Annotated in this window: 37 protein-coding genes, 1 tRNA gene and 1 pseudogene (1 of these 39 only partly in view); 9 read left to right on the top strand and 30 right to left on the bottom strand. The window is 66.3% G+C overall.

Features of this window, described 5'->3' with window-relative positions; translation table 11 throughout:
* A pseudogene (locus E3T25_RS00900) lies at positions 1-202 on the bottom strand (Fe-S cluster assembly protein SufB); the annotation flags it as partial.
* 309 nt (positions 203-511) lie between these two features.
* Here E3T25_RS00900 and E3T25_RS00895 point away from each other — a divergent pair.
* The gene (locus E3T25_RS00895) at positions 512-1402 is read left to right on the top strand and encodes a COX15/CtaA family protein (protein WP_241977349.1); all 891 of its coding nucleotides are present in this window, start codon (positions 512-514) and stop codon (positions 1400-1402) included.
* 76 nt (positions 1403-1478) lie between these two features.
* Here the strand turns inward: E3T25_RS00895 and E3T25_RS00890 are convergent, their stop codons facing one another.
* Positions 1479-2399, bottom strand: coding sequence for a heme o synthase (locus tag E3T25_RS00890; protein WP_241980497.1), 921 nt, complete (start codon positions 2397-2399; stop codon positions 1479-1481).
* Positions 2400-2682: 283 nt separating this feature from the next.
* Between E3T25_RS00890 and tkt the strand changes: the two genes are divergently transcribed.
* The 6 genes from tkt (at position 2683) to pgl (ending at position 10919) form a co-directional block, all read left to right on the top strand.
* Entirely contained in the window at positions 2683-4776 is a 2094-nt protein-coding gene (gene tkt, locus E3T25_RS00885) for a transketolase (protein WP_134371581.1), read from the top strand.
* 59 nt (positions 4777-4835) lie between these two features.
* Complete coding sequence (gene tal, locus E3T25_RS00880) at positions 4836-5972, top strand: transaldolase (RefSeq protein WP_134371579.1); 1137 nt, start codon at positions 4836-4838, stop codon at positions 5970-5972.
* Positions 5969-7576 (top strand): glucose-6-phosphate isomerase, encoded by a 1608-nt coding sequence (locus E3T25_RS00875; RefSeq protein ID WP_104100560.1) that lies wholly within the window; start codon positions 5969-5971, stop codon positions 7574-7576. Before tal ends, E3T25_RS00875 begins: the two co-directional genes overlap by 4 nt.
* A 69-nt stretch (positions 7577-7645) precedes the next feature.
* Entirely contained in the window at positions 7646-9187 is a 1542-nt protein-coding gene (gene zwf / locus E3T25_RS00870) for a glucose-6-phosphate dehydrogenase (RefSeq protein ID WP_134371577.1), read from the top strand.
* A complete protein-coding gene (locus E3T25_RS00865) occupies positions 9184-10152 on the top strand; it encodes a glucose-6-phosphate dehydrogenase assembly protein OpcA (RefSeq protein WP_104100558.1) in 969 nt (322 codons plus the stop codon). Before zwf ends, E3T25_RS00865 begins: the two co-directional genes overlap by 4 nt.
* Positions 10149-10919 carry a 6-phosphogluconolactonase gene (gene pgl / locus E3T25_RS00860; RefSeq protein WP_134371575.1) on the top strand — a complete coding sequence of 257 codons (771 nt, stop codon included), beginning with the start codon at positions 10149-10151 and terminating at the stop codon, positions 10917-10919. Before E3T25_RS00865 ends, pgl begins: the two co-directional genes overlap by 4 nt.
* Before the next feature lie 95 nt (positions 10920-11014).
* Here the strand turns inward: pgl and E3T25_RS00855 are convergent, their stop codons facing one another.
* From E3T25_RS00855 to polA, 15 genes are all read right to left on the bottom strand, one after another.
* Entirely contained in the window at positions 11015-11383 is a 369-nt protein-coding gene (locus tag E3T25_RS00855; RefSeq protein ID WP_134342442.1) for an RNA polymerase-binding protein RbpA, read from the bottom strand.
* 79 nt (positions 11384-11462) lie between these two features.
* Positions 11463-11714 (bottom strand): preprotein translocase subunit SecG, encoded by a 252-nt coding sequence (gene secG, locus E3T25_RS00850; protein ID WP_104100555.1) that lies wholly within the window; start codon positions 11712-11714, stop codon positions 11463-11465.
* Positions 11715-11876: 162 nt separating this feature from the next.
* Complete coding sequence (tpiA, locus tag E3T25_RS00845) at positions 11877-12677, bottom strand: triose-phosphate isomerase (protein ID WP_134371573.1); 801 nt, start codon at positions 12675-12677, stop codon at positions 11877-11879.
* A complete protein-coding gene (locus E3T25_RS00840) occupies positions 12668-13882 on the bottom strand; it encodes a phosphoglycerate kinase (protein WP_134371571.1) in 1215 nt (404 codons plus the stop codon). Before E3T25_RS00840 ends, tpiA begins: the two co-directional genes overlap by 10 nt.
* Before the next feature lie 11 nt (positions 13883-13893).
* Positions 13894-14898 (bottom strand): type I glyceraldehyde-3-phosphate dehydrogenase, encoded by a 1005-nt coding sequence (gene gap, locus E3T25_RS00835; protein WP_134371569.1) that lies wholly within the window; start codon positions 14896-14898, stop codon positions 13894-13896.
* A gap of 83 nt (positions 14899-14981) precedes the next feature.
* On the bottom strand, positions 14982-15608 hold the full coding sequence (locus E3T25_RS00830; RefSeq protein ID WP_104100551.1) for a superoxide dismutase: 627 nt from the start codon (positions 15606-15608) through the stop codon (positions 14982-14984).
* 125 nt (positions 15609-15733) lie between these two features.
* Positions 15734-16714 carry a DNA-binding protein WhiA gene (whiA, locus tag E3T25_RS00825; RefSeq protein ID WP_104100550.1) on the bottom strand — a complete coding sequence of 327 codons (981 nt, stop codon included), beginning with the start codon at positions 16712-16714 and terminating at the stop codon, positions 15734-15736.
* Positions 16715-16812: 98 nt separating this feature from the next.
* Complete coding sequence (gene rapZ / locus E3T25_RS00820) at positions 16813-17688, bottom strand: RNase adapter RapZ (protein WP_104100549.1); 876 nt, start codon at positions 17686-17688, stop codon at positions 16813-16815.
* Positions 17689-17750: 62 nt separating this feature from the next.
* Positions 17751-19619: an excinuclease ABC subunit UvrC gene (uvrC, locus tag E3T25_RS00815; RefSeq protein WP_134371567.1), complete on the bottom strand. Its 1869-nt coding sequence runs from the start codon at positions 19617-19619 to the stop codon at positions 17751-17753.
* A gap of 17 nt (positions 19620-19636) precedes the next feature.
* Positions 19637-22504 carry an excinuclease ABC subunit UvrA gene (gene uvrA / locus E3T25_RS00810; protein WP_233191356.1) on the bottom strand — a complete coding sequence of 956 codons (2868 nt, stop codon included), beginning with the start codon at positions 22502-22504 and terminating at the stop codon, positions 19637-19639.
* 98 nt (positions 22505-22602) lie between these two features.
* Positions 22603-24666 (bottom strand): excinuclease ABC subunit UvrB, encoded by a 2064-nt coding sequence (gene uvrB, locus E3T25_RS00805; RefSeq protein ID WP_134371565.1) that lies wholly within the window; start codon positions 24664-24666, stop codon positions 22603-22605.
* Positions 24667-24676: 10 nt separating this feature from the next.
* The gene (coaE, locus tag E3T25_RS00800; protein WP_104100572.1) at positions 24677-25306 is read right to left on the bottom strand and encodes a dephospho-CoA kinase; all 630 of its coding nucleotides are present in this window, start codon (positions 25304-25306) and stop codon (positions 24677-24679) included.
* Positions 25307-25405: 99 nt separating this feature from the next.
* The gene (gene rpsA, locus E3T25_RS00795; RefSeq protein ID WP_104100545.1) at positions 25406-26863 is read right to left on the bottom strand and encodes a 30S ribosomal protein S1; all 1458 of its coding nucleotides are present in this window, start codon (positions 26861-26863) and stop codon (positions 25406-25408) included.
* 177 nt (positions 26864-27040) lie between these two features.
* Positions 27041-28717 carry a DUF885 domain-containing protein gene (locus tag E3T25_RS00790; protein ID WP_134371563.1) on the bottom strand — a complete coding sequence of 559 codons (1677 nt, stop codon included), beginning with the start codon at positions 28715-28717 and terminating at the stop codon, positions 27041-27043.
* Between the two features lie 75 nt (positions 28718-28792).
* Positions 28793-31471 (bottom strand): DNA polymerase I, encoded by a 2679-nt coding sequence (polA, locus tag E3T25_RS00785; protein ID WP_134371561.1) that lies wholly within the window; start codon positions 31469-31471, stop codon positions 28793-28795.
* Positions 31472-31527: 56 nt separating this feature from the next.
* On the opposite strand from polA, the gene E3T25_RS00780 reads away from it, so the two are divergent.
* The gene (locus E3T25_RS00780; RefSeq protein WP_104100542.1) at positions 31528-32004 is read left to right on the top strand and encodes a hotdog fold thioesterase; all 477 of its coding nucleotides are present in this window, start codon (positions 31528-31530) and stop codon (positions 32002-32004) included.
* A 19-nt stretch (positions 32005-32023) separates the two neighbouring features.
* Here E3T25_RS00780 and E3T25_RS00775 read toward each other — a convergent pair whose 3' ends face one another.
* On the bottom strand, positions 32024-32629 hold the full coding sequence (locus E3T25_RS00775) for an ANTAR domain-containing response regulator (protein WP_104100541.1): 606 nt from the start codon (positions 32627-32629) through the stop codon (positions 32024-32026).
* A 38-nt stretch (positions 32630-32667) separates the two neighbouring features.
* Here E3T25_RS00775 and E3T25_RS00770 point away from each other — a divergent pair.
* Positions 32668-32753, top strand: a tRNA-Leu gene (locus E3T25_RS00770).
* A 101-nt stretch (positions 32754-32854) separates the two neighbouring features.
* Here the strand turns inward: E3T25_RS00770 and E3T25_RS00765 are convergent.
* The 12 genes from E3T25_RS00765 to E3T25_RS00710 form a co-directional block, all read right to left on the bottom strand.
* Positions 32855-33334, bottom strand: coding sequence for a hypothetical protein (locus E3T25_RS00765; protein ID WP_241980496.1), 480 nt, complete (start codon positions 33332-33334; stop codon positions 32855-32857).
* Positions 33331-34251: a DUF6545 domain-containing protein gene (locus E3T25_RS00760; protein ID WP_134342449.1), complete on the bottom strand. Its 921-nt coding sequence runs from the start codon at positions 34249-34251 to the stop codon at positions 33331-33333. The genes E3T25_RS00765 and E3T25_RS00760 overlap by 4 nt, the downstream gene beginning before the upstream one ends.
* 122 nt (positions 34252-34373) lie before the next feature.
* The gene (locus E3T25_RS00755; RefSeq protein ID WP_104100539.1) at positions 34374-34868 is read right to left on the bottom strand and encodes a hypothetical protein; all 495 of its coding nucleotides are present in this window, start codon (positions 34866-34868) and stop codon (positions 34374-34376) included.
* Positions 34869-35190: 322 nt separating this feature from the next.
* Complete coding sequence (gene pyk / locus E3T25_RS00750; protein ID WP_104100538.1) at positions 35191-36636, bottom strand: pyruvate kinase; 1446 nt, start codon at positions 36634-36636, stop codon at positions 35191-35193.
* Positions 36637-36746: 110 nt separating this feature from the next.
* The gene (locus tag E3T25_RS00745; RefSeq protein ID WP_104100537.1) at positions 36747-38204 is read right to left on the bottom strand and encodes a glutamate synthase subunit beta; all 1458 of its coding nucleotides are present in this window, start codon (positions 38202-38204) and stop codon (positions 36747-36749) included.
* The gene (gene gltB / locus E3T25_RS00740) at positions 38197-42774 is read right to left on the bottom strand and encodes a glutamate synthase large subunit (protein WP_104100536.1); all 4578 of its coding nucleotides are present in this window, start codon (positions 42772-42774) and stop codon (positions 38197-38199) included. The genes E3T25_RS00745 and gltB overlap by 8 nt, the downstream gene beginning before the upstream one ends.
* A 124-nt stretch (positions 42775-42898) precedes the next feature.
* On the bottom strand, positions 42899-43894 hold the full coding sequence (lgt, locus tag E3T25_RS00735) for a prolipoprotein diacylglyceryl transferase (protein WP_134371559.1): 996 nt from the start codon (positions 43892-43894) through the stop codon (positions 42899-42901).
* A 72-nt stretch (positions 43895-43966) separates the two neighbouring features.
* Positions 43967-44803 (bottom strand): tryptophan synthase subunit alpha, encoded by an 837-nt coding sequence (trpA, locus tag E3T25_RS00730; RefSeq protein WP_104100534.1) that lies wholly within the window; start codon positions 44801-44803, stop codon positions 43967-43969.
* On the bottom strand, positions 44800-46017 hold the full coding sequence (gene trpB, locus E3T25_RS00725; RefSeq protein WP_104100533.1) for a tryptophan synthase subunit beta: 1218 nt from the start codon (positions 46015-46017) through the stop codon (positions 44800-44802). Before trpB ends, trpA begins: the two co-directional genes overlap by 4 nt.
* A complete protein-coding gene (gene trpC, locus E3T25_RS00720) occupies positions 46018-46788 on the bottom strand; it encodes an indole-3-glycerol phosphate synthase TrpC (protein ID WP_134371557.1) in 771 nt (256 codons plus the stop codon).
* 4 nt (positions 46789-46792) lie between these two features.
* Positions 46793-47017: a DUF6704 family protein gene (locus E3T25_RS00715; protein ID WP_104100531.1), complete on the bottom strand. Its 225-nt coding sequence runs from the start codon at positions 47015-47017 to the stop codon at positions 46793-46795.
* A gap of 100 nt (positions 47018-47117) precedes the next feature.
* Positions 47118-47645, bottom strand: the 3' portion of a protein-coding gene (locus E3T25_RS00710) for a Trp biosynthesis-associated membrane protein (RefSeq protein WP_241976773.1). It continues 129 nt past the right edge of the window; only the last 528 of its 657 coding nucleotides appear in the window; its start codon lies off the right edge, out of view; the stop codon is at positions 47118-47120.

Genomic DNA, 47645 nt, shown 5'->3' with positions numbered 1-47645 from the left:
GCTTGCGCTCAAACAACTCGAGGGCCTTGAGGCGACGCTGCAGCATCCACTCAGGCTCGCCCTTGAGATTGGAGATATCGGTCACCACCTCCGGCGAAATCCCGCGGCGAGCGGAGGCACCAGCAGCATCGGAGTCGGACCACCCGAACTCGTAGACACCGAGCCCCGCAAGTTCGGGGCGGTCAAGAAGGACGTCAGACATATTTACCTCTTCTGCCACCCCGGCAACCCGGATATTAGTCCGGTCGTTCCCAGAATGGCCTCCAGCGGAGACCCAGTCAGGGATCGGTTGTGTGGGCGGCTACGTTGCGTACCTAAGATGTTTAAGGACGACGCGCGCCGCGGTTGTGGCAACCGCAACGTTCCCGGCCATGAAACACTTAATTCTACAGGCTGGCGACGGGTTCAGCAGTGCGATCCGGCGTTTTCACATGTGGTCATCGAAGAGGGAGCAGAACCGGTGAATCGAATTACGGCGTGGTTGCCGACCAGGATTGACAGGCGTGTGCGTGTGATCGCGTGGATCTACCTCGCCGCCCAGATTCTGCTGGTCGGGACGGGAGGCCTGGTGCGCCTGACCAGCTCGGGCCTCGGTTGCCCCACCTGGCCCAAGTGCACCGCGGACTCAGTGGTCAACACGCCCGAGATGGGCATCCACGGCTACATCGAATTCGGCAATCGCCTGCTCGGAGTTGCCCTCGGCCTGGTCGCGATCGCGGCCTTCCTCGCCGTGGTGCGCCTCCGCAAGGAACGCCCCGACCTGTTCTGGGTCGCCCTGCTCGCGGGGTTGGGCATCCCCGCGCAGGCCGTTATCGGCGGCATCAGCGTTCTTGCCCAGCTGAACCCCTATGTGGTCGGCATCCACTTCGTGATCTCCGTGATCCTGGTCCTGCTGTGCACCGTCTTCGTGCACCGGGTCTACACCGGCCGGGTGCGGCGCACCCTCGCGGTTCCGGTCTGGTATCGGACGCTGGCGTATGCCACGAGCGCGGTCGTGTTCGTCACGATCCTCGTCGGCATTCTCACCACCGGCTCGGGCCCGCACGCCGGGGACGCGGATGCTCCCCGCACGGGCCTTGACCCCGAAATCCTGCAGCACGTGCACAGCTGGCCGGCCTACGTCACCGTTGCCCTCACCGTGGTTCTCCTCGTCGTGGCCTTCTCGCGCGCTCTGCCGACGCAGGGCTGGGCCCTTCTCCTTCTGCTCGTCGAGGCCATGCAGGTCGGCGTCGGCCTGATCCAGTCCAACACGGGGCTCCCTGCCGGGTTGGTCGGCATCCACATGGTGCTCTCCTGCGTGCTCGTGGCCATCCTGACCGCGCTCGTCCTGAACCTCAGCACACCGGTGGACGTGCGGGTGTCCCCCAGAGCGACCACCCCCGACCTGGTCGGTCGCCGGTAGCGACGTAAGTCCTCGTCGTTTAGTTGTGATCATCACGGCCCGAACGCCGTGCCCGGTGTCGAACGAGAGCTGCGGGCTAGAACGGGAGCAGCGGATCAACTCCGACGGCCAGGAACAACAGGGTGAGATAGGCGATCGAACCGTGGAAGAGGCGCATCGGCGACACCTCCACGTGACGGATCGCCAGGCCGTACAGCCGGTGCGTCTCGGAGATGAACCAGGCGCCGGTCACCAGGGCCACAAAAAGGTACAGCAGGCCCATGTCCGCGATCGGTACGAGCAGGAGCGAGCAGGCGACGGTCGCCCAGGCGTACAGGATGACCTGTAGGCCCACCTGGCTGCGGCCGCGCACGACGGCGAGCATCGGCACCCCGGCGGCCTGATAGTCGTCACGGTATTTCATGGAAAGCGGCCAGTAGTGCGGCGGCGTCCACAGGAAGATGATCAGGAACAGGACGAAGGGCGGCCATGACAGGTCGCCGGTCACGGCGGCCCAGCCGATGAGCACGGGCATGCAGCCCGCGATGCCGCCCCAGACGATGTTCTGGGCCGTGCGGCGTTTCAGGACCATCGTGTAGAAGACGACATAGAGCAGGATGGCGCCCAGCGACAGGGCCGCGGCGAGCCAGTTCGTGAAGGTCAGCAGCCAGAGAATCGATGCCAGACCGACCAGCCAGGCGAACACCAGGGCCTGCCGGTCGGTGAGTTCCCCCGTGACGAGCGGGCGATTCTGGGTACGCTTCATCAGCCGGTCGATGTCCCGGTCGATGTAGCAGTTGAACGCCCCGGCAGAGCCGGCGCTAAGCGAACCGCCGATCAGGGTTGCCACGACCAGCCACAGGCTCGGGATGCCCTGTTCGGCCAGGATCATCGTGGGAGCGGTAACCACCAGGAGCAGTTCCACGACCCGCGGCTTGGTCAGCGAGAGGTAGGCCCTTGCCGTGCGCCGGAGCGTGCGTGGGGCGCTCAGGATGTGGGTTTCGGCGGCTCCGGGCAAAGCTCCTCCAACGCTGGTGACAGTGACTGTGATTCTAGGCGAACTGTCGGAACCGAAACCGTCGACGGGCCGCCCGGGGTGCGTCACGAGACGACACATCACGGGTCCGAACCGGCGTTGCCTATACTGGGGGTGCTCGCCAATCTCGGTGCATGCATGCTGATCCACCGGAACCGGGCATCTGCTGCGACACCGTGATGACGCTGATGTCCTCGGGCGCGCACAATAGCGGGTGCGGGTTCTCAGCAACCTTCTCCCCTGTCTTCAGAAGGGTCAATACCAAGTGGCAGCACTGCAGTGGGATTCAATTGACAGCAAGGCGGTCGACACCGCGCGCCTCCTCGCGGCCGATGCCGTGGAGAAGGTCGGGAACGGGCATCCCGGTACCGCCATGAGCCTCGCTCCCGCGGCCTACCTCCTGTTCCAGAAGGTGATGCGGCGTGACCCGTCCGACAACGAGTGGATCGGTCGGGACCGTTTCATTCTCTCGGTCGGCCACAGCTCGCTCACCCAGTACGTGCAGTTGTACCTCGGTGGCTACGGACTCGAGCTCGAAGATCTGAAGGCTCTGCGCACCTGGGGTTCCAAGACGCCCGGGCACCCGGAGTACGGCCACACCGACGGGGTCGAGATCACGACCGGTCCTCTGGGCCAGGGTCTGGCCTCCGCCGTCGGCTTCGCCTACGCCTCCCGCTTCGAGCGCGGACTGTTCGACCCGGAGGCGTCGGTCGGCACGAGCCCGTTCGATCACTTCGTGTACGTGATCGTCGGCGACGGCGACCTGCAGGAAGGCATCACGAGCGAGGCCTCCTCCCTCGCCGGCCACCAGCAGCTCGGCAACCTGATCGCGATCTACGACAGCAACCAGATCTCCATCGAGGACGACACCAACATCGCATTCACCGAGGATGTCGCGGCCCGCTATTCGGCCTACGACTGGCACGTGCAGACAGTCGACTGGAAGCAGACCGGCGCCTACGTCGAGGACATCGCCGCACTCCACGACGCGATCGAGGCGGCCCAGGCAGTCACCGACAAGCCGTCGCTGATCATCCTGAAGACCATCATCGGCTGGCCCAGCCCGAAGAAGCAGAACACGGGCAAGATCCACGGCTCGGCGCTCGGCGCCGAGGAGCTGGCCGCCGTCAAAACGGTCCTCGGTTTCGACCCCGCGCAGGCCTTCGAGGTCGCCGACGAGGTCATCGCGCACACCCGACAGGCCGTGGACCGCGGGGCCGTCGCCCACTCCGCCTGGAACGTCGAGTTCGAGGCCTGGGCGACCGCCAACCCTGAGCGCAAGAACCTACTCGATCGGGTGCTCTCCGGCGACCTGCCCGACGGCGTCGAGGCGGCCCTGCCCGTCTTCCCCGCCGGCACGGAGGTATCGACCCGTGCCGCGTCCGGCAAGGTCCTCACCGCGCTCGGCAAGGTCATCCCCGAGCTGTGGGGTGGCTCCGCCGACCTCGCAGAATCGAACAACACCACCATCGGCGGTGCTGCCTCCTTCATTCCGAGCGAGCACTCCACCAATGAATGGACCGGCAACCCCTACGGCCGCGTGCTGCACTTCGGCATTCGCGAACACGCCATGGCCGCCATCCTGAACGGCATCGTGCTGCATGGGAACACCCGCCCCTTCGGCGGCACCTTCCTGATCTTCAGCGACTACATGCGACCGGCCATCCGCCTGGCCGCGCTGATGCAGGCCCCCTCGATCTTCGTCTGGACCCACGACTCCGTCGCCCTCGGCGAAGACGGCCCCACCCACCAGCCGATCGAGCAGCTCGCGACCCTGCGCGCCATCCCCGGACTCGATGTGGTGCGCCCCGGCGACGCCAACGAGGTGTCCTGGGCGTGGAAGACGATCCTCGAGCGCCGCCAGGGACCGGCCGGCATCGTGCTGACCCGCCAGAACATTCCCGTGTTCGAGCGCGGCGAGGGCGACGCCACCGGCGACGTGCTCGCATCCGCCCGAAACGTGGCCCGGGGCGCCTACGTGCTCGCTGAGGCTGCGGGCGGCACACCTGATGTGATCCTGATCGGCACCGGCTCCGAGGTGCAGCTGGCCCTGGCGGCCCGCGAGCAGCTCCAGGCCGAAGGCATCAGCGCGCGCGTCGTGTCGGCCCCCAGCCTCGAATGGTTCCGGGAGCAGAGCGCCGAGTACCGCGAGGCTGTCCTGCCCGCATCGATCACCGCCCGGGTATCCGTCGAGGCGGGCATAGCGTTGACCTGGGACAAGTACGTCGGCGACCGTGGCCGCAGCGTCTCGATCGAGCACTTCGGTGCGTCGGCCGATTACAAGACCCTGTTCCGTGAATTCGGCATCACGACGGATGCCGTCGTCGCCGCCGCCAAGGAATCTCTCGCCGCGCACTGAACCCGCTGCGCCGCGACACCACACACCTGAATACCCTGCATTCCAAGGAGATACGAAATATGACTGAGAACACTCCCCTAGCCGAGCTGTCATTGGCCGGCGTCAGCATTTGGCTGGACGACCTGTCCCGGGAACGCATCGCTTCCGGCGGCCTGGCGAACCTGATCGACACGAAGAACATCGTCGGCGTGACCACCAACCCGACGATCTTCGCCGGCGCCCTCAGCAAGGGCGAGGCGTACGCGGAGCAGGTGGCCGCTCTTGCCGCCGCCGGCACCAGCGTGCACGACGCCGTGTTCGAGATCACCACCGACGATGTGACCGCGGCCAGCGATATCTTCCGCCCGGTTTACGATCGCACCCGCGGCGTCGACGGGCGCGTGTCGATCGAGGTCGAGCCCGGGCTGGCCCACGACGCGGCCGGCACGGTCACGCAGGCCCAGGAACTGTGGGCGAAGGTCAATCGACCCAACGCCATGATTAAGATCCCCGCAACGGTGGAAGGTCTCGAGGCGATCACCGCGACGATCGCCCTCGGCATCAGCGTCAACGTCACCCTGATCTTCAGCCTCGAACGTCACCGCCAGGTCATCAACGCGTACCTGTCCGGCCTGGAGAAGGCCAAGGCGGCCGGCCTCGACCTCAGCGTGATCCACTCCGTTGCGTCGTTCTTCGTCTCGCGGGTCGACACCGAGATCAACACCCGCCTTGAGGTCATCGGGACGACAGCCGCGCTTGCGCTCAAGAGCAAGGCCGGCGTCGCGAACGCCCAGCTCGCCTATCAGGTCTACGAGGAAGCCTTCTCCACCGAACGCGCCCGCGGCCTGATCAGCGCCGGAGCCAACAAGCAACGCCCCCTCTGGGCCTCCACCGGCGTCAAGGACCCCAGCCTCCCCGACACCCTGTATGTGACCAACCTGGTCGCGCCCGAGGTCGTCAACACCATGCCGGAGAAGACCCTCGAGGCCACACTCGACCACGGCGTCATCCCCGCGAACTCCATCACCGGCGCGTACGACGAAGCCAACCTGGTTCTCGACGCACTCGCGAACGAGGGTGTCTCGTACAACGACGTCACCCAGGTACTCGAGGCCGAAGGCGTGGCCAAGTTCATCGTCTCGTGGAATGAACTCCTCGAGACCGTGACCGCTGCCCTCGAGACCGCCACGACGACCAAGAACGGGGCCGCACTGTGAGCTTCCACATCTCCGTGAGCGGCGCGGCGGCCGAGGCCGTTCGCACCACCGTCCCGACCCTGGTGGCCGACCTCGTCGCATCCGGGATCACCGCCCTTGACCCGGCCCTCTGGGGCCCCGAAGCCGAAGCCGAAGCCGCGAAGCGACTCGGCTGGACCGAGTCCGTTACGGATTCCCGTCCGCTGGTCGCGGAGATCCTTGCCCTGCGCGACTCCCTGCGGGCCGGCGGAGTCACCCGTATCGCCCTCACCGGCATGGGTGGCTCGTCGTTGGCCCCCGAGGTCATCACCCGCACCGCCGGCGTGAACCTCACCGTGCTCGACTCCACCGACCCCGGTCAGGTCCTCGCGGCCCTCGGCGAGAACCTGGCCGCCACCGCGCTCGTGGTGTCGTCGAAGTCCGGCTCCACGGTCGAGACCGACAGTCAGCGCCGTGTCTTCGAGCGCGCCTTCCGCGAGGCCGGCATCGACCCGGTCGAGCGCATCATCATCGTGACCGACCCTGGCTCCCCCCTCGACGCGGATGCCCGTTCCGTGGGCTACCGCGTCTTCAACGCGGACCCCACGGTCGGTGGACGTTTCTCGGTGTTGACTGCGTTCGGACTCGTTCCGTCCGGCCTTGCCGGCGTGGACATCGCCGAGCTGCTCGACGAGGCCGAGGCCGTTTCGCTTTCCCTTGCCGTGGACACCGCCGAGAACCCGGGGCTCATCCTGGGTGCGGCCATCGCCGCGACCACCCCGCGCCGCGACAAGCTGGCAATCGTCGAGGATGGCACCCACATCGTCGGTTTCGCCGACTGGGCCGAACAGCTGATCGCCGAATCCACCGGCAAACAGGGCATCGGCATCCTTCCCGTCGTGCTCGACCTGGATGCCCCCGAGCTGACCCTGGACCTGCCTGACCTGCAGGTTGTTCGCCTGGTCTCCGACGCCGGCCGCGACGTGTTCTCCGATAACGGCGGACACGACGAGATCCGGATCAGCGGCACCCTCGGCGCGCAGTTCCTCGTCTGGGAGTATGCCACCGCCGTCGCCGGCCGCTTGCTGGGCATCAACCCGTTCGACCAGCCGGATGTCGAGGCCGCCAAAAACGCGACCCGCGGTCTCCTCGACGCCCGTCCCGAACCGGTCCCCGCCGCGTTCATCACGGACGGAATCGAGATCCGCGGCACCGCGCACGTGATCGGCGCCGCCAGCGATCTGCCCTCCGCTATCGATGCCCTGATCGAGGAGCTGGGCACGGACGGCTACATCTCCGTGCAGGCCTACGTCAACCGGCTGGAACTGCCCCAGCTCGCCGAAATCCGTGATCTGCTGGCCGCACTGGCCAAGCGCCCGGTCACGTTCGGCTGGGGACCGCGGTTCCTGCACTCCACCGGCCAGCTGCACAAGGGCGGACCGGCCACCGGAGTGTTCCTGCAGATCCTCACCACCCCGGACGTCGACCTCGACATCCCGGAGCGCCCCTTCACGTTCGGGGAACTAATCCTGGCCCAAGCCAGCGGTGACGCCAGCGTGCTGGCGGACCACGGTCGCCCCGTACTGACGCTGACGCTGACCGACCCGGCCATGAACATCGCCACCCTGTTCGACGCACTGCGCTAACCCGTTCGGCGCCGGCCCGCGGGCCGGCGCCGAACAACGTGCTCGACCGCCACATCTCGAAGGAGCTGCATGTCCCCGGTGGAAATCACCCCGGAGTTCAATCCACTGCGTTCACCAAACGACTACCGTCTGAATCGCATCGCCGGGCCCAGCAGCTTGGTGATCTTCGGCGTCACCGGTGACCTGTCGCGGAAGAAACTCATGCCGGCCGTCTATGACCTCGCCAACCGCGGCCTGCTTCCGCCGGGTTTCGCGCTCGTCGGATTCGCACGCCGCGACTGGACCAACGAGGACTTCATGAAAGTCGTGCACGACTCGGTCAAGGAGTACGCGCGCACCGAGTTCAACGAGGACGTCTGGACTCAGCTGGCCGAGGGCATCCGTTTCGTGCCGGGGTCGTTCGACGACGCCGCGTCGTTCCAACTGCTCAAGGACACCATCGCGCAACTCGATCGGGAGCGCGGGACGATGGGCAACCATGCGTTCTACCTGTCGATCCCGCCGAAGGCATTCCCGCAGGTCACGGAGCAGCTGCGCCGCTCGGGCCTGGCCGATCAGACGGACGGGCAGTGGCGGCGGGTCGTGATCGAGAAGCCGTTCGGCAGTGACCTGCAGACCGCGCGCGAACTCAACGCCGTGGTCGAGTCGGTCTTCCCGCCCGACTCGGTCTTCCGCATCGACCATTACCTGGGCAAGGAGACGGTGCAAAACATTCTGGCCCTCCGCTTCGCGAACCAGTTGTACGAACCGATCTGGAACGCCAACTACGTCGACCACGTGCAGATCACCATGGCCGAGGACATCGGCGTGGGCGGTCGGGCCGGCTACTACGACGGCATCGGCGCAGCCCGGGACGTCATCCAGAACCACCTGCTGCAGCTTCTAGCGCTAACCGCCATGGAGGAACCAATCTCCTTCGACGCTGCCGACCTGCGCACGGAGAAAGAGAAGGTTCTCGCCTCCGTCCGGCTTCCCGACGACCTCGCCCGTGGCACGGCCCGCGGCCAGTATGCCGGCGGTTGGCAGGGCGGCGAGAAGGTCGTGGGGTTTCTGGACGAGGACGGGATGGACCCCGAATCCCTCACCGAAACGTATGCCGCGCTGCGGCTGACCATTGAGAACCGCCGGTGGTCAGGGGTGCCCTTCTACCTGCGTGCGGGCAAGCGTCTGGGCCGCCGGGTCACCGAGATCGCCGTGGTGTTCAAACGAGCTCCCCAGCACCTCTTCGGCAAGGGAAACTCCGCACCGTTGGGCGAGAACGCCCTGGTCATCCGGGTGCAGCCCGACGAAGGCGTCACCATCCGTTTCGGTTCCAAGGTGCCCGGTGCCGGCATGCAGGTGCGCGACGTGACGATGGACTTCGGCTACGGCCACGCCTTCACCGAGGCCAGCCCCGAGGCCTATGAGCGGCTCATCCTCGACGTGCTCCTGGGCGACCCGCCGCTCTTTCCCCGGCACGAGGAGGTCGAGCTGTCGTGGAAGATCCTCGACCCGATCGAGGAGTTCTGGGCGAAGCAGGGCCAGCCCGAGCAATACCGGCCGGGAACCTGGGGTCCGGTCTCGGCCGACGAACTGCTGTCCCGCGACGGCCGACATTGGAGACGCCCATGATCGTCGATCTGCCCAACACGACCACCTCCAAGATCTCCAAGGCCCTGGTGCGCATCCGCGAAGAAGGCGGCGCGGTGGCCCTCGGCCGCGTGCTTACGCTCATCATCGCGTCCACCATGGGCCGCGAGGAGGAGGCCATCGAGGCCGCGAACGACGCGTCCAGGGAACACCCTATGCGCGTGATCGTGCTGTCGACGATGGACCAGGATGACACGGCCTCCCCACTCGCCCCCCGCGTCGACGCGGAAATCCGTGTCGGCGGGGACGCGGGCGCCAGCGAGGTCATCGTGCTGCGCGCCTACGGTGAGGCCGCCAGCGACCCGGAAAGCCTAGTCACCGGTCTGCTCCTGCCCGACGCCCCCGTCGTGGCCTGGTGGCCCGGTGTGGCGCCCACTGTGCCAGCGGATTCGCCCCTCGGGCGCATCGCCCACCGGCGCATCACGGATGCTTCCGCGCAGCCCGACCCGCAGGCCGCGCTTCATCACCTCTGCGGTTCATACCGTCCCGGCGACACGGACTTCGCCTGGACCCGCCTCACCCTCTGGCGCGCCCAGCTGGCGGCGGTCCTCGACCAGCCGCCCTACCTGCCTGTGACCGCCGTGCAGGTCACCGGTGCCGCGGACTCGCCGTCCACGACACTCCTCGCCGCCTGGCTCGCTCTGCAGCTGCAGGTCTCGGTGGACTACGAGTTCACTACGGGGCCGCTGTCCCACGGCATCCGGAGTGTGCACCTGACGCGCTCCGCCGGGCTCATCTCGCTCGAACGAGAAGTGCCCGACATCGCCAGACTCACCCAGCCCGGCCAGCCCGTTCAGGACCTCACCCTCAAGCGGCGGAGCCTGCGGGACTGCCTCAGCGACGAGCTGCGCCGCCTCGACCCCGATGAGCTGTATGGTGAGGTCATCACGCGCGGCCTACCGCACCTTGACGATGTGGTCGCAGAACACAACGAAGGACGACCGTGACCAACGAACGACGCGTACTTGTGCACACCGATCGCGCGGCCCTGGCCGCCTCGGTGGCGGCCCGATTCATCACAACGACCGTGGACCTCCTGCACGAACAGGGAGAAGTCAACGTGGTCCTGGCCGGCGGCAGCGTCGCGATCGAGGTCTTGGAAGCTGTCAACGCCTCCGCGGCCCGCGACACCATCGACTGGGGCCTGGTCACGTTCTGGTGGGGTGACGAGCGCTGGGTGCCCAAGGAGCACCCCGACCGCAACGAGCGCCAGGCTCGCACCGCGCTACTCGACCACATCCAGATCCCGGAGGCGAACATCCACCCCTTCGCCGCCTCGGACGAAGGAGTCGACCTCGACACCGCAGTCGAGAGCTACGCCGCGTTGCTCGAGTCCGCCTCGATCGAGGGAACCGACCTGCCGCGCTTCGACATCACCTTCCTCGGCGTCGGGCCGGACGGCCACGTCGCCTCCCTATTCCCGCACCAGGCCGGCATCCGCGAACATAGCAAGAGCGTGCTCGCCGTGCGCAACTCTCCCAAGCCCCCGGCGGAGCGGCTCAGCCTCAGCCGACCGGCCCTGAACTCCTCACGGTGCGTGTGGATGGTGCTGGCCGGGCCGGACAAGGCATCGGCGCTCGGTCTCGCCCTAGCCGGCGCCAGCCGCGACGAAGTGCCCGTGGCGGGCATCAAGGGCCGCCGGTACACGAACTTCTTCGTCGACCGGGAGGCCGCTGCGGAGGTCCCCGAGAACCTCACCGCGTCGACGTTCTAGAACAGTCACCCGCTCGGGCAGACCCGCACACCGAGAAAGGCCCCGACCGGAGTCGGGGCCTTTCTCAGTGAACGACAGGCGTGCGCGTCCAAACGTCAGTTCGTCGCGGACAGCTTGCCCCGGCGCACGCGCAACTGCTCCAACGCTTCTTCGAGGAGCGATTCTGCCTCTTCCTCGGTGCGGCGTTCCTTCACGTAGGCAAGGTGCGTCTTGTACGGTTCAAGCTTGACCACCGACGGCGGGTTCTCTTTGTCCCGCCCGGCCGGGAGCCCCGACGACGGGCAGTCGATGGTCACCGGAATCTCGTCATCGGGGAGGTTTGCCGCGAAGTAACGCACGGTCTCGTTGCCGAGGGCGTCCCAGTAGGACACCTTGATGCGGTCCGCGTGAAAACCGCGGTCCTGCTCGCCCATGGGGCCGGCACCGACCCGGGATCCTCTGATTGCGCTGCCACCAGATGCCATTATGTTCCTCCGCTTGAAAAGGGCGTTGTAGCCGATTGACCGGTTGAGCTAGAGCTCGTCGAAACTGTGAAACGGGAGGCTAAAGCCCCGTGTCGAACTTGGTGAGGAGTCCCAGGATTACGATGCAGGTAATCCAGAGCAACCCCAGGATGACGGTGATGCGGTTGAGGTTGCGTTCCGCCACACCGGACGCACCGAGGTTGGAAGTGACACCTCCGCCGAACATGTCGGACAGACCGCCACCACGCCCCTTGTGAAGCAAAATGAGCATGGTCAACAGGAGACTCGTAATTCCGAGCAACACCTGCAGCACAACCTGGAGAATCTCCACGCAAAAACCTTTCACAGTGCGATGGGCCCAAAAAGCCCATCAAGATCAGTGATAATCATAGCCTGACTCACGAACCAGCCCACCGACCCCCTGTTGGGGGCCGATGGGCTGCTTCGAGGCCTGCTGCCGAGTTGAGACAGCAGATGTGGTGCAGTTGTCTTGTTACAGACCGACCTGCTGCTGGAACCGGACGATGCTCGAGAATTCGTCGATATCCAGGCTGGCGCCGCCCACCAGGGCGCCGTCCACGTTCGGCTCACGCATGAAGCCCGCGATATTCGAACCCTTCACGGAACCGCCGTACAGGATACGGGTCTTGTCGGCCACATCCTGGCCCAGCGTCTCCGTGAGCACGAGACGCAGTTGCGCCGCCACCTGCTCGGCCTGCTCCGGCGTTGCCGCCTTGCCGGAACCGATCGCCCAGACGGGCTCGTAGGCGACGACGAAGTCGGCCGCGTTGGTCACGCCGGCCAGGGCCGCGCGCAACTGGGCGACCGGTACGGCGCTCGGGCCGTGCAATTCCAGGTCCGCGGCAGACTCGCCGACGCAGATGATCGGAACCAGGTTGTGCTTGAGCGCTGCCGTGACCTTCGCCGAGACGATCTCGTCAGTCTCGGCGTGCAGTGTGCGGCGCTCGGAGTGACCGATCAACACATACTTGCACTCGAGCTGCGCGAGGAACGCGCCGGAGATTTCACCGGTGAACGCGCCCGAATCCTGGGCCGACACGTCCTGGCCGCCGAAGACGATCGGGAGCTTGTCAGCGGAGACGAGCGTCTGCACGGAGCGGAGGTCGGTAAACGGTGGGAACACCGCGACCTCGACCGCTGCGACATCGTGCTTCGCATCCTTGAGATTCCAGGCGAGTTTCTGGACGAACGCGATGGCCTGGAGGTGGTCCAGGTTCATCTTCCAGTTTCCGGCAATCAGCGGAGTGCGTCGTGGGTGTTCGTTTACTGCCATCCGAGGACCTCCAGTCCTGGCAGGCGCTTACCCTCGAGGAACTCGAGGCTCGCGCCGCCGCCGGTAGAAATGTGACCGAACTGGTCATCGGTGAAACCGAGGATGCGCACGGCCGCGGCCGAATCTCCACCACCGACGACACTCAGGCCGTCGACCTCGGTCAGCGCGCCGGCCACCGCACGGGTGCCCTCCGCGAACGGCGCCAACTCGAACACGCCCATCGGGCCGTTCCAGAAGACCGTCTTCGACGACCGGATGATGTCGGCGAACGCCGCACCGGTCTCCGGTCCGATGTCCAGACCGAGACCGGAGGCACCGAACGTGGTGCTCTCGATCGCGTCGGCCGGGGTGACCCCCACTTCGGCGTCTGCCCCAAACTTGGAGGCAACGACGATATCCGTCGGCAGCACGATCCGCACGCCCAGTCGCTCCGCTTCCTGAAGGTAACCGCGAACGGTTTCGATCTGGTCGGCCTCCAGCAGGCTTGCGCCCACCTTGTGGCCCTGAGCGGCGAGGAACGTGTACGCCATGCCGCCGCCGATGAGCAGCGAGTTGACGCGGGGCAGCAGGTGCCCGATGACGCCGAGCTTGTCGGACACCTTCGAGCCGCCCAGCACGACCGCGTACGGCGCTTCGGGCTTCTCGGTGAGGCGGTCCAGGACTTCGAGCTCAGCGGCGATCAGGAGGCCGGCCGCGCTGGGAAGGATCCCGGCGAGGTCGTACACACTGGCCTGCTTGCGGTGCACGACGCCAAAGCCATCCGAGACGAGCACATCGCCCAGAGCGGAAAGCTCCGTGGCGAAGGCGCCGCGCTCGGCGTCGTCCTTGGCGGTCTCCCCCGCGTTGAAGCGGAGGTTCTCGAGAACAACCACGTCACCGTCGGTGAGGGCGGCAACGGCAGCCTGAGCCGACGCCCCGACCGTGTCCGTGGCGAATGCCACGTCCGCGCCCAGGAGCTCGCCGAGACGGTCGGCAACGGGAGCCAGGCTGTACTTGGCTTCCGGTGCGCCCTTCGGGCGACCGAGGTGCGACACGATCACAACTCGCGCGCCCTGCTCGATGAGGGCCTTGATGGTGGGCAAGGATGCCCGGACACGCCCATCGTCGGTGATCTGACCGTCTTGCAACGGCACATTCAGGTCACAACGGACGATGACGCGCTTTCCGCCGAGCTGCCCCAGTGAATCAATAGTACGCAGCGTCACTGCGGACTCCGTTAGAGGCTCTTGGCGACGAGCGCAGTGAGGTCAACCATGCGGTTGGAGTAGCCCCATTCGTTGTCGTACCATGCGGACAGTTTGACCTGGTCGCCGATGACGCGAAGCAGGCCGGCATCGAAGATCGAGGAGTGCGGGTCGGTGACGATGTCACTGGAGACGATCTCGTCTTCCGTGTACATGAGGATGCCCTTGAGGGGACCCTCGGCGGCAGCCTTGTACGCGGCCTTGATGGCCTCGACGGTGACGGGACGCTCGGCAACGACGGTGAGGTCGGTGATGGAGCCGGTGGGAACCGGAACGCGCAGCGCGAAGCCGTCAAGCTTGCCCTTGAGCTCCGGCAGAACCAGGCCGAGGGCCTTGGCGGCACCGGTCGTGGTCGGAATGATGTTCAGAGCGGCCGCGCGGGCACGACGCAGGTCAGAGTGCGGGCCGTCCTGCAGGTTCTGGTCGGCCGTGTACGCGTGGATCGTGGTCATCAGGCCGTGCTTGATGCCGAAGTTGTCGTTGAACACCTTCGCGAGGGGCGCGAGGCAGTTCGTGGTGCACGACGCGTTGGAGATGATGTCGAACTTGGCCGGGTCGTAGTCTGCCTCATTGACGCCCATGACGATGGTTGCCGCCTCGCCGGAGGCAGGAGCGGAAACGATGACCTTCTTGGCACCGGCGGTGATGTGCTTGCGCGCATCCTCAGCCTTGGTAAAGCGTCCGGTGGATTCGATCACAATGTCGACGCCCAGGGCTGCCCAGGGCAGGTTGGCGGGGTCGCGCTCGGCAAGAACCTTAATCGGCTTGCCGTTGACGAGGATGGTGTCTCCATCGACCTCGACGGTGGCGGGAAGGCGACCGGTGATGGAGTCATATTTAAGAAGGTGAGCCAGCGTCTTCGCCTCGGTGAGGTCGTTCACGGCGACGATCTCGATGTCGCTGCCCTGGGCCAGGGCGGCGCGAAGATAATTACGGCCAATGCGGCCAAATCCGTTAATACCAATCTTTACAGACACGAATGTCTCCTATTCTCGTGCGCCGAGGCGCGTTGTGGTGGGTGAATCGGACGGGCTGCGGGCCCCCGTGGGGGCCCCTCCTCTCAGGAAAGGAGCAGCAGTCCGGTGGTCTTTTCGCGTGCGATGGTGAAGCGTTCCTGGACGTTGGCCCAGTTGACGATGTTCCAGAACGCCTTCACATAGTCCGCACGAACGTTGCGGTAGTCGAGGTAGTACGCGTGCTCCCAGACGTCGAGCATCAGCACCGGAATCGTGCCGGCCGCAAAGTTGGCCTGCTGGTCGAAGAACTGCTGAATGATCAGGCGCTGGCCGATCGAGTCCCAGGCGAGAACCGCCCAGCCGGAGCCTTGTACGCCAAGGGCCACGGCCGCGAAGTGGGCCTGGAACTTGTCGAAGGAACCGAAGTTGTCCTCGATTGCGCTAGCCAGGTCACCAGTGGGCTTGTCTCCGCCATCGGGCGACAGGTTGGTCCAGAAGATCGAGTGGTTGACGTGGCCGCCCAAGTTGAACGCGAGGTCCTTCTCGAGCTTGTTCACAAAGGTGAGGTTGCCGCTGTCGCGAGCCTCGGCCAGCTGGGCCAGGGCTGTGTTGGCCCCGGTGACGTAGGCCTGGTGGTGCTTTCCGTGATGGAGTTCCATGATGGTGCCGCTGATACTCGGCGCAAGAGCCGAGTAGTCGTAGGCCAGAGCCGGAAGTGTGTATTCAGCCAAGGTGCATCTCCTCTGTAGTTGTCGGCGCGAAACGCTCCGCCACCCGTTCGTGAGCAACCATTCCAGTCTACTCAGGATGCGCTGTGGCTGTGACGAACGTGGATGAACGCTGAACGCCGGGCAGGTCAGACGTCATCGAGGTCGGCCGGGAGGTTCGCGTCCGTGCCCGGGATGCCCAGGTCGGCGGCCTTCTTGTCGGCCATGGCCAGCAGGCGACGGATGCGGCCGGCGACGGCATCCTTCGTCATGGGCGGGTCCGCGTGGTGACCGAGCTCGTCGAGGCTGGAGTCGCGGAAGGAGAGGCGCAGCTCGCCCGCATACCGGAGGTGCTCCGGGATCTCCTCGTCAAGGATTTCCATGGCGCGCTGCACGCGCGCGCACGCGGCCACCGCGGCCTGAGCGGAGCGGCGCAGGTTCGCGTCGTCGAAGTTGACCAGTCGGTTCGCAGTCGCGCGCACTTCCCGACGCTGGCGGAGGGCCTCCCAGTTGAGCACGGTCTCCTGCGCCCCCATCTGCACGAGCATGGCGCCGATGGCGTCGCCGTCGCGGATGACGACCCGGTGCACGCCCCGAACCTCACGCGCCTTGGCGACGACTCCGAGGCGGCCGGCGGCTCCCACGAGGGCCATGGCAGATTCGTTCCCGGGGCAGGTGACCTCCAGCGCCGCCGAACGACCCGGGTCGGTCAACGAGCCGTGGGCGAGGAAGGCTCCACGCCAGACAGCGGCGATCTCTTCCTTCGAGCCCGTGGTGAGCCGGTTCGGCAGACCGCGAATCGGGCGCCGTCTCGCGTCGAGCAGCCCGGTCTGGCGCGCGAGGGTTTCGCCGCCGTCAAGCACTCGCACCAGGTAGTGGCTGGCGCGCCTCAGGCCGGCGGCGGGGATCACGGTCACGTCGCTGCGCACGCCGTAGAGCTCGGCGAGATCTTTGCGCACCCTCCTGGCGAGGAGAGGGGTGTCGAGCTCTGACTCGATGGCGATCCGGCCGGAAATCATGTGCAGTCCGCCGGAGAAGCGGAGAATGGTGGCCAGTTCCGCTGCACGCACCGTGGTCTTTGAAATTTCGACGCGAGCAAGCTCGTCTTTGACGTCGGCGGTGAGTGCCAATCGCTTGTCCATTCTGTCGTCCTGGCCTGATGTGGGGCCGAGTTGTAGTCGTTCTGGCCGGAGTGGGCGTCTGCTGGATGCAGTCGCCCGTGACCGGGTTATTCCCGTCCGAGGTCGCGGTTCTTGACGCTGACCGCGACACCGGGGAAGTCCTTGACCAGGGCCGCGATTTCCGCGGCCATGGCGACCGATCGGTGCTTGCCGCCCGTGCACCCGACCGCGATGGTCGCGTGGCGTTTGTTCTCCCGCTGGTACCCCGCGAGGACCGGTTCCAGGGCCGCCGCGTAGTGCGAGATGAACTCCCGCGCCCCGGTCTGGGCGAGAACAAAATCCCGCACCTCGGAGTCTTGGCCGTTGTGGCTGCGCAGTTCGGGAACCCAGAACGGGTTGGGAAGGAAACGCACGTCGGCGACCATGTCGACGTCGGTGGGAAGGCCGTACTTGAAGCCGAAACTCATCAGCGTGACGTGCACCCCGGCGGCGTCCTCGGCGGCGAAGCGGTCCGAGATCGACGTGGCCAGCTGGTGGATGTTGAGATCGGAGGTGTCGATGACGAGGTCGCAGGACTCGCGCACGGCGCTGAGCTTGACGCGCTCGGCCGCGATGCCGTCAAGGATCGTGCCGTCGCCCTGCAGCGGATGCGGTCGTCGCACGGATTCGAACCGTCGCACGAGCACGTCGTCGCGGGCTTCGAGGAAAATGACCCGTACCTGGGACGTCTTGCGCAGCGAGTGCAGGATCTCCTGGAAATCGGTGAAGAAGTCTCGGCCGCGGATATCGACCACGGCAGCGATCTTCGGCAGGCTGGTGCCGGCCCGGCCGACCAGTTCGGCCAGCGGGCGCAGCATCTGCGGCGGAAGGTTGTCGACGACGTACCAGCCCAGGTCTTCCAGCGCGTTGGCCACGGTGGAGCGGCCTGCGCCGGACATCCCCGTCACGATAAGCATTTCCTGCCTGTCGTTCTCCGTTGTCATTCTGGACTGCGCCTTCGATCGGGTGGAACCTAAGTGTCCAGCCTACCGATCAGCCGGACCGTTCAGGCGCGCAAGTGGCGATGAATCGCCTCGGCCAGCACCGGACCGATGCCGCGAACGTCGGCAATCGCCTCCGCCGGCGCCTCCTTGAGCCGGGTGACGGAGCCGAAATGCTGCAGGAGCACCTTGACTCTGGCCGGGCCGAGACCGGGGACCTCGTTCAGCACCGACGTGATGTCCCGCTTCCTTCTCGAGCGCTGGTGCATGATCGCGAACCGGTGAGCCTCGTCGCGGATGCGCTGGATCAGGAACAGGGCGTCACTGTTGCGCGGCAGGATCACCGGGTAGTCGGAGTCCGGCAACCAGATTTCCTCGAGCCGCTTCGCGATTCCGCACAGCTGGATACCGGTGACGCCGGATTCGCGCAGCGCCCGCGCCGCCGCGGCCACCTGAGGCTGGCCGCCGTCGACGATGAGCAGGTTCGGCTGGTACCGGAACTTCTTGCGCGTCACCGTGGCATCGGCCTCGCTCTCCGGCGCCGCTTCCTCGTCGGGGATCAGGTAGGCCAGGCGGCGGGTAAGCGTGCGGTAGATGGAGTCCGTGTCATCCGTGGACTCGGGAATGCTGAACCGGCGGTACTCGTCGGTTCGCGGCAACCCGTCTTCGAACACCACCATGGAGGCGACGATGTTGGTGCCGCTCAGGTGCGAGACGTCGTAGCATTCCATCCTGAGCGGCGCGGAGGGCATCTCCAACGCCTCCTGGATGTCTTCGAGGGCCTTGGACCGGGCGACGAAGTCGGAGCTCCGCCGGGTCTTGTAGAGCATCAAGGCATGCTTGGCGTTCTGGGTCGCCGTGGCGAGCAGGGCGGCCTTCTCGCCCCGCTGGGCAGCGACAAGCCGGACCTTGCGTTTGCCGACGCCGGCCAGCCAGGTTTCCAGCGCCGCGGCGTCGTAGGGCAACTCCGGCACAACGATCTCCCGCGGAGGCACGGCTCCGGAGCCGTAGGCCGTCAGCATGATCGAGTCGATCAGGTCGCTCGTCGTGAGGTCCAGTTCCTTGTCGACCATCCAGCCGCGCACACCGCGGATGCGGCCGCCCCGCACGATGAACAACTGCACCGCCGCGGCGAGTTCATCCTGGTCGATGGCGAACAGGTCGATGTCGACGCTGTCGCGGAGCACGACGGCGCTCTTCTCCAGAACGGCGTTCAGCGCCCGCACCTGGTCGCGCCGTTTGGCGGCGACCTCGTAGTTCTGGCCCACCGCGGCATCCTTCATCTCCGCGGTCAGCTGGTTGATCAGCTTGCGATCCTGGCTGCCCATGAAGCTGACGAACTCATTTACGATCACCCGGTGCTCCTCGATGGAGACCAGGCCGGAGCAGGGGCCGAAGCACCGCCCGATCTGCCCGCCGAAGCAGGGCTTGCCGGACTGAATGGCCCGTTTGTAGTTGGCGTTGTTGCAGGTGCGGATGGGGAAGGCTTTGAGCATCAGCTCGATTGTCTCGTGCACGGCCCAGACCTTCGGGTACGGTCCGAAATACCGGGCGCCGCGGATGCCGGTGGTGCGGGTGACGAGAGCCCGCGGCGCCTCGTCGGCGAGGGTCACCGCGAGGTACGGGTAGGACTTGTCGTCCTTGAACCGCACGTTGAAGGGCGGGTCGAACTCGTTGATCCAGGTCCACTCCAGCTGGAGGGCCTCGACCTCGGTGCCGACGACCGTCCACTCAACCGAGCTGGCCGTGGTGACCATGCGCCGGGTGCGCTCATGCAGGCTGCTCAGCGGGGCGAAGTAGTTCGCGAGCCGCGCCCGCAGGTTCTTGGCCTTGCCGACATAGAGTACCCGCCCGGTTTCGTCACGAAATCGGTACACCCCGGGACTCGTGGGGATCTCGCCCGTCTTGGGGCGATAGCTCAGCGCATCGGACATGATGGTTCCTGAGGCGGTCAGTGTGCCGCCAGGATCTCCTTCAGGAACACGCCCGTGTGGCTCTTCTTCACGGTGGCGACGTGCTCCGGGGTTCCGGTGGCAAGCACGCGGCCCCCGCCGGAGCCGCCCTCGGGACCAAGGTCGATCACCCAGTCGGCGGATTTTATCACGTCGAGGTTGTGCTCGATCACGATTACGGTGTTGCCCTTGTCGACCAGGCTGTTCAGCACAAGCAGCAGTTTGCGCACGTCTTCGAAGTGCAGGCCGGTCGTGGGCTCGTCGAGCACGTACACGCTGCGGCCATTGGACCGGCGCTGCAGCTCGGTGGCCAGCTTGACGCGCTGGGCCTCGCCGCCGGACAGCGTCGTGGCGCTCTGGCCGAGGCGCACGTAGCCGAGGCCGACCTCGACGAGGGTGTTCAGGAACCGGTGGATGGACGAGATCGCCTCGAAGAAATCGGCGGCCTCGCTGATCGGCATGTCCAGCACCTCGGCGATGCTTTTGCCCTTGTAGTGCACGGTGAGGGTGTCGCGGTTGTAGCGCGCTCCCCCGCAGACCTCGCAGGCAACGTAGACGTCGGGCAAGAAGTTCATCTCGATTTTGATCGTGCCGTCGCCGGAGCAGGCTTCGCAGCGGCCGCCCTTGACGTTGAAGCTGAACCGGCCGGGCAGGTAGCCGCGCGCCTTAGCCTCGATCGTCTCGGAGAAGAGGGTGCGGATCTTGTCGAAGACGCCGGTGTAGGTGGCAGGGTTGGAGCGCGGCGTGCGCCCGATCGGGGCTTGGTCGACGTGGATGACCTTATCGAGCTGCTCGAGCCCGGTGACGCGAGTGTGCCGGCCGGGGAGTTTGCGGGCGCCGTTGAGCCGGTTGGCCAGTACCCGGTACAGGATGTCGTTGACGAGAGACGACTTGCCCGATCCGCTGACGCCGGTCACGGCCGTGAACGTGCCGAGCGGGAAGCTGACCGACACCTTCTTGAGATTGTTGGCCTCCGCGCCGATAACCGAGATTTCGCGCGCCGGGTCGATCTCGCGCCGGGTGGCCGGGGTCGGGATGGATCTGCGGCCGGCAAGGTAGTCCCCGGTCAGCGACTCCGTGTTGGTGAGCAGGTCGGCGTAGGAACCGGAATGCACGACATGGCCGCCGTTGACGCCGGCGCCCGGGCCGATGTCCACGACCCAGTCGGCCGTCTTGATGGTGTCTTCGTCGTGCTCAACCACGATCAGGGTGTTCCCGAGGTCGCGCAGGGTAACCAGGGTCTCGATCAGCCGTCGGTTGTCGCGCTGGTGCAGGCCGATGCTCGGTTCGTCGAGCACGTACAGCACCCCGGTCAGGCCGGACCCGATCTGGGTGGCCAGACGGATGCGCTGCGCCTCGCCGCCGGACAGGGTCGCCGCGGCCCGGGCCAGATTGAGGTAGTTCAGGCCAACGCGGATCAGGAAGTCCAGGCGCGCCTTGATCTCTCGCAGCACCTGCGCGGCGATGACGGCCTCCCGGTCGGTCAGCTCGAGCTTGTTCATGAAATCGCGGGCGTCGGTGAGACTGAGGTTGCAGACATCAGCGATGCTGGCCCCGTGCACGAGCACGGCGAGGACCTCGGGCTTGAGCCGGGTTCCGGAGCAGACGGGGCAGTCGACTTCGCGCAGGTATTCTCCCCAGCGGGCGCGCTGGGTGTCGGACTCCGCCTGCAGGTACTGACGTTCAATGTAGGGCACGACGCCCTCGAAGCCGGAGGTGTAGCTCATCTCCCGGCCGTAGCGGTTCTTCCACTTCACCTTGACCTCGAAGTTGTCGCCGCGCAGAACGGCGTCCTGCACCTCGGCGGGCAGTTCGCCCCACGGGGTGTCGAGGGAGAAGTCCAGGTCACGGGCGAGCCCGTCGAGGAGCTTCTCGTAGTACTGGAACAGTCCCTTGCCCTGCGTGGTCCAGGGCAGCACGACGCCGTCCGCGATGCTGAGCTCGGGGTCGCCGAGAAGCAGGTCTGCGTCGACCGACATGCGCGTGCCGAGCCCGGAGCACTCAGGGCAGGAGCCGAAGGGCGCGTTGAAGGAGAATGTGCGCGGCTCGATCTCGGTGAGCTGCACGGGGTGGTTGTTGGGACAGGAGAGCTTCTCCGAGTAGCTTTGCCAGGCCTCGTCGCCCTCCCGGTCGACGTAGTTGATCTGCACGATGCCATCGGTCAGCTTGAGCGCCGTCTCAAGGGAGTCCGTGAGCCGGCTCAGCAGGTCGGGGCCGGCGACCAGACGGTCGATGACCACGAAGATGTCGTGTTTGAGTTGCTTCTTCAGAACGGGCGGCTCGTTGAGCTGGATCGGGGTGCCGTCGACGATGGCGCGGGAATAACCGCCCGCTGCCAGTTCCTTGAACAGGTCGACGAACTCGCCCTTTTTTTGGGATACGACCGGGCTGAGCACCTGGTAACGGACGCCCTCATCGAGTCCCATCAGCTGGTCGGCGATCTGCTGCACGGTCTGTGCCTGGATGACCTCGCCGCAGACGGCGCAGTGCGGCACACCGATGCGCGCCCAGAGCAGCCGCATGTAGTCGTAGACCTCGGTGATGGTGCCCACGGTCGACCGAGGGTTGCGGTTGGTCGATCTCTGGTCGATGGAGACGGCAGGGCTCAGGCCCTCGATGAAGTCGACGTCGGGTCGGTCGACCTGGCCCAGGAACTGCCTGGCGTACGCGGACAGCGATTCGACGTAGCGCCGCTGGCCCTCCGCGAAGATGGTGTCGAACGCGAGCGAAGACTTGCCCGAGCCGGACAGCCCCGTGAAGACGACGAGCGAATCGCGCGGAATCTCGAGGTCCACGTTGTGCAGGTTGTGCACACGGGCGCCACGAACGTTGAGTTTTGATCCGGTCTCTACCTTGGAAATTGACACCATTCGATTCTATGCAGCGTCACGCGTCCAACCCTGCGAATCAGCACGCCCTGAGCGAACAAATGTTCGAAGTCTACCCAGCCAGTCCAATCATCCGATCAGATGTGGCCGGCCTTCTCCATCTGGCGCAGCTCACGCTTCAGCTCGGATACCTCGTCGCGGAGCCGGGCCGCGAGCTCGAACTTGAGCTCCCCCGCCGCCTCGAGCATCTGGCCGTTCAGGTCGGCGATAATCGACTCAAGGTCGTTCGCGCCGTTCGCGGCCAGTCCCTGCCGGCGCGGTGTCGCCGCGACGCCCTTGCGGCGGGTGTCGCGGCCGGCCAAAAGCTCGGCGGTGTCCGCCTCTTCCCGAGCGAGAACCTCAGTGATGTCAGCGATCCGTTTGCGCAGCGGGGTGGGATCGATGCCGTGAAGGGTGTTGTAGGCCACCTGCTTCTCGCGGCGGCGGTCGGTCTCGTCGATCGCGCGCTCCATCGAGGCTGTGAGCCGGTCGGCGTACATATGCACCTCGCCGGAGACGTTGCGGGCCGCGCGGCCGATGGTCTGGATCAGCGAGGTCGCCGAACGGAGGAAGCCCTCCTTGTCGGCGTCGAGGATGGCGACAAGCGACACCTCGGGCAGGTCGAGCCCCTCGCGGAGCAGGTTGATGCCCACGAGGACGTCGTAGACGCCGGCCCGCAGCTCAGTGAGGAGTTCGACGCGACGGAGCGTGTCGACATCCGAGTGCAGGTACCGCACCCGCACGCCGGCCTCGGTGAGGAAGTCAGTGAGTTCCTCGGACATCTTCTTGGTGAGCGTGGTGACCAAGACGCGTTCGTTGCGGTCAGCGCGCTTGTGGATTTCCTCGAGAAGGTCGTCGATCTGGCCCTTACTGGGCTTGACGATGATCTGCGGGTCGATCAGCCCGGTGGGACGGATGATCTGTTCAACGATGCCGTCGGCGATGCCCAACTCGTACTTGCCGGGGGTGGCGGAGAGGTAGACGGTCTGGCCGACGCGCCCCTTGAACTCCCCGAATTTGAGCGGTCGGTTGTCGAGGGCGCTCGGGAGCCGGAACCCGTGATCGACGAGTGTGCGCTTGCGCGAGGAGTCGCCCTCGTACATGGCGCCGATCTGCGGCACCGTGACGTGGGACTCGTCGATGACCATCAGGAAGTCGTCAGGAAAATAGTCGAGCAGGCAATGCGGCGCCTCCCCCGGTTGCCGCTGGTCGATGTGCCGGGAATAGTTCTCGATGCCGGAGCAGAAACCGATCTGCTCCATCATCTCCAGGTCAAACTGCGTGCGCATGCGCAGGCGCTGGGCCTCGAGCAGTTTGCCCCCGCGCTCCAGCTGTTCAAGCCGTTCGGCGAGCTCCTCCTGAATGGTGCCGATGGCGCGCTCCATCACGTCCGTGCTGGCCACGTAGTGCGAGCCGGGGAAGACGGCAACGGAGTCGAGCTTCCTCACGATGTCGCCGGTGAGCGGATGCAGGCTGTAGAGCGCCTCGATCTCGTCGCCGAACATCTCGATGCGGATGGCGAGTTCTTCGTACATCGGGATGATCTCGATGGTGTCGCCGCGCACCCGAAAGTGGCCGCGGGAGAAGTCGATGTCGTTGCGCTGGTACTGCATGGCAACGAACTTGCGGATCAGCCAGTCCCGGTTGACCTGTTGACCGACCTGGAGAGCGACCATGGCCTCGAGGTAGCCTTCGGGCGTGCCGAGGCCGTAAATGCAGGAGACCGTGGAGACCACGATGACGTCGCGCCGGCTGAGCAGGGAGTTCGTGGTGGAGTGCCGTAGGCGCTCGACCTCCGCGTTGATCGAGGAGTCCTTCTCGATAAAGGTGTCGGTCTGGGGCACATAGGCCTCGGGCTGGTAGTAGTCGTAATACGACACGAAATACTCGACGGCATTGTTGGGCATCAGCTCACGGAATTCGTTCACGAGCTGCGCGGCGAGGGTCTTGTTATGGGCGAGCACCAGGGTCGGCCGCTGCACCTGTTCGATCAGCCAGGCCGTGGTCGCCGATTTGCCCGTTCCGGTGGCGCCGAGCAGCACGATGTCGGTCTCTCCGGCGTTGATGCGGCCGGCCAGCTCGGCGATCGCTGTGGGCTGGTCGCCGCTCGGCGTGTACTCGCTCACCACCTCGAACGGATTAACAGAGCGCGTGGGTTCCATGCTCGTCAGTCTACGGAGCGCCTCTGACAATGCGCTGCTGACCCTGACCCCGCACCTGGTCCCACAGCACGTCGACCTGCTCCAGGGTCTGCTCAAGAGTGCCGCCCGTGTCGATGACGACGTCGGCGATCCTGTGACGGTCGGCGTCACTGGCCTGGGCGCGGATCCGGCGCTCCGCTTCGCCGACATCCATCGCCCGCAGCTCCACCATGCGGCGCACCCGGGTCGGCTCGTCGGCCTGGGTGACGACGACGAGGTCGAAAGGATGGTCGACGCCTGCCTCCACCAGCAGGGGCACGTCGTACACGACGATCGCGTTGCGGTCGGCATCTTCCGCCTCGCGGATCAGTGCGTTCGAGCGCGCGCGCACCTCGGGGTGCACGATCGCGTTGAGGCGGTCCAACGCCTCCGGGTCGCGGAACACGACCGCGCCGAGCGCCACCCGGTTCAGGCTGCCGTCGGGCAGCAGCACCGCGTCACCGAAAGCATCCGCGATCTTGACAAGCCCCGGGGTGGCGGGCCCGACCACGACCCGCGCGAGTTGGTCGGCGTCGATGTGCACGGCCCCGTGCTGCACTAGCCGCCGCGCGACGGTGCTTTTTCCGGATGCGATCCCGCCGGTCAGTCCAATCAAGTACACACTTGCCATGCTAACGGCCCTCAATGGACGAACCGGCATCCGCCGGCGAAGCGAAAAAAGGCCGCACCCCGGAGGGTGCGGCCTTCAGTCAGCTCGGTGCTAGTTGGAGCTGGAGAGCTTCTCGCGCAGTGCTGCGAGGGCCTCGTCGTCCGCGAGCGTGCCGGCGCCGGCCGTCTCGTTCGAGAAGGTGTTGCCTGCGGCGGACGGGACATCGCTGACGGCGGTGATCTCGTCGTTCGCGGAGGCAACCTGCTTCTTGTGGGCTTCCCAGCGAGCCTGGGCTGCAGCGTAGTCCTGCTCCCACTTCTCGCGCTGGGTCTCGAAGCCTTCGCGCCACTCGTTGGTCTCCGGGTCGAAGCCCTCGGGGTACTTGTAGTTGCCCTGGTCGTCGTACTCGGTGAGCATTCCGTAGAGCGCCGGGTCGAACTCGGTGCCCTCGGGGTCGACACCGTCGTTGGCCTGCTTGAGGCTCAGCGAGATGCGGCGACGCTCGAGGTCGATGTCGATGACCTTGACGAAGACCTCGTCGCCGACCGACACGACCTGCTCGGCGAGCTCGACGTGCTTGCCGGAGAGCTCGGAGATGTGAACGAGTCCCTCGATGCCCTCGGCAACGCGAACGAACGCGCCGAACGGAACGAGCTTGGTGACCTTACCCGGTGCAACCTGGCCGATGGCGTGGGTGCGAGCAAAGACCTGCCACGGGTCTTCCTGCGTGGCCTTGAGGGAGAGCGACACGCGCTCGCGCTCGAGGTCGACCTCAAGGATCTCGACGGTGACTTCCTGGCCAACCTCGACGACCTCGCTGGCGTGCTCGATGTGCTTCCAGCTGAGCTCGGAGACGTGAACCAGACCGTCAACGCCACCCAGATCGACGAACGCACCGAAGTTGACGATCGACGAGACAACACCCTTGCGGACCTGTCCCTTCTGAAGGTTGTTGAGGAACGTGGTGCGGCTCTCGGACTGAGTCTGCTCGAGCAGCGCACGACGGGACAGCACGACGTTGTTGCGGTTCTTGTCGAGTTCGAGGATCTTGGCCTCGATCTCCTGGCCCAGGTACGGGGTCAGGTCGCGAACACGGCGCAACTCGATGAGCGAGGCCGGGAGGAACCCACGGAGTCCGATGTCCACGATGAGGCCACCCTTGACAACCTCGATGACCGAACCGGTGACAACGCCATCCGACTCCTTGATCTTCTCAACGTCGCCCCATGCACGCTCGTATTGAGCGCGCTTCTTGGACAGGATGAGACGGCCTTCTTTGTCTTCCTTCTGAAGAACGAGGGCCTCAACCAGGTCGCCGACCTTGACGACCTCAGAGGGGTCGACGTCGTGCTTGATGGAAAGTTCGCGGGAGGGAATGACGCCCTCGGTCTTGTAGCCCACGTCGAGGAGAACCTCGTCGCGGTCGATCTTCACCACGGTGCCCTCGATGAGGTCTCCGTCGTTGAAGAATTTCAGAGTCTTTTCGACCGCGGCAAGAAAGTCTTCAGCAGATCCAATGTCGTTGATGGCGACCTGCTTGGGTGCCCGTTCGGTCGTTGCGTTTGTCATGTAGTAGTTGCTCCAGGATGGACATAGTTCGGGCCACGCACGGGAAAAACTCGTGCTCATGCACCATGCATGGCGGTGGACAGTTCGTCACAAGCGTGACAGTTAAGCTTAGCTGTTTGCGGGAGAGGCCGGCAACTTGCCCGTCCCCACCGAAGCTACGCCGATCGACCCCGAACGTTAACCGAGCATCGCCGCCTGGAGGGTGTCCAGGCCGACCCCGCCGAGATCGAGGGCCTTGCGGTGGAACTCCTTGATCGAGAAGGCGTCACCCTCGCGCTCCCTGTAACTGTCCCGCAGCTGCTCCCAGATGCGCTGGCCGACCTTGTAGGACGGGGCCTGCCCCGGCCAGCCGAGGTACCGGTTCACCTCGAACTTGACAAAGCTCGCGTTCATGTTCACGTTCCGGCCCAAGAACTCCAAGGCGTAGTCGGCGGTCCAGGGGCCCGAACCGTCGGGCAGCTGCTTCTCGAGGTGCACGCCGATGTCGAGGACGACGCGGGCGGCGCGCATCCGCTGCCCGTCCAGCATGCCGAGACGGTCGGCCGGGTCATCGAGGTAGCCCAGCTGCTCCATCAGACGTTCCGCGTAGAGCGCCCAGCCCTCGGCGTGACCCGAGGTGCCGGCCAGCTGGCGGCGCCAGGTGTTCAGCTTGGCCCGGTTGTAGACGGCCTGGCCGATCTGCAGATGGTGGCCGGGCACGCCCTCGTGGTAAACGGTGGTCAATTCGCGCCAGGTGTCGAATTCGGTGATCCCGACCGGCACCGACCACCACATCCGGCCCGGGCGGGAGAAGTCGTCCGTAGGCCCGGTGTAGTAGATGCCGCCTTCCTGGGTGGGGGCGATCAGGCACTCGAGGCGTTTGATCTCGTCGGGGATGTCGAACTGGGTCTCGGAGAGCTCGGCGACGGCTCGGTCGCTGGTCTCCTGCATCCATTTCTGCAGGGCGTCGGTGCCGTGCAGCTTGCGGCTGGGTTCGGTGTCGAGGAACGCAATGGCCTCGGGCACGCTCGCGCCCGGCTTGATCAGGTCGGCGATGCTCTCTTGCTCGGCGACCATCCGCGCCAGCTCCTCCACGCCCCACTCATAGGTTTCGTCGAGGTCTATGGTCGCGCCGAGGAAACGGCGGGACTGCAGCAGGTAGAGGTCGCGACCGATGGCGTCGCGGGTGGGGGCCCTGCCCTCGAGCTCGGTGCCGAGGAAGTCCGCCAGCGTTCCATAGGCCGCGGCAGCGGCACGCGCCCGGGTGTCGAGATCCTTGGCCAGCGAGGCCGGGAGCGCTCCCGTGTCGTGGCCGGCGTTGGCGGCGAACTCGGCGAAGAAGCCGTCGTTCGCCGCGTGGCGCCGGGCCTGCAGGATGACTTCCTGCACTTGACGCCGGGCGGGCATACTGCCGCGCTCGATGCCGAGGCGCAGGGTCTGGATGTAGCCGTCGATGGCCCCGGGCAGGGCGCGCAGACGGGCGGAAACGGTGTCCCAGTCGGCGACGGTGGCGGTGGGCATCAGGTCGAAGACCTCCCGGATGCCCTGGGCCGGCGACGCGATCACGTTCAGGTCGCGCAGCGGCAATCCGGCTTCGGCGCTCTCGACGTCGAGGGCGAGCGAGCTGCGCAGGTCGGTGCGGGTGACGACGTCGACGTCGTCGACGGCCGTGGCCGCGTCGAGGCGGGTGATGAAGGATCGGGCCGCGTCGACCCTGCGGTCCAGGCCGTCCGGGGAGTAGTCGCCGAAGCGGCCGTCAACCTCGGTGCGGCCGATGTACGTGCCCACGGTCGGGTCGATATCGACGAGGGTGTCCACCCAGTCCTCGGCGATCCGGTCGATCGGCGTGGGGGTGCGCTGCTTGTCGGTTGTCATGACCCGAGCCTAGAACACGCGCTCGACCGCGGGCGGAGCGCCGGACCTTGCATTCGGGCGGCTGGTAGTCGCTGCCTAGTGGGCGGCGGCATCCCAGTTGTCGCCGCGGCCGACCTGCACGTCGAGCGGCACCAACAGGTCCGCTGCGGTCTCCATCCGGTGCGTCACGACCTGGCGGAGCGCATCCCACTCCCCCGGGGCAACCTCAAAGATCAGTTCGTCGTGTACCTGAAGCAGCATGCGCGACTCCAAATTGCCGTCGATCAGGTCCACGGCGATCCCGTTCATCGCGATCTTCATGATGTCGGCGGCCGACCCCTGGATCGGCGCGTTGAGGGCCGCGCGCTCCGCGTTCTCGCGTACGACCCGGTTGGCGCTGTGCAGCTCGGGGAACGGGCGGCGGCGGCCGAATATGGTGGCCGTGTGACCATCTATTTTGGCCTGCTCGACGACATTGCGCAGGTAGTCGCGTACCGCGCCGAACCGGGCGAAGTAGTCTGTGATGAGCTGCTTGGCCTCCTTCGTCTCGATGCGCAGCTGCCGGGACAGCCCGAAGGCGCTCAATCCGTAGGCCAGGCCGTAGGACATGGCCTTGACCTTGGAGCGCATCTCGTTCGTGACGTCTTCCGGCGCCACGCCGAACACGCTTGCGCCGACGAACCGGTGCAGGTCTTCGCCGGCGTTGAAGGCCTCGATCAGTCCCGCGTCGCCGGAAAGGTGCGCCATGATGCGCATCTCGATCTGCGAGTAGTCGGCGGTGAGCAGGCAGTCGGCCCCGTTGGCCGCGTGGAATGCGGCCCGGATGCGGCGGCCCTCCTCGGTGCGCACCGGGATGTTCTGCAGGTTGGGGTCGGTGGAGGAGATCCGACCGGTGGCCGTGCCGATCTGCACGTACGTGGTGTGGATACGTCCCGTCTCGTCGATGGCCTTGTCCAGGGTCTCCACGATCTGGCGCAGCTTGGTGGCGTCGCGGTGCTGCAACAGCATGTCAAGGAACGGATGCGGGTTGCTGGCCTGCAGGTCGGCCAGAGCCCCGGCATCCGTGGAGAACCCGGTCTTGTTCGCCCGGGTCTTGGGCATGCCGAGCTGGTCGAACAGCACCTCCTGCAACTGCTTGGGTGAACCGAGGTTCACCTCGCGGCCGATCTCGGCGTAGGCGCCGGCGGCCAACCCGGCGGCGCGCTCGCCCAGCTGGCCGGACAGTGCCGACAACTGGTCATGGGAGACGGCCACGCCGGCCAGTTCCATGTCGGAGAGTGCCAGCAGGGTGGGCATCTCGATGGTGGTGAGCACCTCGCGGGACCCGTCGTCGAGCATCGCGTCGATGGCCGCGGCCACCCGGAACGTGTACCAGGACTCCACCGGCACGCCCCCGGCCTCGTTCTCGGCCGGGATCAGCTGGTTGGGGTCGGTCACCGGCAGGGTTTCGCCCAGGTATCGCAAGACGAGGGTGGCGAGGGTTTTGTCCGGCACCCCGGGGCGCAGTAGCCAGCCCGCGATCAGGCTGTCGAACACCAGCCCCGAAAAGTCCAGGTTGCTGCGGCGGAGCGCCTTGATCTGGCTCTTGGCGTCGTGCATGATCTTGGGCGAGTCGCTGGCCAGCCAGGCCTCGAATGCGAGGTAGTCCGTGCGTCCGGGCTGCCAGGGCAGGTTTACCGACTCGGTCGGTCCGGACACTCCGAAGCCGATGGCCTTGCCCTCGTGTACCTCGACGGAGAGAGCGAGGCCCTGCGGGGAGGCGACCGTGGCCCGGGCGATCCACGCGGCCAGCTCCTCGTCGAGCAGGTCCTGGGCGGCGGGGGCCTGAGGCGCGGCGACCAGCACTTCCTCCGGCACGACCACGGCGACGCCTCCGGTCGCGCCGGCGCCCTCAAGCTTGATCACGCGGTCAAGCAGGGTGCGAAACTCGAGCCGACCGAACACAGCGCGCACGGCCGGTTCGTCGATGGGGCGCCGCACGAGGTCGGGGAGCTCCACCGGGAGGTCAAGGTCGGTGACGAGGTGGTTGAGTCGCCGGTTGCGGATCGCGTTCTCTTTCTGCTCGCGCAGGTTGTTGCCGACGACGCCCTTGATCTCCTCGGCGTGTTCCAGGATGCCGTCGAGGCTGCCGTAGAGGCCGAGCCATTTCACGGCGGTCTTCTCCCCCACCTTGGAGATCCCGATCAGGTTGTCGCTGGTCTCGCCGACCAGGGCCGCGACATCCGGGTATTGTGCCGGCTCGATGCCGTACTTCTCGCGCACCCGGGCCGGGTCGTAGCGGGTGAGCGCCGAGACGCCCTGGCTGGCCGGGTAGAGCAGGGTGACGTTTTCGTTGACGAGTTGGATCGTGTCCCGGTCCCCCGAGACCACCAGGACATGGAAGCCTTCCTGGTTGCCGCGCACGGACAGTGTTGCGAGGATGTCGTCGGCCTCGAAGTCTTCCTTGGTCAGCGTCGTGATGTTCATCGCAGCCAGGGCCTCCTGCAGCAGCGGCACCTGCCCGATGAACTCGCTTGGCGTGCTGGCCCGCGTGCCCTTGTAATCGGCGTATTCGCGCGTTCGAAAGGAGAACCGCGAGATGTCGAACGCCACGGCGATGTGCGTGGGCTTCTCGTTGCGCAGCAGACTGAGCAGCATGGACAGGAACCCGTGGATGGCGTTGGTGTGCTGCCCGTCGTGGGTCTGGAAACTGTCCACGGGGAGGGCGTGGAACGCCCGGTAGGCCAGGGAATGGCCGTCGATGATCATCAGGGTAGGCTTTTCGGAATCTGACACAGAGATAGCCTACAAGCGTCATCCGGCGCGGGCAGGTGCAGCGACCGAAGGTGACTATGATCCAGCAGACCACGGACGCCCTCGAGTGGGTCCAGCAGCGGGGAGCCGGCTCCCTGGCCGAAAAGATGGGCATCGAGTTCGTCGAGTTCACCATCGAGCGCGCGGTGGCACGGATGCCCGTCGAGGGCAACACGCAACCGGCGATGCTCCTGCACGGTGGCGCCTATGTCGTGCTGGGCGAGTCGCTGGGCTCGATGGCCGCCAATCTGCACGCCGGTCCCGGCCGCCTGGCGGTGGGGATCGAGATCAATGCCACGCATACCCGGTCGGCGACGTCGGGCTTCGTCACGGGTGTCTGCACGCCGGTGCACCTGGGCCGTACGCTCACGACGCACGAGATCGCGGTCACGGATGATCAGGGCCGGCGCTGCTCGACGATCCGGATTACCAATCTGATCAAGGAACTGACGAACCGGCCCGAGGCGCAAGACCCGAGGCTTGAAAAACGGCCAGGCATCAACCTCGAAGGGTGATCTGCCCGGCTGCCGAAGGTTACTTCTTGGCGCTGAGCTGCTCGATAATCGCCTGGGCGACGTCGTGCATGGTGAGCCGGCGGTCCATGGACGCCTTCTGGATCCACCGGAAGGCCTCGGGCTCGGTGAGCCCCATCTTCTCGTTGAGCAGGCCCTTGGCCCGGTCGACGAGCTTGCGGGTCTCGAAGCGCTCGACGAGGTCGGCCACCTCGGCCTCGAGGGTGATGATCTGGCTGTAGCGCGACAGCGCGATCTCGATGGCGGGCAGCAGGTCGTTCGGGGTGAACGGCTTGACCACGTAGGCCAGCGCGCCCGCTTCCGTGGCGCGCTCGACGAGTTCTTTCTGGCTGAACGCGGTCAGCAGCACGACGGGGGCGATGTGCGCCTTGGTGATGCGCTCGGCCGCGGAAATTCCGTCGAGGTGCGGCATCTTCACGTCCATGATGACCAGGTCGGGCCGCAGCTCGGTGGCCAGGGCGACAGCGGTTTCTCCGTCGCCGGCTTCACCGACCACCTCGAATCCGGCGTCACGGAGGATTTCGACGATGTCGAGGCGGATGAGGGACTCATCCTCGGCAACGACAACGCGGCGAGGAGGTACTGGGGTGGAGTCTTGGTCGGTCACGGGGGAAAGCCTACGGTATTCTGGAGCAGGTGTTGTGAGCCGGTGTGGCGGAATGGCAGACGCGGAGCACTCAAAATGCTTTGTTCGCAAGGACGTGTGGGTTCGAGTCCCACCACCGGTACCAACACCCCCAGGCAGAAATTTCCGCCGAGTCGGGCCGTTTCGGCTCTGCCGGGGCGTCAGCGCCAGTCGGCGCATCGGCCAGCCCGTCAGCCCGTCAGCCCGTCAGCCCTCAGCGGGTCGCGCGGCATCGCCGCGCTGCATGTCCTCTTCCAGGAGCGCGGTGATCGACCGCAGCGTCTCCGGGGACACATCCCCGAGCGTGCGTGCCGCGAAGTTGACCACGCGCTGGGCACGCAGGCTTTTCACGAACGCGAGCTGGGAATCGACGCGGTCGGGGAGGTCGCAGTCAGAGCCCAGCAGGTACTCCGGCGGGATACGGAAGAACTCGCCGATGCCCGTGAGCAGGTCGACGTCTGTCACGAGAGGCCCGTCCCCGGTGATCATGTAGGCCCACCGGGCTCGGGAGAGCGACAGGCCCCGCGCCTGCAGTCCCGCGGCGATCTGCTTGTAGGTGTGCGGCGTGTTGCCCTCGGCGACGACCACGTCAAGCAGGAGGTTGAGCTTGCGTGCCAGTTCCCGCTGCGGACTGATCGGTGCGCCGGGGATGCTGGGCCCGTCGTCGGCTGCTCGCGGGTCAATCACGATGTGTGGTCCTGTCGGGGTGTCGCGGGGCGGGCAAGGGTGGTGACGATCGAAGCTGCGGCGGGGATGGCCCGCACGTGGTTCTCGGCGGCGTTGATCAGTGTCCGTTCAGATACCGTCAGGCTCTGGTCTGGGTTGAGGAGCAGGCTATCCCGCACCTCGACGTAACGCCGGTACAGGTGAGCGCCGGGAGCCCGCACGAGGAGCAGCCCGACGCGCGAGAGGTCGCGCTCGATGCTGAGCTCCGGAGATCCGGCCAGCAGGCGCTCCCACAACGGAGTGATCTGCCACAGCAGCACCCGGTTGCGGCTGGTCTTCGCCAGGGCCTGGATACCCACTTCCATGGCAGTCAGACCCAGACCCAGGCCGAGGCAGACGGGAGCGGTGGCGAGGGCGATGTGGTAAGCGGTGTAGGGCCACCCGTCAAAGGAGAAGTCCGGACTGAGAAGGGCTGCGGTCACGCTCGCGAAGCTGACGATCGTGTAGACCAGAACCCCGAGGCAACCGAGCACAACGAGAGCGAGAGACGCCCGAGTGATCAACCGATGCTGAAGGCGTAGATCGGACGCGCATGCCGCACCTACCGACACGGAGAAGAGGGCCATCGCAATCCACGTGGTGGACGAGTAGGCGGCGAAATCCCAACGATTCGGAAAAGCCTCGTGGATCTGGTCTCGAAAACGCCAGTCTCCGCCGAAGAATAGGACAGCTTGGGCGGTGACAATTGCGCCGGTGACGAGTGCGGTCACCTGATTCCTACGCCGCGTGAGACCGCCCACGGACACGGCCTCCTGCACGATGCCGTCCAGGAGACCAATGGTAACGATCGCCGTTGCATGAAAGCTGAAGTAGGCGACGTTGTCCCCACCCAGTAGTCCGTCGACGGCGTTGTACACGACGTAAGGCTGCAGGGTCATTGTCGTCCCGAAAGCAACGAGGACCCAGAAGAGACGGCGACGACGACCGCGAAGGAGTGACGGCACGCACAATATTGTGGCGATCCAGATCAACGCCGACACCGATAGCAGGATGATCTGCACTACAGCACCCGGCCGAAACCGGTTCGGGGGCCGTTGGCCGTTTCGGCGCTGTCTCCGAACATGATCAGGGCCAGCCGGTCGCCGATCGCCTCGGCCAGGGCTTCCTGCTCGTCGGTGAAGTTGCTGCGGGACAGCGCGTATGCGATCGAGTCGAGCGGGATGAGGGGTGCGAGCAGCGCGACCCGCTCGGCCGGCATCAGCTGCTTCTCATGCCGCAGGATCATGTGGCCGAACTCATGGTTGATGAACTGCTGGCGGTGCACGGCGGAGTCCGTCGGCGCATGGTGGATGCGCTCGAAATTCTCCCCGGCGACCTCGATCCACAGCCCGCAGACTCCGGATTCTACGAGCCGCGGACTCGCCGCACGAATCAGGATCGCCTTGCCGCGCAGACCTTCCATGTACCGGTGCAGCGTCGCGGCGGTCAGCGGACGCGGGAGGGTGAGGGTGGCCACCAGTTCGCGCGCCCGCTCGGTGCGTGCTTCGTAGTTCACGTCCTGCTCCCCCCTGTGCGCCGCTGTCCCGTGGCGCCGGACCGTGACATTAGACATGTCCAACAGGTGCTAGCCTGAAATGAGGTTGGACATGCCCACGCTACCGGGTCGGGGGACCCGCGCACGCCACGGACCGTCCAGTCACGCTCCGGTTCGGAGTGTTCACGCGCACAGCCTCATGGGCGACACTGAAGGGGAACAGGGTGTCGCCCGGGGGCGGTGGGTCACAGAATCACGGCGCTCGGCTGTGCCGCGCAGATTTGACAGCACGAGAAAGCCCCGCCACCCGAAGCCGGGCGGCGGGGCTTTCTCCGTCGCGGCGCTACTTCTTCGCGTACGCCGGGTGAACTTCATTGTGGGCATCGCCGACGCGGTGCACACGGATGTCGTTCGTGGAACCCGCGATGCCGGGAGGGGAACCGCTGATGACGACGACCTTGTCACCGAGCTGTGCCAGACCCTGGCCCAGCAGGATGTCATCCACCTGTCCGAACATGGCATCCGTGTGGGTGACCCGGTCGACCAGGTAGGTCTGGATGCCCCAGGTGAGGGCCAGTCGACGACGGATACCGGGCTCCGGGGTGAAAGCCAGCATGGGGATCTTCGACCGCAGCCGGGACATCCGTCGGGCCGAGTCACCGGACTCCGTGAAGATGCACAGGAACTTCGCTTCGACGAACTCGGCGACCTCGATGGCGGCGAGGGTAATCGCACCGCCCTGGGTACGCGGCTTGTTCGTCAGCGGAACGATACGCTCCAGGCCGTGGTCCTCGGTCGACGCGACAATCCGCGCCATCGTCTGGACCGTGACGACGGGGTACTCGCCGACGCTGGTCTCGCCACTGAGCATGACCGCATCCGCGCCGTCGAGCACGGCGTTGGCGACGTCAGACGTCTCCGCGCGGGTCGGCACCGGGCTGTGGATCATGGACTCGAGCATCTGCGTCGCCACGATGACCGGCTTGGCCATGCGACGAGCGAGCTCGACCGCCTGCTTCTGCACGATCGGAACGGCCTCGAGCGGCAGCTCCACGCCCAGGTCGCCACGGGCCACCATGATGGCGTCGAACGCGTCGACGATGCCCTCGAGGTTCTCCACGGCCTGCGGCTTCTCGATCTTCGCGATCACGGGAACGCGGCGTCCTTCTTCGGCCATGATCTCGTGCACGCGGGTGATGTCGGCGGCGTCCCGAACGAACGACAGCGCGATCAGGTCCGTGCCGAGGCGGAGACCCCAGCGCAGGTCGGCCTCGTCCTTTTCGGACAGGGCCGGCACGTTGACGGCGACACCGGGCAGGTTGATGCCCTTGTTGTTCGACACGGGGCCGGCAACGATCACCTTGGTCGTCACGACGGTGTCGTTCGTGGCCACCACCTCGACCTTGACCTTGCCGTCGTCGATCAGCAGGAAGTCGCCGGGCCTGACGTCCTGGGGCAGGCCCTTGTACGTGGTGCCGGAGAGTTCCTTGGTACCCAGGATTTCTTCTGTGGTGATCTTAAAAATGTCTCCGAGGGCAAGTTCGTAAGGGCCGCCTTCGAATTTTCCGAGACGGATCTTCGGTCCCTGCAGGTCGACCATGACGGCGACGGCACGACCGGAGTCGTTCGCTGCTTTGCGTACATTCGCATAAACACCCTCGTGGACCTGGTAGTCCCCGTGGCTCAGGTTCATCCGGCAGACGTCGACACCGGCATCGATAAGGGCACGAATTTGATCGTAGCTGGCTGCTGCCGGCCCGAGCGTGGCGACAATTTTGGCGCGTCTCATTCTGAAAGAACTCCGGTTTCCGCGCTGTTTCGGCGCATATTCTCTGTTGATGGTTGGGAGACCACGGGGTGGTGGATCTCTTGGAATCGAATCACTGGATCAGTGACCAATCAGATTGCGAAGGCATGATCGGACGGTTTGACCGGTGCAGGCAGTTGCGTCTCGCCTTCGAGGAATTTGTCGACGGCTGCCGCAGCAGCCCGACCTTCGGCGATCGCCCAGACGATGAGCGACTGGCCACGGCCGGCATCACCAGCAACGAACACGCCTTCATGGCTGGTCTGGTAATTAACGTCACGCTCGACATTACTCCGCCCATCGACCGGCACGTGCAGCTGGTCGGTCAGCTCGCGTGATTCAGGACCGGTGAAGCCCATGGCCAGGAGAACCAGATCCGCAGGGATCTCGCGCTCCGTTCCGGCCTTGGGCACCCGGCGTCCGCCCCGGAATTCGGTCTCGGCCACGCGGATGGCGCGCACCTCACCCGCTTCGTTGGCCAGGAACTCCACCGTCGACACCAGGTACTCGCGGTTGCCGCCCTCTTCGTGGGCGCTCGACACCTCGAACAGCGTCGGTGACAGCGGCCACGGCTGGTGTTCCGCCCGTTCCATGCCCGGTTGGCGGCCGATAGCGAGATTCGTGACGGATGCCGCGGCCTGGCGGTGCGCGGTACCGATGCAGTCGGCGCCGGTGTCGCCGCCGCCGAGTACGACCACGTGCTTGCCCTCGGCGGTGATCTGCTGGTCAACAGTGTCGCCGGCGCCGACCTTGTTCTGCTGCACGAGGTATTCCATGGCGAAGTGCACTCCGGGCAGGTCGCGCCCGGGGATCGGCAGGTCGCGGGGCACCAGGGCCCCCGTGGCGACCACCACAGCGTCATAGCGGGCCCGGAGGTCATCCCAGGTGATGTCGACCCCGATGGTGACGCCTGCTCGGAAGCGGGTGCCCTCGGCCGTCATCTGGCCGAGTCGGGTCTCGAGGTGCTTCTTCTCCATCTTGAAGTCCGGGATGCCGTAACGTAAAAGCCCGCCGATCCGGTCGTCGCGCTCGAAGACCGCCACCGTGTGACCGGCCCGCGTGAGCTGCTGCGCGGCCGCGAGGCCGGCCGGGCCAGAGCCGACGACCGCGATCGTCTTGCCGGTGAGGCGTCCGGGCGGCTGGGGCTGCACCCATCCGTTGGCGAAGGCCTGGTCGATGATGGAGACCTCAACCTGCTTGATCGTGACCGGCGGCTGACTGATTCCGAGAACGCAGGCCGACTCACAGGGTGCCGGGCAGAGACGCCCGGTGAACTCCGGGAAGTTGTTGGTGACATGGAGACGTTCGATGGCCTGTCGACCCTCGTCCCGCCAGGTGAGGTCGTTCCATTCCGGAATGATGTTGCCGAGCGGGCAGCCCTGCTGACAGAACGGCACACCGCAGTCCATACAGCGGCCGGCCTGGCGTTTCAGTTGCGTCGCGTCGCCCTGCTCGTAGACCTCTTTCCAGTCCATCAGACGAACGGATACGGGACGGCGGGCCGGAAGCTCCCGGTCCGTGGTCTTGAGGAATCCTTTCGGATCAGCCATTGGTTGCCTCCAGAATGCGGTTCCAAACGACGACGCCATCGGGGTCGAGGCCCTCGTCGACGGCGATCTGCCTGGTTGCCAGGACGGCCGCGTAGTCGCGCGGTAGCACCTTGACGAATGTGGACATGGTGGTCTCGAAATCGGCCAGCAGCCGGGCCGCCAGGGCGGACTCGGTCTGGTCATGATGCTGTCCGAGCAAGTCGCGCACGATCTCGCGGTCCGCGCCGCCGAGCGGCAGAAGTGTGAGTTCGCCGGAGTCGAGGGCCTGCCGGTTGACATCCTCGGTACGAAGACCGTAGACGTAGGCGGTTCCGCCAGACATACCGGCACCCAGGTTGCGCCCCGTTTCGCCCAGGATGACCGCCAGTCCCCCGGTCATGTATTCGAGGGCGTGATCTCCCACGCCCTCGACGACGGCGGTGGCCCCGGAGTTGCGCACCAGGAAGCGTTCGCCCACGATGCCGCGGATGAACATGCTGCCCTGGGTCGCGCCGTAGCCGATGACGTTACCGGCGATCACGTTCTGCTCGGCCGGGAACAGGCTGCCCCGGTCGGGTCGCACGGTGATCTGGCCACCGGAGAGACCCTTGCCGACGTAGTCGTTGGAGTCACCCTCGAGCCGCAGGATGATGCCGCTCGGCAGGAACGCGCCGAAGGACTGTCCGGCGCTGCCGGTGAGGGTGACGTCGATGGAACCGGACGGCAGCCCGTTCTCGCCGTGGCGCACGGTGACCTCGTGGCCGAGCATGGTGCCCACGGCCCGCTCGGTGTTTCGGATGGGCAGGGAGATCGAGACCTGCCCACCATGTTCAAGCACACTGGCGCTCTGCCGGATCAGTTCGTTGTCGAAGTGGAGCTCAAGTTCGTGCTCCTGAGGGCGACCGGACTGCCGGGGCTCCCCCGCGGAGAAGTCCGGACCGACGAGGATGGGCGACAGGTCGAGTCCGGAGGCCTTCCAGTGCGTAAGCGCCCCGTTGACGTCGAGCACCTCCCGGTGGCCGATGGCCTCGTCGAGGCTGCGGAATCCGAGCTCGGCGAGGTACTCGCGCACCTCCTGAGCGATGAACTCGAAGAAGTTGATCACGTGCTCGGCCTTGCCAGTGAAACGTTTGCGCAGCTCGGGATTCTGGGTGGCCACCCCGACGGGGCAGGTGTCCAGGTGGCAGACGCGCATCATGACGCAGCCCTCCACGATCAGCGGGGCGGTAGCGAAGCCGAACTCCTCGGCGCCGAGCAACGCTCCGATGATGACGTCACGGCCGGTCTTCAACTGGCCGTCGACCTGCAGCACGACCCGGTCGCGCATCCCGTTGAGCATCAGGGTCTGCTGCGTTTCGGCCAGGCCGAGTTCCCAGGGGGTCCCCGCGTGCTTGAGGGAGTTGAGCGGGCTCGCGCCGGTTCCGCCGTCGTGACCGGAGATGAGAATGACGTCGGACAGGGCCTTGGCCACTCCGGCGGCGACCGCGCCGATACCGGACTGGCTGACGAGCTTGGTGTGGATGCGTGCGGTCGGATTCGCCCGCTTCAGGTCGAAGATCAACTGTTTGAGGTCTTCGATCGAGTAGATATCGTGGTGCGGGGGCGGCGAGATCAGGCCGACGCCGGCGGTCGCGTGCCGGGTGCGGGCGATCCACGGGTAGACCTTCGTGGGCGGCAGCTGGCCGCCCTCGCCGGGCTTGGCTCCCTGCGCCAGCTTGATCTGGATGTCGTCGGCGTGGGACAAGTACATGCTGGTCACACCGAACCGGCCGGATGCCACCTGCTTGACGGCGCTGCGTCGCTCCGGGTCGAGCAGGCGGTCAAGGTCTTCTCCACCCTCACCGGTGTTGGACTTGCCCCCAAGGCGGTTCATTGCGATGGCGAGGGTCTCGTGCGCCTCGGCGGAGATCGATCCGTAGCTCATCGCCCCCGTCGCGAAGCGCTTCACGATCGAGGAGATCGGTTCCACCTCGTCCAGCGGCACGGGGTGGCGCTTGCCGGTGGTGAAGGTGAACATGCCGCGCAGCGTCATCAGGCTCGTCGCCTGGTCGTCGACTAGTTTCGTGTACTCGCGGAAGATGTCGTAGCTGCGCGTGCGGGTGGAATGCTGGAGCCGGAAAATGGTGTCCGGGTTGAACAGGTGCGGAGACCCGTCGCGGCGCCACTGGTACTCACCTCCGGTCGCGAGGCGTTCGTGCGCGGTGACCGCGGCATCCTCGGGGTAGGCGGCCCGGTGCCGGGCCTCATTCTCGGCCGCGACCACCTCGATGCCGATGCCGCCGAGCTTGCTCGTGGTGCCGGTGAAGTACTGGTCGATGAATTCCTGGCTCAGTCCCACGGCCTCGAAGGTCTGCGCGCCGGCGTAGGAGGAGACGGTCGAGATCCCCATCTTGGACATGATCTTGAGCACGCCCTTGCCGAGGGCCTTGATCACGTTGCGCACGGCCTGTTCGGGCGTGCCGGTCGTGATGTAGCCACTGCGCACCAAATCCTCGCACGTTTCCATCGCAAGGTACGGGTTCACGGCGGATGCGCCGTAGCCGATCAGGAGGGCGACGTGGTGCACCTCGCGCACATCGCCGGCCTCGACCACGATGCCGACCTTCATGCGGTTCTCGGTGCGGATCAGGTGGTGGTGAACCGCGGCAATCATCAGCAGCGACGGGATCGGGGCCAGATCCTTGTTGGAATCCCGGTCGGACAGGACGAGGAACATCGCGCCGTCGTCGATGGCGGCGTCGGCCTCGGCGCACATCTCCTTGATGCGGGCCTCCAAGGCGTCCGGCCCGTCTTCGAACCGGTAGAGCCCGCGAATGGTCCTGGTGGTGCGGCTGCCCGGCGCGGTGTCGATGTGCTGGATCTTCGCCAACTCGTCGTTGTCGATCACGGGGAAATCGAGCACGACCTGCCGGGCGTGCTCGGGGCCCACCGAGAGGAGGTTGCGTTCCGGACCGAGCCCGAGCTTGAGGGAAGTGACAACTTCCTCGCGGATCGAGTCGAGCGGCGGGTTGGTCACCTGAGCGAACTGCTGCGTGAAGTAATCGAAGAGCAGCCGGGGTCGGTCGCTGAGCACGGCGATGGGGGTGTCGGAGCCCATCGCGCCGAGCGGTTCCCCGCCGAGGCGAGCCATCGGCGCGAGCAGGATGCGCACCTCCTCCTCGGTGTAGCCGAAGGTGCGCTGGCGGCGCACGACGGATGCCGGCGGGTGCACGATGTGCTCCCGCTCGGGCAGATCCTTGAGGTTGATGCGCCCGGCGTCCAGCCAGGTTCCCCACGGCTCGCTGGCCGCGAGGTCGGCCTTGATCTCGTCGTCTTCGATCAGGCGTCCGGCGACCGTGTCGACCAGAAACATCTTGCCGGGACGCAGGCGGCCCTTGCGCACCACCCGGTTGGGGTCGATGTCGAGCACCCCGATCTCGCTGGCGAGCACGACGAGGCCGTCGTCGGTGATGAGGTAGCGGCCGGGGCGCAGCCCGTTGCGGTCGAGGGTGGCGCCGACGAGGGATCCGTCGGTGAACACGATCGCGGCCGGGCCGTCCCACGGCTCCATCAGCATGGAATGGTACTCGTAGAACGCACGGCGTTCGGCGTCGAGGTCGGTCTGGTTCTCCCAGGCCTCCGGCACCATCATCATGACGGCGTGCGGGAGCGAACGCCCCGACAGGCTGAGCAGCTCAACGACCTCATCGAACGAGGCCGAATCGCTGCCGCCGGGGGTGACGATCGGGAGCAGCGGCGCCAGGTCGCCGAGCAGGTCGGATTCGAGCTGCGACTGGCGCGCCTGCATCCAGTTGCGGTTGCCCTGAACCGTGTTGATCTCGCCGTTGTGCGCGATCATGCGGAACGGCTGCGCGAGCGGCCAGGACGGGAACGTGTTGGTGGAGTAGCGGGAGTGCACGAGGGCGAGCTTGGAGACGAAGCGCGGATCGGACAGGTCCGGGTAGAACGGCTCCAGCTGAAGCGTCGTGACCATACCCTTGTAGACCACGGTGCGACAGGACAGTGAGGCGAAGTAGATCTCCAGCTCGCGTTCGGCACGCTTCCGCAGCCTGACTGCCTGGCGGTCCAGCGCGATGTCGCCGAGCGTGTCGCCGGCCTCGGTCGTGCGGGCGCTCTGCACGAACAGTTGCTGGATGGCCGGCATGGCCGCGCGCGCCAGGGTGCCGACCTCGTCGGGGCGCACGGGAACTTCGCGCCAGCCGAGGATCACCAGTCCCTCTTCGAGGGCGATCCGGTTGATCTGACGCTTGATGCCGCTGCGCTTGGTGGGATCGATCGGCAGGAACACATTGCCGACCGCGTAGCGGCCCGCCGCGGGCAAGGCGAAATCGGTGACCGACCGCAGGAACTCGTCGGGAACCTGAGTGATGATGCCCGCGCCGTCTCCGGTGCCGGCATCCGATCCGACCGCACCGCGGTGCTCGAGGTTGCGCAGCGCGTCGAGGGCGAGGGTGATGATGTCGTGCCCGGCGGTGCCCCGAAGCGTGGCAACCATGGCGAGGCCGCAGGCATCGCGCTCATCGGCCGGGTTGTACAAGCCCTGCGGCTTCGGCACTGCGCTGAAGCGCGAGAAGAGGGGTGTTTGCGGCATTGGACCGTCCTCACAAAAGTAACTGGCGAGTGGGGACGACGCTGGCCCGCTCAGGTAGACATGTGCGCGGCGGCCCGTCATACCGGGTCACAAGCCGTGGAACAGGTTGGAGTCAACCTTGAGCCTAGAGGCGCGAGTTGCTGGTGCTTGTGGCTGCAACGTCGCCTGATCCGGCGGGACCGACGGCCTTGTCACCGTGATCCTTGGGGTCCGAATCAAACTCATCAGATTCTACCTCAGCGTCGGGCCCCTTCCACTCGCGGCCGGGAATGTACACGCTCGCGGGCAGGCCCGTGTGGCGCTTGCTCTGCACGACGATCAGGATGATTCCCAGCAGGATGGCGGCGAAAGCGGCCCACACATTGGTGCGGAGGCCGAAGAACATCTCGCTCGGGTCGACCCGGATCGATTCGAAGAAGCTGCGGCCGAGGCCATACCAAATCAGGTAGACGCCGAAGGCCTTGCCCCAGCGGAGCGCGACCTTGCGTTCGATCGCGAGGATCAGGACGACGCCGACCACGTTCCAGACCATCTCGTAGAGGAAGGTTGGGTGAAACAACGTTTCGGGGGGAAGCCCGATCGGGAGGGCCGGGTTCGCCGCGGACACCTCGAGGCCCCAGGGCAGGTCGGTCGGCAGACCGAAGAGCTCCTCGTTGAACCAGTTGCCGAGGCGGCCCATGGCCTGCGCCACGAGCATCCCCGGTGCCAGGGCGTCCGCGAAGGCCCAGAACCGGATGCCCGAGATGCGGCAGCCGATGTAAGCGCCGACGGCCCCGCCCAGGAGCGCTCCGAAGATGGCGTTGCCGCCGTTCCAAATGGCGAACACCTCGAGAGGGTTGGCACCCTCGAAGAAGTAGTCGGAGGGGTGCGTGAGCACATGGTAGAAGCGCGCGCCGACGATGCCGAGCGGAACGGCCCACAGGATGATGTCCAGCACCACGCCCGGCTCTCCGCCGCGCGCAGACAGTCGGCGGCTCGTCATGACGGTGGCGGCGATGATCCCTGCCAGAATGCAGAGGGCGTAGGCGTGGATGGTGAACGGGCCGAGGGTGAACGAGCTCCATTCGGGGCTCGGGCTCGGGATGCTCAGAAGAAAAGACACCTGGGGACTACCTTTCATCGTGGCGCCGGGGAGGCCCCGTGACCGCCTCGGTCAACTTACCTTAGCTTTTGGGTGCTTCGATGGCGGGGATCAGACGGCGGGGCGCAGATCCCGGGCACTGGCCGCGAGGTCACGGGTGAGGACGGCCAGGGCCGGCACTCCCCCGTCGGACAGTGCCTTGACCAGGGCGGAACCGACGATGGCGCCATCGGCGTAGGCGAGGATCTCCCGCACCTGCTCCGGGGTGGAGATGCCGAGTCCGACGCACGCGCTGGTGGACCCGACGGCGCGGAGGCGGTCGACGAGCACCCGCGCGGCGGAGTCCACGTCGCCACGGGCGCCGGTGATTCCCATGGTGGAGGCCGCGTAGACGAAGCCGCGGCTGGCGTCCACTGCCTGACGCAGCCGGGCGTCGGACGACGACGGGGCGGCGAGGAAGACACGGTCGAGTCCGGTTCGCGTGCTGGCTCCCACCCAGGCGGCCGCGTCGTCGGGGATGAGGTCGGGCGTGATCAGCCCGGCGCCTCCCGCCGCGAGCAGGTCGTCGGCGAACCGGTCCACGCCGTACTGCATGATCGGGTTCCAGTAGGTCATGACCAGAACGGGCACGTTCACCTGGGCGGTGATCGCCGCGACGGCCTCGATCCCGTGCCGCAGCCGAAAGCCGTTGGCCAGAGCCTGCTGGGTGGCCGCCTGGATCACTGGCCCGTCCATGACGGGATCGGTGTACGGCAGGCCCAGCTCGATGACGTCGACACCGTTCTGCGCGAGTGCCACGGCCGCGTCGATGCTCTCGGTCAGGGTGGGAAACCCGACGGGCAGGTAGCCGATCAGAGCACCGCCGCCCTCGGAGCGGCGACGGGCGATTGTCGCCTCGACCGTGCTCGTCGTTCCGGTCGTGGAACCCGTACCTGTTTCCGTGCTCATGACTGTTCCGCGCCCTTGTCGAGCAGGTCGAAGTACCGACCCGCGGTTTCCATGTCCTTGTCGCCGCGTCCGCTGAGGTTTACCAGGATGGTGGCGTCAGGTCCGAGCTGCTTGCCGAGGTCCAAGGTGCCGGCGAGGGCGTGCGCCGACTCGATGGCGGGGATGATGCCCTCCGTGCGGCTGAGCAGCCGGAGGGCGCTCATCGCCTCGTCATCGGTGACCGGCAGGTAGGTGGCCCGGCCGATACTGGCGAGCCACGCATGTTCCGGGCCCACCCCCGGGTAGTCCAGACCCGCAGAGATGGAGTGCGACTCCACGGTCTGACCGTCTTCGTCCTGCAGCAGGAAGCTGCGGGCGCCGTGCAGGATGCCGGGGCGCCCCTTGGTGATCGTCGCCGCATGGCGCAGGGTCTCCGCGCCGTCACCGCCGGCCTCGTAGCCGACCAGGGCCACCTCCGGGTCGTCGAGGAACGCGTGGAAGATACCCATGGCGTTCGAACCACCGCCGACGCAGGCGGTGACCGCGTCGGGGAGGCGGCCGGTGAGGTCCAGCACCTGCTGGCGGGCCTCCTCGCCGATGATCTTCTGGAAGTCGCGCACCATGGCCGGAAACGGATGCGGCCCGGCGACGGTACCGAAGATGTAGTTGGTGGTCTCAACGTTGGTGACCCAGTCACGCATGGCGTCGTTGATGGCGTCTTTCAGGGTGCGGGACCCGGTCTTGACCGGCACGACCTCGGCGCCGAGCAGTCGCATCCGGGCCACATTCAGGGCCTGGCGCTCCGTGTCGACCTCGCCCATGTAGACGACGCAGTCGAGCCCGAACAGGGCGGCGGCCGTCGCGGCCGCCACGCCATGCTGCCCGGCGCCCGTCTCGGCGATGACGCGGGACTTGCCGATGCGCTTGGTGAGAAGAGCCTGGCCGAGCACATTGTTGATTTTGTGCGAGCCGGTGTGGTTGAGGTCTTCCCGCTTGAGGATGATGCGGGCACCGCCGGCGTGCGCGGCGAACCGGGGCACCTCGGTGATGATGGACGGGCGCCCGGTGTAGCTCCGGTGCAATTCCATCAATTCGGCCGCGAAGGCCGGGTCCTGCCGTGCCAGAGCGTACTCGTCGGTCAGCTCGTCGAGGGCAGCCACGAGGGACTCCGGCACGAACCTCCCGCCGAAGTCGCCGAAGTACGGGCCTGCTTCTGTTCTGAGGGACGTTGACATTTAAACCGCCAGGAATTCGGAGAGGGTTCGGATGGGATCGTTTGTGACGAGGGCCTCGCCGACGAGCACGATGTCGGCGCCGGCGGCGCGGTAGTGCGCCACGTCGGCGGCGGTCTTGACGGCCGATTCGGCGACGCGGGCGACGCCCGAGGGGATCCGGTCCGCGAGCCTGCCGAACAGGTCCTGATCGAGTTGGAACGTGGACAGGTCGCGGGCGTTTACCCCGACGAGGCTTGCGCCAATGGCCAGGGCACGGTCGACCTCCTCGGCGCTATGGGTCTCGACCAGCGCGGTCATGCCGAGCTGGCGCACGAGGTCGTGCAGGGAGACCAGGGTGGTCTGGTCGAGTGCGGCGACGATGAGCAGAACCATGTCGGCACCTGCCGCCCTGGCCTCGAAGACCTGGTACGGCAAGCCGATGAAGTCTTTACGCAGCACCGGGATGCGCACGGCGGATCGCACTTGCTCGAGGTCTGACAGGGAGCCGAGGAACTTGCGACCTTCGGTGAGCACGCTGATCGCGCTGGCGCCGCCGAACTCGTAGGAGACGGCGAGGGCGGCAGGGTCCGAAATCTCGGCCAGGGTGCCCCGGGACGGGCTGGCGCGCTTGACCTCCGCGATGATCTTGACCTGATCGGCGGGTGCGAGCACCGCCAGGGCATCGATCGCGGGAGTTTGGTCGAGAGCGGTTGCCTCGACGATGGCGAACGGACGGGCGGCCCGACGAAGTTCAGCGTCGGCGACGGCCCCGGCTAGAAGATCAGACAGCACTCGACTAGTGGCCCAGGTGAGCCGTATCGGCTACGCCGTAACCGATTTTGGCGAGGATCCGGCCGACCAGCAGGCCAACCACCAGCAGGCCGACGGATGCCCAGACGAGCCAAGGGATCACCAGAAAGAAGGCAACGGTGCCGATCGCGACGGCGAGAAGCATGATGGTGACGGCGGTCCAGGCCGCGATCGAATGGCCTTCACCTGGGTCTACCGATTCAAAGCTCATGATTCTCCTCTTGTGCGCTGACGGACAAGTCAAGTCTAGCGGCCCCACGGTTCCCCGGCCTCCCCAGCGCACCAGGTGAAACCGGGAATCAGGTCTCGATTCACTGCGGGGTGGTGGGGTCTTCGCCGCGGCTCAGCCCGTCCCAGTCGTCGATGGCGTCACGTTCGGGTGCGGAAACGTCCGCGGCGTCGGAATCGCCGGCATCCGTCGCCTCGGCCGACTCGGCCGACTCGGCCGCTTCGAATCGCACGGCCTGGTAGCGGGACGTCGGTCCGGGCCAACGCCGGGACGTGACGAGCACCCCGACCCCGGCGCCGCCCATGACCACGCCGGCGAGCAGCGCGATGAACGGCCACGGGGTCACGGCCGCTGAGGCGACGGCGTCGACGACCGAGTCTGCGCCGGAGATTCCGGTGGCATCGGTGACCGCGCCGGCACTGGCCGCCGCCGGATCGGTGACGGCCAAAATAGCCGAAAGGCACACGGAGAAGCCGAGCAAAACCTGAAGCAGGCCGAGGACCACCCGGATGCCGGGACCGGCGATGCTCAGGGCACCGGCGAGGGCCAGTCCGGCGAGGGCAAGGGCTGTCACCCCGGGGGCGGCCGTGGAGCCGGACACCTCGAGGCT

Source organism: Cryobacterium sandaracinum, assembly GCF_004403415.1.
Lineage (GTDB): Bacteria > Actinomycetota > Actinomycetes > Actinomycetales > Microbacteriaceae > Cryobacterium > Cryobacterium sandaracinum.
Note: the sequence above shows the minus strand (reverse complement) of the source record. Positions and strands in the feature narration are given on the sequence as shown.

Bases quoted from the DNA above. Each gene is read 5' to 3' on its own strand.
- zwf (WP_134371577.1), top strand. From the start codon at position 7,646: ATGTCCCCGGTGGAAATCACCCCGGAGTTCAATCCACTGCGTTCACCA.
- E3T25_RS00865 (WP_104100558.1), top strand. From the start codon at position 9,184: ATGATCGTCGATCTGCCCAACACGACCACCTCCAAGATCTCCAAGGCC.
- E3T25_RS00790 (WP_134371563.1), bottom strand. From the start codon at position 28,717: ATGACAACCGACAAGCAGCGCACCCCCACGCCGATCGACCGGATCGCC.
- lgt (WP_134371559.1), bottom strand. From the start codon at position 43,894: ATGAAAGGTAGTCCCCAGGTGTCTTTTCTTCTGAGCATCCCGAGCCCG.
- E3T25_RS00715 (WP_104100531.1), bottom strand. From the start codon at position 47,017: ATGAGCTTTGAATCGGTAGACCCAGGTGAAGGCCATTCGATCGCGGCC.
- gltB (WP_104100536.1), bottom strand. From the start codon at position 42,774: ATGCCGCAAACACCCCTCTTCTCGCGCTTCAGCGCAGTGCCGAAGCCG.
- tal (WP_134371579.1), top strand. From the start codon at position 4,836: ATGACTGAGAACACTCCCCTAGCCGAGCTGTCATTGGCCGGCGTCAGC.
- rpsA (WP_104100545.1), bottom strand. From the start codon at position 26,863: ATGACAAACGCAACGACCGAACGGGCACCCAAGCAGGTCGCCATCAAC.
- trpB (WP_104100533.1), bottom strand. From the start codon at position 46,017: ATGTCAACGTCCCTCAGAACAGAAGCAGGCCCGTACTTCGGCGACTTC.
- E3T25_RS00780 (WP_104100542.1), top strand. From the start codon at position 31,528: ATGATCCAGCAGACCACGGACGCCCTCGAGTGGGTCCAGCAGCGGGGA.
- trpA (WP_104100534.1), bottom strand. From the start codon at position 44,803: ATGAGCACGGAAACAGGTACGGGTTCCACGACCGGAACGACGAGCACG.
- E3T25_RS00760 (WP_134342449.1), bottom strand. From the start codon at position 34,251: ATGACCCTGCAGCCTTACGTCGTGTACAACGCCGTCGACGGACTACTG.
- uvrC (WP_134371567.1), bottom strand. From the start codon at position 19,619: ATGTCCGATGCGCTGAGCTATCGCCCCAAGACGGGCGAGATCCCCACG.
- uvrB (WP_134371565.1), bottom strand. From the start codon at position 24,666: ATGGAACCCACGCGCTCTGTTAATCCGTTCGAGGTGGTGAGCGAGTAC.
- E3T25_RS00855 (WP_134342442.1), bottom strand. From the start codon at position 11,383: ATGGCATCTGGTGGCAGCGCAATCAGAGGATCCCGGGTCGGTGCCGGC.
- rapZ (WP_104100549.1), bottom strand. From the start codon at position 17,688: ATGACAACGGAGAACGACAGGCAGGAAATGCTTATCGTGACGGGGATG.
- tpiA (WP_134371573.1), bottom strand. From the start codon at position 12,677: ATGGCAGTAAACGAACACCCACGACGCACTCCGCTGATTGCCGGAAAC.
- E3T25_RS00745 (WP_104100537.1), bottom strand. From the start codon at position 38,204: ATGGCTGATCCGAAAGGATTCCTCAAGACCACGGACCGGGAGCTTCCG.
- pyk (WP_104100538.1), bottom strand. From the start codon at position 36,636: ATGAGACGCGCCAAAATTGTCGCCACGCTCGGGCCGGCAGCAGCCAGC.